Raw genomic sequence first — 53,150 nt, forward strand, 5'->3', positions numbered from 1 at the left:
CGCTTCACATACGCTCGGATGTAGGCCGCCGGCAGCAACTTCACCGGGATGCCCAGTCGATTGAGCCAGCGCCCCCAGTGGTGGGCGGAGCCGCAGGCTTCCATCACCACCAGCCCAATGCTCCGGTTCTGGAACCAGCGCTCGAACTGGTGTCGGGTCAGCCGCTGCTGCTCGACAAGCTTCCAATTGCCATCTGCAATAGCGATTTGGAATACACTCTTGGCCAGATCCACTGCAACGGTAGTAGCATGCATTTCGGACTCCTTTCGTCGAAACCCGATCCCCATCCCCATGAGCACCGGAGGCGCTTATTCCGCGCCAAAAAGACGGGGGAGTCCATCCCATCAATCGATGGTTCGAAATCTACGACTCTATTGCTATGCCAAGCCAGTTAGCTCTCAGTGTCTTGTCATCTGAAAAGCTTTGGCTACATGTTGAATTTTTGTCCCTCATGCAAGCTTTGGAAGGTTTTCATCGGGCGACAACTCCCGGATTATATGTATCAGAAGAACAGTACGTGCCTATCCACCAAGCACTGAGTAATGCCATTCCAAAATATGTAGCACCAGACCACCGAGACGCACTGAAAGCACGTATTAAGTACGGCAACGAAATTTCACTGAGAAAACGACTCCATGCATTGGTAAGTCGCCTTGAGATTTCGCTACGTAGTCGCATTCTTGGAGGAAACGGCAGCATGCCTAGTAGTTGGGTGACAACTCGTAACTATTACACGCACTGGGACGACGCTTCACGTGCATCTATACTGGACGGGCCCGGCATGCATCGCGCCTCCACACGAATGAAAACGCTGCTGAGAGCACTCTATCTCGATCTGGCCGGAGTACCTCAATCAGCAATCGAGAAATCATTGGGAAATACCTGCAAAGAAAGCCAGTACCTAATTCAGCTAAATAGTGCAGAAATGCGAGAGAAGAATCCAAATTCTGAGTACGGTTTAATGATGCATGTGGGTGTTAAGAATACTGAGCCTCCTGGTTAGCGGCTGATAGGAGATATACATCAGACCTAAAACTAGCGTGTGCGAGAAGTTGAACTGCTATTTGCGGCACGGCCGCTTGGCGCTCAGCGCTGTTATATACCCCAGATGGGAACGATCATTGGCTGCCATCAATGAATTAGCGGGCGGTTATTGCACCGTAGCAGTCCGGTCCATGGAGTGTCAGAAGGTCGGCTTCGCCGACCTGCAGCCCCAGAAAACCACCCGGCGCCCGGGGCTAGTCAATCCTCAAGAGAATCGCCACGGCAACCCCCCAAAACGCCACTTCACAGCGGCGTTTTTTTACCCTGCCGCCGGGTGTGGCTTCCCCATGCTTCTCGGGTATGCTGCGTTTTTTCATGAAACGGGGGTAGCACCATGGCCATGGATGAAATCGACTTTTTCCTGCACGGCGACGACATGCAGTTCGTCGAGATCGAGCTGGATCCCGGCGAAGCCGCCATCGGCGAGGCGGGCAGCATGATGTACATGGAAGACGGGATCACGATGGATACCGTGTTCGGTGACGGTTCGGCCCAGCAGGGCGGGATCTTCGGCAAGCTGATGGGGGCCGGCAAGCGGCTCATCACCGGCGAGTCCCTGTTCACCACCGTCTACAGCAACGCTGGTCAGGGCAAGCGCAAGGTGGCTTTTGCCGCGCCCTACACCGGCAAGATCATTCCCTTCGACCTGCGCCAGCACGGGGGCACCATGATCTGCCAGAAGGATGCCTTCCTCTGCGCCGCCAAGGGGGTGTCCCTGGGGATTGCCTTCCAGAAGAAGCTGGGCACCGGCTTTTTCGGCGGCGAGGGCTTCATCATGCAGAAGCTGGATGGGGATGGCATGGCCTTCTGCCACTGCGGCGGCGCGGTGCTGGAACGCAAGCTCGCCCCGGGGGAGGTGCTGCGGGTCGATACCGGCTGCGTGGTGGCTTACACCACCGACGTGGATTTCGACATCCAGTTCGTCGGCGGCATCAAGACGGCCCTGTTCGGCGGCGAGGGGCTGTTCTTCGCGGTGCTGCGGGGGCCGGGTACGGTGTGGCTGCAGTCCCTGCCTTTCGCACGGCTTGCTTCGCGCATCTTCGCCGCGGCGCCGGTGAGCAAGGGCGGCGGCGGTTCGGGGGGCGAGCAGGGCGGGGTGTTCGGTTCGCTCTTCAACGGCAAGGACTGAAAGCCGGGGGCGATACCGCCGGCCCGGGGCTAAAGCGCTGATTCGAGTTGGTTTCCGCTTTCGGGTAGAATCGCGCCTTTACCCGGGCCGCCGCCCCTTCGCACTGTTTCGAGAGATCTATGACTCAGAATACCTCCCTTTCCTATCGTGACGCTGGCGTGGATATCGACGCGGGCGATGCCCTGGTCGATCGCATCAAGCCCCTGGCCAAGAAGACCCTGCGCGATGGCGTGCTGGGCGGCATTGGCGGCTTCGGCGCCCTGTTCGAGGTACCCAAGCGTTACCAGGAGCCGGTGCTGGTGTCCGGCACCGACGGGGTGGGCACCAAGCTCAAGCTGGCCTTTCAGCTCAATCGCCACGACACCGTGGGCCAGGATCTGGTGGCCATGAGCGTCAATGACATCCTGGTTCAGGGGGCTGAATCCCTGTTCTTCCTGGATTACTTCGCCTGCGGCAAGCTGGACGTGGACACCGCCGCCAGCGTCGTGGGCGGCATCGCCCGGGGTTGCGAGCTGGCCGGCTGCGCCCTGATCGGCGGCGAAACCGCCGAAATGCCCGGCATGTATCCCGATGGCGAATACGACCTGGCCGGTTTTGCCGTGGGTGTGGTGGAAAAGTCGAAGATCATCGACGGCTCCAGCATCCGTCCCGGCGACGTGGTCCTGGGGCTGGCTTCCTCCGGCGCCCATTCCAACGGCTACTCCCTGCTGCGCAAGATCATCGACCGCTCCCAGCCTGACCTGAAGGCTCCCTTCGACGGGGAGCGCAGCCTGGAAGACGTGGTGATGGCGCCCACCCGCATCTACGTGAAATCCGCCCTGGCCCTGATGGAAAAGGTGACGGTCAAGGGCATGGCCCACATCACCGGCGGCGGTCTGCTGGAAAACGTGCCCCGCGTGCTGCCCGACAACACCGTGGCCGTGCTGCAGAAATCCGCCTGGCCTCGCCCCAAGCTGTTCGACTGGATGCAGGCCGAAGGCCAGGTGGCTGAAGATGAAATGCACCGGGTCTTCAACTGCGGCATCGGCATGGTGATCGTGGTGGCGGCCGACCAGGCCGAGACCGCCCTGGCCCAGCTCCAGAGCACCGGCGAACAGGCCTGGCTGATCGGCCGGATCGAAGCCCGTCAGGGCGACGAAGCCCAGACCCGCGTGGTGTGAGATTTTGGGGCAACAGGCTCGACTGGTTGCAGTAGGGCTGTTGCTGTTGGCCCTGGGGGTGCCCCCCCTGGCGGCCGAAGAGGGTTTGCATGGCCCGGGTACGGGCCTGCGGCTGGACCCGGGGCTGGAATGGCTGCCGGTGGAGCGGGACCCGGAGCTGAAGGTGGAGCCGGAAACCCAGGGCCCCATTCTGCGGGGCTCGGCCAGCTATTACGGCAAGACCAAGAAATTCCAGGGGCGCCGCACGGCCAGCGGCGAGCGTTTCGATGCCAAGGTGTTCACTGCCGCCAGCAACCGTTTCCCCCTGGGGAGCTGGGTGGCGGTGCGGCGTCCGGGGACCGATCATTGCGTGGTGGTGTGGGTCAATGACCGCATGCACAGCCGCCACCAGGTGCGCATCCTGGACCTTTCCCTGGCGGCCGCCCAGGCCATCAAGATGGTGAGCGCCGGGGTGGTGCCGGTGCAGGCCCGGCAGCTGCGCGGCGCCCCCGGGGTGGAGCCGGCCATCTGCCTGCAGGCCTTCGATCCCCTGATCCAGGACGACCTGGATCTGCCTGCAACGGAATGAGCCTGGTAAGGCCAGGCTGAAAGAGGATATGGCGACAAGCAGCAAAGGTGTCTGGATCAGTGCCCTGGCAGTGGCCGGGCTGGTGGGGCTGGGTTTTGTGGCCTACTCCCTGCAGCGGGCGCCGGCCGGTCCCCAGGCCATCACGGCCGGGAACGGTGCGCCGGCCAGTCCGGCAGCTCCGGCAGGCTCAGCCGCCGGGGCGGTGGCGGTGGAGGTGACCCGGGTCAGCGCCGCCAGCTTCGCGGACGAGACCACGGCGGTGGGTACCCTGAAATCCAACGAATCCGTGGTGCTGCGTCCGGAGACTTCAGGGCGCATCGCCGCCATTCATTTCAAGGACGGCCAGGTGGTCCGGCGCGGCGCTCTGCTGCTCAGCCTGGATGCGGGCATCCAGGAAGCGGAGCTGCAGCAGGCCAGGGCCAACCTGGCCCTGGCCCAGGCCAACCAGCAGCGCAACGAAGATCTGTTCCAGAAGAAGTTCATCAGCCAGCAATCCCTGGACAACACCAAGGCGGCCCTCAAGGTCCAGGAGGCCAGCGTCGCCCTGGCCGAGGCGCGCCTGGCCAAGACCCGCATCCGCGCCCCCTTCGACGGGGTGGTGGGGATACGCAACGTGAGCGTCGGGGATTACGTCAAGGAAGGGGAGGAGCTGGTGAATGTGGAGGACATCGCCACCCTGAAGGTGGATTTCCGCCTGCCCGAAGCCTACCTGGGCCGCCTGGAGCGGGGTCAGACCCTGGAAGTCAGCTCCGACGCCCTGCCCGGGGTGCCTTTCCAGGCCACCCTGGAAGCCGTGGATCCCCTGGTGGATGTGAATGGCCGTTCCATTTCCTGCCGGGCCCTGCTGCCGAACCGGGAAGGGCGGCTGCGTCCGGGCATGTTCGTCCGTTCCCGCCTGGTGTTCGGGGAACGTAAGGACGCCCTGATGCTGCCCGAGCAGGCGGTGGTGACCGGCGCCCGGCCCCGGGTGTTCCGGGTGGAGGAGGGCAAGGCCCGGGCGGTGACCGTGCAGCTGGGGGCGCGCCGGGACGGCCGGGTGGAAATCCTGGAAGGCCTGGCCCTGGGGGATACCGTCATCACCGCCGGCCAGATGAAGGTCCGGGACGGCATGCCGGTGCGGCCGGTGGGCGATACCCAGGAAGGCATGTCCGGCATGCAGGCCGTCAGCCAGCAGTAGCCCGGAGCCCCGGCCATGCGTATTTCCGAGATCTGCATCCAGCGGCCGGTGTTTGCCACGGTCCTGTCCCTGGTGGTGATGCTCCTGGGACTGGTGTCCTACGAGCGCCTGTCGGTGCGCGAATATCCCAAGATCGACGAGCCGGTGGTGACCGTGGATACCACCTACCGGGGGGCTTCGGCGGAAATCATCGAGTCCCAGGTGACCAAGCCCCTGGAAGATTCCCTGGCCGGGATCGAAGGGGTGGAGGTGCTGTCCTCCATTTCCCGGGCTGAACGCAGCCAGATTTCCGTGCGCTTCAAGGTGGAGCGCAACCCGGATTCCGCCGCGTCCGACGTGCGTGACCGGGTCTCCCGGGCCCGGGCCAAGCTGCCCGACGACGTGGATGAGCCGGTGATCGCCAAGGTGGAGGCCGATGCTAGCCCGGTGATCTGGCTGGCCTTTTCCTCGGACCGGCATTCGCCCCTGGAGGTGAGCGACGTGGCCAGCCGGGTGGTCAAGCCCAAGCTCCAGACCCTGCCGGGCATGGCCGACGTGCGGGTGTTCGGGGAGCGCAAGTTCGCCATGCGCATCTGGCTGGACCGGACCCGCCTGGCGGCCTACCAGGTGACCCCCCAGGAGGTGGAGGACGCCCTCCGGCGCCAGAACGTGGAAGTGCCGGCCGGCCGCATTGAGAGCATGAAGCAGGAGTTCTCCGTGGTGGCCCAGACCGACCTGCAGCAGCCCGAGGAATTCGAGCGGGTGGTGATCAAGAGCGTCAATGGCTACCCGGTGCGCATCCGCGACCTGGGGCGGGTGGAAATCGGGGCCGAGTCGGAGCGCACCACGGTGCGCTTCAACGGCAAGAGCGCCGTGTCCCTGGGGCTGATCAAGCAATCCACCGCCAATCCCCTGGAACTGGCCCACGCCCTGTGGCAGGAGCTGCCGCGCATCGAGGCCGAGCTGCCCGAAGGCATGACCGTGCATGTGGCCAACGACACCACAGTGTTCATCGACCACTCCATCCAGTCGGTGTTCTCCACCATCCTGGAGGCCATCGTGCTGGTGGTGGCGATCATCTTCTTCTTCCTCCGCAACCTGCGCGCCACCCTGGTGCCCCTGGTGACCATTCCCGTCTCCCTGGTGGGGGTGTTCACCCTGATGCTGATCTTGGGGTTTTCCATCAACACCCTGACCCTGCTGGCCCTGGTGCTGGCCATCGGCCTGGTGGTGGACGACGCCATCGTGGTGCTGGAGAACATCTACCGGCACATGGAAAACGGCATGTCCCGGCTCCAGGCGGCCATGCTCGGCGCCAAGGAAATCGGGTTCGCGGTGGTGGCCATGACCATCACCCTGGCCGCCGTGTATGCCCCGGTGGCCTTCATGACCGGGCGCACCGGCAAGCTCTTCATCGAGTTCGCCCTGACCCTGGCCGGGGCAGTGCTGGTATCGGGCTTCGTGGCCCTGACCCTGTCGCCGATGATGTGCTCCATCCTGCTCAAGCACGAGGAAAAGCACGGCCGGGCCTTCGTCGCCATCGAGACTTTTCTCGAGGCCCTGACCGCCGCCTACAAGCGGCTGCTGAGCGCCTCCCTGGCGCGGCGCTGGCTGGTCATGGTGCTGTTCGCGCTGGTGGCCGCCACCAGCGGCCTGCTGTTCAAGACCCTGAAATCGGAACTGGCGCCCCTGGAGGACCGCAGCCGGGTGGTGGGCACCCTCACCGGCCCCGAGGGGGCGACCCTGGATTACATGGACACCTACGCCCGGCAGCTGGAGGCCATCTACGCCGCCACCCCGGAGGTGGAGCGCTATTTCATGGTGGTCGGCAATCCCATGGTGAACCAGGGCATTTCTTTCGTGGGCCTCCTTGACTGGAAGGAGCGGGAGCGTTCCGCCGCCGCCATCGCCAAGGAATACTTTCCCAAATTCGCGGCCGTGCCCGGGGTCCAGGCCTTTCCCATCCTGCCGCCTTCCCTGGGCCAGAGCCCCCGGGAGCGGCCCATCAATTTCGTCATCGTCAGCAGCGCCTCCTACGCCGAACTGCAGCAGGTGACCAGCCAGTTCCTGGAGGAAATCCGCAAGAACCCGGGGCTCACCAATGTGGATACGGACCTGAAGCTCAACAAGCCCGAGCTGTCGGTGCTGGTGGACCGGGAGCGGGCCGCCGATCTGGGGGTGCAGGTGGATACCGTGGGCCGCACGCTGGAAACCATGCTGGGGGGGCGCCAGGTGACCCGCTTCAAGCGGGACGGGGAGCAGTACGAGGTGATCGTCCAGGTGGCCGACGTGGACCGCAGCAACCCGGAAGACATCCGCGACATCTACGTGCGCGGCAAGAGCGGCGAGATGATTCCCCTGGCCAACCTGCTCTCGGTGCGGGAAACCGTCAGCCCCCGGGAGCTCAACCACTTTGCCCAGCGCCGGGCCGTGACCATCACCGCCAACCTGACCAACGGCTACACCCTGGGCGAGGCCCTGGAGTACATGGAGCGCACCGCCCAGGGCATGCTCAAACCCGGCTACGCCGTGGATTACAACGGCCAGTCGCGGGAATTCAAGCAGTCCTCCGCCTCCCTCGCGGTGACCTTCCTGCTCGCCCTGGCCTTCATCTACCTGGTGCTGGCGGCCCAGTTCGAGAGCTTCCGGGACCCCTTCATCATCATGCTCACGGTGCCCCTGTCCATGACCGGGGCCCTGGCGGCCCTGTATTTCACCGGCGGCACTTTGAACGTGTACAGCCAGATCGGCCTGGTCACCCTGGTGGGCTTGATCACCAAGCACGGCATCCTGATCGTGGAATTCGCCAACCAGCTCCAGGAGCAGGGCCGGGACCTGAAGCAGGCGGTGATCGAGGCGGCGGAACTGCGTCTGCGGCCGATTCTGATGACCACCGGCGCCATGGTGCTGGGGGCCATCCCCCTGGCCCTGGCCACGGGGGCCGGGGCCGAATCCCGGCAGCAGATCGGCTGGGTCATCGTCGGCGGCCTGCTGCTGGGCACCTTGTTCACACTGTTCGTGGTGCCCACCGTCTATACCCTGCTGGCGGCCCGGAAAAGCGCCCCTGGGTCAGCCCCGGGCGAAGCCGGGGCCTGAGGCGCGCGGAAGGCGGCTACTTGCGCGCCAGCTCCCGGGCGGCCTGGATCACCTCGGCTTCCAGCACCTGGGTATCCACGCCGCTGAAACCCTGCACCAGGATTTCCTCGAAGTTTTCCGCCTGGCTGGCTTCCTCGCTATCTTTGGGGCGGCTGTAGCCGTTCCGGATGGCCTTCAGCTGGGCCATCATCACCTCCGGCTCGCTCAGGCCGGTGTCCACGCCCTCGGGCAGCTCGGCCCCCAGTTCCAGCAGCAGCTGCACCACCTGGGGTTTCCGGGCCCGGATGGCCATGCTCAGGGGGGAGGTGGGGGCCAGGTTGTCGGGGCGATTCACCTTTGCCCCATGGGCGATCAGCTCCCGGGCGATGTCCCCGTGGCCGAGAAAGCAGGCCATGCCCAGGGGCAGGCCCGGGTCCCCCTGGCCATCGTCGAACTCCGCCGGAACGCCCGCCTCCAGCAGGGTGCGCACCTGTTCCAGGTTGCCGGCGCGGATGGCCTTGATGAGGGAAATGGAGTCGGGCATGGCGATGTTCGGGGAAAGGGCGGGCAGGCCTTAGTATAAGGTGCACACCGGGTTTGCTGGCGCACGGATGTTCCCAGTCGGCCAGGCCGATTCCCGGGGCCGCAAGGAGATGATGATGCTGCGCTGGCTGTGTTTCCTCTTGATCAGCTTGCCCATGGAGCTGCTGGCGATCCTGCTGGCGCCCGTCCTGCCCCTGTTCGCCCGGCCCCGTTACGGGCCCATCGACAATGGCAACGCCTACGGGGTGGAACCCCGCCTGCCCCGCTGGCTGGACTGGTTTGCCACGCCGGACAACTCCCTGCTCGGGGATGAAGGCCACAAGGCCCGCTGGCGGGGGCGCAGCCAGTACCTGCAGATGGTGGCCTGGCTGCTGCGCAACCGGCTCTATGGTTTTCGCTGGTCGGTGCTGGCCGCGCCCCTGGAGCGCTCCGCCATCCACTGGAGCGGCAACCTGAACATCCGCAACCGCCAGCACGGGGTGGCCGGCCTGCTGCGGGTGCGCATGGGGGGCTACTGGCAATACAAGCGGATCACCCCCCTCTGGCCGGGCCGCTGTCTGCAGCTCAACCTGGGCTGGATCATCGATCCCTTCATCAAGGACCCCGGCAAGACCGGCAAGGCCATCTACAGCACCTCGGTCCGGCTCACGGCCTTTTTTCCTGATCCCTCCTGAAGGGCTTCAGGGTCGGGCCAGCGGCGGCGTATGCCTGTCACCCTCTTTGAACCTAAAAACCTCACCACAGAGACACAAAGACACAGAGAAGTTCAAAAAAACAATGGCTTGCATTATCTTCTGCGCTCACCTAGAAAGTGACCTGGCCTTCCAGGACAAGTCTTTGTTTTTCCTCGGCGTCTCTGTGCCTCTGTGGTTTAACTGAGGTTTTAAGGTTGAACCAGGAGCAACCATGCAGGCTTATCTGGCCTCCAGCCGGGTGGTCGATTTCACCCATCCCGCCGTGGCGGCCCTGGCCCGGGAGCTGGGGCAGGGGGCGGCAGATCAGGAAGAGCGGGTGCGCCGCTGCTTCGAGTTCGTCCGGGATCAGGTGCTGCATAGCGTCGATGGCGGCATCCGCAGCCCGGTTACCTGTCTCGCTTCCGAGGTTCTGGCCCAGCGCACCGGGCTCTGCTACGCCAAGAGCCATCTCCTGGCGGCCCTGCTGCGGGCCCTGGGGGTGCCCACGGGCTTCTGCTATCAGCGCTTGCGGCTGGATGGGCCGGACAGCCCCGGTTGCCTGCACGGCCTTAATGCCGTGTGGCTGGAAGCCCATGGCTGGTACCGGATCGACGCCCGGGGCAACAAGCCCGGGGTGGCGGCCCGGTTCTGCCCGCCCCGGGAGCAGCTGGCCTTCCTGCCCAGCCTGCCCGGGGAGCAGGATCTGCCCGGCATCCTGGCCGAGCCCCTGCCCCAGGTGGTGGCTGCCCTGGAAGGGGCCAGCGATCTCCCCAGCCTCCTGCTGCAACTGCCGGACTGGGATGGGCGCGCGGCGGCGGGGGACCCGGCGTGCATCGCCTGAGCACTTACGTGGGGGCCATCCTTGGCCAGGCCGGGGCGGTGCGGATCGTCAGCCGGGAGCAGGGGGAGGAGTGCTGGCAGGACCAGGGCTTCAGCGTCAGCAAGCAAACCTGGCTCTATGGCTTTGATAACGGCGTGCTCATCCGCCGCACTGTGGAGCAGGATGATTTTCCCTGCGGGCAGGCCTGCGCCGAGTGCTGGATCTGCTATGAAGTCCTGTCTCCCGGCAGTCTGGAAAGCCCGCCCCGGCCGGCCCGGCAAACCTTCAGCAATGCTTGCCGGGAAGCTTTCTGGCTGAAATATCACCAGGATTGACGGCTTTCCGGGCCGGGGTCAGCCCAGCTCGCCCAGCACCCGGGGCGCCTGTTCCCGGACGATTTCCACGAAGCGGCGCAGCCGGGCCGGGTAGAAGCGGGCATGGGGATAGACCAGGTACACCGGCAGGGGCGCGGCCTGCCAGTGGGGCAGCAGCTGCACCAGGCGGCCGGCGGCCAGGTCTTCGGCCAGGATCCAGGCCGAGGCGATGGCCAGGCCCAGGCCCTGGAGGGCGGCGCTGCGCAGGGCGTAAAGGCTGTCGGTGCTGAGCCGGGGGGTGATGGGAAAGCGGCAGATGGCTGCCGTGTCCCGGTGCCGCAGTTCCACTTCGCGCCGGTAGTAGGTGCGCAGCGCCAGCCAGGGCAGGGCGGCCAGGTCGGAGGCCTCGCCCGGGGGGCCGCTCTGTTCCAGCAGGGCCGGGGCGGCAACGACGATGCGCGGCACCTGGGCCAGGCGGATGGCCACCAGGTCCGAGTTCTGCACTTCCCCCACCTGGATGGCGCAATCGACCCCGGCGGCGATGAAGTCCTGGATGGCGCTGTCGTCGTGCAGCAGCCACTCCACCTGGGTATGGGGGTAGCGGCGCAGGTATTCCGCCAGGGGCTGCACCAACCGGTCCTGGCCGAAGGCGTGGGGCGCCACGATGCGCAGGGCGCCGGTCGGCTCCTCGTGGGCGCCGCGCATGTCGGCGGTGAAACTCTGCCAGTCCGCCAGCAGCTCCCGGGCCCGGGCATAGCAGCGCTCCCCGTCTTCCGTGAGGCGCATGCGCTGGGTGGAGCGTTGCACCAGACGCAGGCCCAGGTGCCGTTCCAGGGCCTGGAGGCGGCGGCTGATGGTGGGCTGGGTGCTGTGCAGCTGCTGGGCTGCGGCGGAGAGACTGCCGGCCTCGACGATGCGGACGAAGGTCTGGAGCAGATCGATGCGGTCCACGCCAGCGCCCGGCACCCCGTCGGTCTGGGCGGAGGGGGGAAGGATCAGGGGTTTCTTCATGCGTGATACGTATAACCTATTTGCGGGCTGAGCCGCTAGTCCCTGGGCTTCTGGCAGTTCACAATCCGGGCTCCTGCTGAATGAACCGAGGTCTTTCCATGTCTTCCATGTGTGATACGTATGAAAAAGGCCGGCCGACTGACCCGGGGCGGCAGGTGGCTGAAGACGGGGGAATGACTTTGTCCCTGGTGCTGCTGCTGGCCACGGGAGCCGGCCTGGCCGTGGCCTCCATCTACTACAGCCAGCCCATGCTCGGGCTGCTCGCCACGGCCATGGGCAGCCAGGCCCAGGGCATAGGCCTGGTGCCCACCCTGACCCAGCTCGGTTACGCCGCCGGAATCCTGCTCCTGGCGCCCCTGGGGGACCGCCACGACCGGCGCTGCATCATCCTGACCAAGTCCGGGCTGCTCGCCGTGGCCCTGCTGGCCTGCGGCCTGGCCCCTTCCCTGAATCTGCTTCTGGCGGCCAGCCTGGCCATCGGGCTGCTCGCCACCCTGGCCCAGGACCTGGTGCCGGCGGCGGCGGTCCTGGCCCCGGCTAGCCGGCGCGGCCGGATCGTGGGGATGGTGATGACCGGCCTGCTGCTGGGCATCCTGCTCTCCCGGGTGGTGAGCGGCCTGCTGGCGGAGTACCTGGGCTGGCGCAGCGTGTTCCTGCTCGCGGCAGGGGCGGTGCTGCTGTTCGGCGCCGCCGCCTGGCGCTGGCTGCCGGCCTTTCCGGTCAGCAGTTCCTTGTCTTACCGGGCCCTGCTTGCCTCCCTCCTGGCCCTGTTCCGGCAGCACGGAGCCCTGCGCCGGGCGGTGCTGGCCCAGGGGCTGCTCTCGGTGGCGTTCAGCGCCTTCTGGGCCACCCTGGCCCTGATGCTGGAAGGAGCGCCTTTCCACCTGGGCAGCAGCGTCGCCGGTGCCTTCGGCCTGGCCGGGGCTGCCGGTGCCCTGGCCGCGCCCCTGGCGGGGCAATGGGCCGACCGGCGCGGCCCGGCCCGGGTCACCCAGGCCGGCACCCTGGTCTGTGCCCTGTCCTTCGCCCTGCTCGGCCTGCAGCCCTGGCTCACGCCCCAGCAACAGCTCTGGCTCCTGGGGCTGGCCATCGTCGGCTTCGACCTGGGCATACAGGCCACCCTGATTGCCCATCAGAGCATCGTCTATGGCATAGATCCCGAGGCCCGCAGCCGCCTCAACGCCGTGCTGGTCGTGGGCATGTTCGTCGGCATGGCGGCGGGCTCCGCCCTGGGGTCGGTGCTGCAGGCCCACTGGGGCTGGCAGGCGGTGGTGCTGCTCGCCGTCCTGAGCAGCCTCCTGGCTTTCGCGGTGCGCCTGGCGGGCTCAGGCGGACGCCGGGCCTGAGCCTTCCGGGGCGGCTTTGCTGTCGGGCAGTGGATAGTTGTAGGCCAGGAAGATTTCATCCCGGACCCAGCCCGAGGCTTCGTAGAGGGCTTGGGCCGTCAGGTTGGTCCTGGCCGTGGTCAGGTCCAGGCGCGCCTTGCCTTCCGCCGCCGCCCGGGCTACCGCAGCCTGGAGCAGGCCTCGCCCCGCGCCCGTCTGGCGGGCCGACGGCAGGACGAATAGATCGTAAAGGGCGTAGATGGGCCTGGCCTCGACGGAGCAGAAGGTGGGGTAGAGCTGGCAGAAGCCCACTAGTTCCTGCTCGGGGTTTGCGGCGACGAGGAGGGTCGATTCCTTGTTGCGGAAGCGTTCGTTGATGAATTCCTCGGCCAGCCGCAGGTCCGGGGCCTGGTCATAAAACTGTCGATACAGGTCGAACAGCATGGCGATGGCCGGCAGGTCTCCGGCGTGGGCTTCTCTGATGAGGTGCATGGGCGGGTATTCTCGGTAAGGTTGTCGTTCAGCTTGCGGCGGCCAGTTGCCGGCGGGTTTCCATCAAGGCGAAGCCGAGCAGGTTGAGGCCGGGCCAGCGGCTGGGGTTGCCGGCGTCCCGGTGGGTGGCGGCCAGGCCCATGCCCCAGATGGCGTCCAGGGGGCTGGCCTGGACCAGGATGCGCGTGCCGGTGCCGAGCAGGTAGGCCTTCAGGTCCGGATGCTGGCCGAAGCGAGCCAGGGTGGCGGTCAGGACCACCCCATAGCGCACCGACTGCCAGCGGGCTTCGCTGAAGTGCCGCACCTGACGGCCCAGGGCTTTGGCAAAGCCCGGGTCCGGGGCGGCCAGGATGCATTCCAGGAGGGCCCGGTCGCCGAACAGGCGGGCTTTTTCCGCCATCATGTAGTGCTCGGCCGTAGGGTAGGTAATGCCGGCCAGCTGGAACTCCCTGGCATGCCACTGGCTCAGGCATTCCCGCCCCGGCATCGGTCCGGCCGGAGGATCGTCCCAGAAATACAGGTATTCCAGCGCTGCTCCGGCCGCCTGGCGGTGCTGCAGATCGCTCAGCAGGGCCAGTTCGGCAGGGGTTCCCGAGGTTTCCATGGCAGGGTTCCGGATGGCATGGGCTGCATTGTAGCCCGGCCATCCGTTTCCCCCTTTCTTTCCACCAGCTTGTATTTCCTTGGCATTTTTCCTGGGGCTGCGACAACTTGTCGCATACCGCCCGGGGCGCGCAGCCGGGAAAATCCAGGCCGTTCAGACGGCGGCTTGGGAGAGCTCCCCTGGACCCTGAAAGCCCCGGCCGGGGGGCCGGCTTTCTCGTTCAAACCATCAAAGGGGGAATTCCATGTTGCAACGCAAACCCATGGCGGCGCTGCTCGCGCTCGCCTTTTCCGGCCTGGCCCAGGCCCAGCAGGCCGGCAGCACCACCCTGGACGAAGTGCTGGTTCAGGAACGTCCACTTTCCAGCCTGCCCAGGGGCGGCGTGGTGGACCAGAACCAGCTGGCCGGCATGCGCGCGGCCACCAGCGACACCGCCAGCCTGCTGCGGGATGTGCCCGGGGTCAGCCTCTATGGCGCCGGGGCGGTTTCCAGCCTGCCGGTGCTGCGCGGCCTGGCCGATGACCGCCTGCGCATCAAGGTGGATGGCATGGATCTGGTGGCCTCCTGTCCCAACCACATGAACCCGCCCCTGTCCTACGTGGACCCCAGCGAGGTGGAGCGCATCCAGGTCTATGCGGGCATCGCCCCGGTCAGCGTCGGGGGCGACAGCATAGGCGGCGCCATCGTCGTGGAAACCGCCAAGCCGGAATTCGCCCAGCCCGGGGCTGGTCTCCTCACCAAGGGGGAAGTCGGCGCCTTCTACCGCAGCAACGGGGACGGCTACGGGGGCCATGTGTCCGCCACCGTGGCCAGCGAGAATTTCAGCCTCAGCTACACGGGCAGCACGGCCCAGGCCGACAACTACAAGGCCGGCGGCAAGTTCAAGGAGTTCACCGCCACCGGCCGGCCCGGTCATGAGCTGGCCCGGGACGAGGTGGGCTCCACTGCCTACGAAACCCGCAACCACACCCTGGGGTTGGCCATGCGCGGCGGCAACCACCTGTTCGAGGTGAAGCTGGGCTATCAGGATCTGCCTTACCAGCTCTACCCCAACCAGCGCATGGACATGCTGGACAACCAGGAAAAACGCCTCAGCCTGCGCTATGAAGGCAAGTTCGACGGCTGGCGCCTGGAAGCCCGGGCCTTCCACGAGAAGGTGGATCACTTCATGGATTTCGGCGCCGACAAGCAGTACTACTACGGCTCCACCGCCACCATCCTGGCCCCGGGCATGCCCATGTACACCAAGAGCAAGACCAGCGGCCTCTCCCTGCTGGCGGAAGTGGACCTGAACAGCGCCCACACCCTGCGCCTGGGCGGGGACTACCTGCGCTACCGGCTCGACGACTGGTGGCCCGCCTCGCCCTCGGAACTGCCGCCCGGCTACACCTCCGGCGGCATGGCCCCCTGGACCTTCGAGAACATCAAGGACGGCCAGCGGGACCGGCTGGGCCTGTTCGGTGAACTGGAAAGCCGCTGGAACCCCGCCTGGACCACCCTGGCCGGGCTGCGGCTGGAGCGGGTCCATACGGATGCGGGCAAGGTGCACGGCTATAACGACGTGATGGCCGGCTATGCGGTTTCCGCTGCCGCCTTCAATGCCAGCGACCGGGACCAGACCGACCACAACCTGGATCTCACCGCCCTGGCCCGCTACACCCCGGATGCGGGCTCCAGCATCGAGTTCGGCTACGCCATGAAGACCCGCTCCCCCAATCTCTACGAGCGCTATTCCTGGTCCCGGAACAGCATGGCCCTGATCATGAACAATTTCGTGGGGGACGGGAACGGTTACCTGGGTGACCCGGACCTGAAGCCGGAGAAGGCCCACACCCTGTCCGCCGCCTTCGACTGGCACGGCCCCGAACGCCAGTGGGAATTCCGGCTCAGCCCCCACTACACCTACGTGCAGGACTACATCGACGCGGTCCGCTGCCAGGGTAGCGGCACGATGATGAATGCCCTCTGTAGCGGTGCCGCCAACAACACCGCCACGGAGAAGTTCGTGCAGCTCCAGTACGCCAACCAGGACGCCCGCCTGTACGGGGTGGATATCTCCGGTTCCCTGAGCCTGGCCCGCAACGACTGGGGCAGCTGGGGTTTGAAGGGCATGGTGAACTACCTGCGCGGCAAGAACCGGGAAACCGGGGATGACCTGTACAACATCATGCCTCTCAACGCCCGGGTCAGCCTCACCCATCAACTGGGGGGCTGGAACAATGCCCTGGAAGTGGTGGGGGTGAAGGGCAAGGAGCGGGTCTCCGACGTGCGCCAGGAAATCCGCACCCCCGGCTACGGCCTGGTGAACCTGCGCGCCAGCCATGCCTGGAAACAGGTGCGCCTGGACCTGGGGGTGGAAAACCTGTTCGACAAGCTCTACTACCTGCCCACCGGCGGCGCCTACGCGGGTCAGGGCATGACCATGAGCACCAACGGCATTCCCTGGGGCATCGTGGTGCCGGGGGCCGGGCGTTCCCTCTATGCCGGTCTGACCATCAAGTTCTGAAGCAGGATCGCGCGGTGATCCCCCGGGCCGTTGCGGTTGCGCCGGCCCGGGGCGCTGATGCAGTAATGACCCTGTCTTTCCCGGTGACAGCCCCTGGGCGGACAAGCCGGCGCCCCGTTCCGCTCCTCCCGATAGGAAGCGGCGAAACCGCCTGGCCCGCTGGCCTGCCCGAAACGGCCCGCGCCTGTCGGGAAGCCTTGATATTCCATCGGGTTCCCGGCACGATCCGGGCATGATGAGACTTTATCTACGGCGGCGGTAGGCGATCAAATGTACGTGCACCGTATCGAATTTCGCTGTTCAGCCGAGCAACTGCTGGGGAGGACTGCCGAGTTTGCTGATGAGCTTCTTGGTGCATTGCAGCAGAACGGGCTGGTGTGCGAGGCCGAGTGTTCGCCCGTCTACCTCGAGGGGGGCAGCTATGTTGCAATCGTTCTTGCCCCCGAACAAATGTCTTTTGCCCCCGAGCTCCATAGCGAATGTGTAACGAAGATACTTGGCGAGGGAGCTGCGCTAGGAATCACGGTTACTTTTACTGCTGTGGCAGAGGACAGCAGTGGTGAGCAAACCTGTGCTTGTCACAGCCCGAGCGGATACGTTCTTTTCACTAATTTCTTGTCGGTTGCGCCGCCTGTTCGCTGCCTTGACTGTTTCTTGCCTGTGCCGCTCTACAGGTTTCCTGTAAGGCCAGCTGGGGATTTTCACGACGTTATTTGCTGGCAGTCCGACTATCGATCATGTGACCGGCTGCAAATGAATTGCACCGTGCTCGAAAAAGCAACGACACGACAGATGTCTGATGTGGGGAGCACCCTTTCCAAGGTGGGGCGGGAAAATTGCAGCGTCCTCGAAAGCTTGTCGGGCAAGCCTTTCTACTATTACCTCTATCGTGCCAACGGACGGAGCGCCAAGTCCGAAATGGCGAGATGCTGTCCATCGTGCGGGCAGCCCTGGTATCTGGAAACAGCGCTTCATTCCCTGTTCCATTACAAGTGCGACCAATGCCGGCTTTTATCGAACTTTGCATGGAATCTTTCGCCTTGACCATCGCGTGACGGCGTCAATCCGTGAGGCGATCCGGTAATCCCCCCGTAAGATGGCGCTTCCTTGAATAACGAAAAGAAGCCGATGGACGTGATCGCCACCACCGGGCGCCTGCTGATTCGCCCCCTTTCTCCTGCTGACCTGCCGGCCCTGGCCGGAATCCTTGGTGATCCGGAGGTGATGCGTTATTCGGTCCGGGGCGTTTGCGACGCAGCAGCTACCGGGCGCTTCCTGGACTGGTGCCTGGCTTCCTATGCCAGGGACGGCATCGGCCCCTGGGCCCTGGTGGAAAAGGGCGGTACCGACCTGATCGGCTTTTGCGGCATAGGTCGGGAACGGGTCGGGGAGGTGGAGGAAATCAACCTGGGCTACCGGCTGGCGCGTTCCTGCTGGGGCCGGGGCCTGGCCACCGAGGCGGTGCAGGCGGTGCTTTCCTTCGCCCTGGACAAGCAGGCCCGGGAGTCGGTGGTGGTGATCGTGGAACCGGAGCACATGGCCTCCCTCCGGGTTGCCGAAAAAGCCGGCTTTCGCCGCTATCAGGAAACCCGCTTTCATGGGAAGTCGGTGCGCCTCTACCGGCTGACCCGGGCGGAATGGCTCGCGGCCGGGAGCTCTGCTCCAGGCATCTAGCCGGCCCGGCCTCAATGTCCGGGGCCTGGCGGGCACTATGCCGTGCTCAGCGCAGGCGGCTGGCGATGGCGGCGTCCAGGTTGGCGAGAAAGCGTTCCACGGCTTCGGTGTAGCCGCCGGGCTGGCCGAGCTGGGCGTTGATCTCGCCGTGGGAGAGGTCCTGGCGCAGCACTTCGGCGCGGATGTCCAGCTGGCGGGCCCGGGCGGCGAAGCCGTCAGCCTGGCGGCAGGAGTCGTCCCGGCGGGACGAGCAGATCGACAGCAGTGGCGCAGCGCCGGTCGCCAGGGCGTTGATTGGCGACATGGCCCGCCAGTAGGCGGGGTCGGTGCCGAAGGGTTGATCATAGAGGGGCAGGTGGCGCTGGCTCATGATGGCGCTCACGTCCATGGCGGCGCTGTCCAGGGCCACGGTGCCGAGCACTGGCTGCAACAGGGGTTCCCCCGGGTAGCGCGGTGCGGCGCCGAGCAGGGCCACCAGGTGGGCCCCTGCCGAATGGCCCATCAGCACGAATCGGCGTGGGTCGCCGCCCCAGCCGGGGGCTTGCTGCTGGGCCGTCGCCAGGGCCCGGGCCACGTCCTGGAGCTGCACATCCACCGGGGCGCCGGGCAGCATCCGGTAGTTGGTGGAAACGAAGATGAAGCCCCGGCTCACCCAGCGGGCCACCTTGGCATCGACCACCCGGCTCATCTCCTTGTCACCGATCTTCCAGGCGCCCCCGTGCACCATGAAGATGACCGGGGCGTCCTGGGCGTCGGCGGGCAGGTATACGTCGAAACGCTGGGCCGGATCGCTGCCGTAGGCGATGTCGGCCAGGCGCCGGGCGCCGGCGGGCAGGGCGGCCGGGCCCTGTTCCCGGCCACCCTGGCGCTCGGCGCGCATTTCGCGCAGGCGTTCCCGGAGGGGGCCGGCCTGGGCCTCGGGGGGCGCGGCGAGCGGCAGCAGTGCTGCCGCCAGGAGCAGGGCAAGGACGGGCGTGCGCATGGCCGGCTCCCGGTTCAGCGGCAGGGAATGCTGTTGCCGGCCGCGTCGCTGCAACTGCCGGTGTGGCTGACCCCTTCGCCCTTGGTGTAGGTGGTGCTGCCGTTGTAGCTGTTGCCGTTGGCGCCGGTGGCCGTGCTGGTGTGTTCGGCGCTGCCGTTGCCGTAGCTGGTGTTGCCCGTGTAGCTGCCGCCGTTACTGCCGCTGGCGCTGGTGCTGCGGTTGCCGCTGACGCTGCCGTCGGCGCTACGGGTACTGCTGCCCTGGCTCTGGATGTCGCCCCGGGCGCCCTGGGCGGTGAAGCCCCCCTGGCGTTCGGCGGAGCCGTCGGCATTGCGGCTGAGGCGGCTGGCCCGGGCCCCTTCGGCGCCGTTGGGACCCCGGAAGGCGCCGCCGCTGGTGGAGGTGAGGTTGCCCTCCCCATCGCTGACGGTGCGGCGCCCCCGGGCCTGGGTAGCGCCAGCGGGGCCCTGGCGGACATGGCCGTGGCTGGCGGTGACGCCGCCGGCGGCATTGTCGCGGACCACGCGTTCCCTGGCCTGGGCCTGATCGGGGAGGCCCAGGGCGGTGGCGCTGGCGGCGAGGAAGAGGGTGAGGGCAAGCAGGGGGCGGGTGTTCATGGCAGGCTCCAGGAAAGTGTCGGGAAGCGATGGGCAGGCATCCTGCGCCATCGATGCCTGCCAGTCTAGGCAAGGCGGGCCGGGAAGAGGAGGGGGGAGGGCCCGGCAATGGTTAAAGGCTGTTAGGAATCCGGGCGTTTGTCATCGTTTGTAATGGATTTGCCCGCGCCCCGCCGGGCCGGGGCTGCCCAGGGGGAGGCCGGCGGGGCACAATGGCGGCCATCCCTTCCCTCTGCACTATCCATGACCCCAGCCCGTATCCTGATCCTCGATGACGAGCCCGAACTGCGCGCCCTGCTGCAGCGCTACCTGGGCAGCCAGGGTTTTGCCGTGCGGCCGGTGGAGGATGTCGCCCAGCTCGACCGGCTGCTGGCCCGGGAGCCCTTCGACGCCCTGGTCCTGGACCTGATGATGCCGGGGGAGGATGGACTTTCCATCTGCCAGCGCCTGCGTGCGGAGGGAGAAACCCTGCCGATCCTGATGCTGACTGCCAGGGGGGAGGCCATAGACCGCATCATAGGCCTGGAGATGGGGGCCGACGACTACCTGCCCAAACCCTTCGAGCCCCGGGAGCTGGCGGCCCGCCTGAATGCCCTGCTGCGCCGCCAGGAGCTGGCCCGCCGGGGAGTTGCCCATGCCGGCAGCGGCCTGGTGCGCTTCGGGCCCTGGCTGCTGGACCTGGAGCGTTGCCGCCTGCTGCGGGATGGCGCCCAGGTGGAGCTGACGTCCGGCGAGTTCGCCCTGCTGCGCACCCTGGCCGCCAACCCCGGTCGTACCCTGGGCCGCGCCCGCCTGCTGGAGCTGGCCTACGGCCCCGGGCACGGTAACAGCGAGCGCAGCGTGGACGTGCAGATGCTGCGCCTGCGCCGCCTGATCGAGGCGGACCCGGCGGCGCCCCGCTACCTGCGCACCGTGTGGGGCGCCGGTTACGTCTTCGTCGGCGATACCGATCCCGGCGAACTCCCCGGGGCGGTCGGCGCGGGGAACCCGGTCGGAGATCAGTCATGAAACGCTGGCTGCCGCACAGTCTGTTCGGTCGCAATCTGCTGCTGATCGTGGGCCTGATTCTCGGCGCCGGAGTGGTGATGGCCCTGGCCTACCACCTGCTGGTACAGATGCCCCGCATCGAGCGCATGACGGAGACCAGTCGCCGTTACCTGGGCACCCTGTCGGTGGCCATGGCGCACATGGACGAAGCCCGGCGGCAGGATTTCATCGCCAGCCTGGAGCATGCCCGGGAGCCGGTGCTGCTGGTGCGGGCGCAGCCGGAAAACCTGGCCCGGCCCGCTTCGCCCCTGGTGCGGCTGGCCCTGGCCCGGCTGCAGCAGCGTCTGGGCGAAGCCACTCAGGTGGCCTGGTCGGAACAGCCCCAGCCCCGTTTCTGGCTGCGCCAGCAGGTGGCCGGTGAAACCTGGTGGCTGGGCCTGGATGCCGGCGGCCTCGCGGGCGGGCGGGTGCTGTTTGCCCTGGGGGTGATGCTCGCCGCCGCCCTGCTGGCCGTACTGGGCGCCGCCCTGATCCAGCGCAGCATCCACCGGCCCCTGCTGCAACTAGCCCAGGCCGCCGACCGGCTGGCTGCGGGCGAATACCCGGTCATCGCCAGTGCCGGGGCGCCCCGGGAAATCGCCCGCCTGGCCGCTCATTTCGAGCGCATGGCGCGCCAGCTGGAGGCTGGCGAGCGGGAGCGGGCCCTGATGCTGGCCGGCATTTCCCACGATCTGCGCACTCCCCTCGCCAAGCTGCGGCTGGCGGTGGAGATACTGGATGTGGCCGGCGAGGAGGCGCTGCTGCAGGGCATGGTGCGCAACATCGCCGCCGCCGACCAGGTGATCGACCAGTTCATCGACTTCGCCCGGCTGGGCGAGGCGGAAGCCCCGGTGCTCTGCGACATGGAGGAACTGGTGCGCGACCTGCTGGCCCGCTACGAGGGTGGGCGCCTGCAGCTGGCGCCGCCGCCGGTGGATCTCGCGCCCTGCTGCTGCCGGCCGGTGGCCCTGCGGCGAGCTCTGAGTAACCTGGTGGACAACGCCCTCAAGTACAGTGCTGGCCCGGTGCAGGTGAGCATCGCCCAGGACGAGGGGGCGCTGACGCTGACGGTAGCTGACCAGGGCCCCGGCATTCCCCCGGGGGAACTGGCCCGCCTGCGGCAACCCTTTGCCCGGCTCGAAGCCGCCCGCAGCGGCCCTCCCGGTGCTGGACTGGGGCTCGCCATCGTGGAGCGCATCGCCCGCCTGGAAGGTGGCCGCCTGGAACTCGCCAATGCCGCCGGCCTGGTGGCCCGCCTGGTGCTGCCCCGGCGGGCGTGAGGCGGCAGTTATCCCCCCGCGGTAGAATCGACCGGAGTCCGGGCGGTTCCGGGAGGATGGAGAAAAAATGCAGGCGCTTGCCGAACAACCGGTGATTCATGTGGTGGACGACGAGGCTCCCCTGCGCCGTTCCCTGCTGTTCCTGCTGGAATCCATGGGCTGGCAGGCCGTCGGCCATGAATCGGCCGAGGCTTTCCTGGCCGGAGTGCCGGATTTTCCTGCCGGGGGTGGCTGCCTGGTGCTCGACATCCGCATGCCCCGGGTCAGCGGGCTGGAACTGCAGCGGCGGCTCCAGGCCCTGGAGCTGGCTTTTCCCATCATCTTCATGACCGGCCACGGGGACGTGGAGCTGGCGGTGCAGGCCATGAAGGCCGGGGCCGTGGATTTTCTGCAGAAGCCCTTCAAGGACCAGGTTTTTCTGGATACGGTGGAGCGCGCCGTGCAGCTGAGCCGCGAGCGTTACGCCGCCAGCTGCCGGCATCAGGAGGCCCGGGCCGCCCTGGCCCGTCTCTCGGCCCGGGAGTGGGAGGTGGCCCGGCTGCTGGCCCTGGGGCTGGCCAACAAGGAAGTGGGGCGCCAGCTCCACATCAGCGATAACACCGTGCATGTGCATCGCCAGCATGTGATGGAAAAGACTGGCACCGGCAGCGCCGCCGAACTGGCCCGCCTGATCCTGCGGGCCGATCCCCACGGGCTGGACTGAGGTCCGTTAACCGGTTTCGGCTATGGGCCTAGCCAGATGTCCGGATGGCCCGCCCGGGCGACTCTCTCTAGACTCGGAAGCAAACAAGTCCAAAGGGAGCGCAACATGAAAAACGGGATCTTTCGCAGCATTCTTGCCTCGCTGGCTTTCCTCGCCAGCGGCTTGGCCCTGGCGGCGGCGGACGCCTCCCTGGTGGAGCGGGGCCGCTACCTGGCCCAGCTGGGCGATTGTGTCGCCTGCCACACCAGCGGGAACGAGGCGCCCATGGCGGGCGGCCGGGCCTTGGAGACGCCTTTCGGCAAGCTCTATTCCACCAATATCACGCCGGACAAGGAAACCGGCATCGGCAACTACAGTTTTGCCCAGTTCGACCGGGCCATGCGCCAGGGGGTGGCCGCCGATGGCCACAACCTCTACCCGGCCATGCCCTATCCCTCTTACGCCAAGATGACCCGGGAGGACATGCAGGCCCTCTATGCCTACCTGATGGAAGGGCTGGCGCCGGTCCGGATGCAGAACAAGCCCGACGAGATGAGCTGGCCTTTCAGCATGCGCTGGGGGCTGGCGATCTGGAACTGGCTGTTCCTGGATGACACCCCCTTCCAGCCCGACGGCAGCAAGGACGAGACCTGGAACCGGGGCGCCTACCTGGTCCAGGGCCTGGGCCATTGCGGTGCCTGCCACACCCCCAGGGGCATCGCCTTCCAGGAAAAGGCCATGAGCGAGGCCGGCGGCAGCGGCGACTACTTCCTGGCCGGCGAAACCGTGGAGCACTGGCGCGCCCTCAGTCTGCGCAACCTGTGGACGGTGGAGGACACGGCCCTGTTCCTGAAGACCGGGCAGAACCGGTTTGCGGCAGCCTCGGGCAACATGACCGAGGTGATCATGCACAGCACCCAGCACTTCAAGGATGCGGACTTGCTGGCGGTGGCCACCTATCTGAAATCCCTCCCGCCCGGCCCCCACGACAAGCCCATGCCGGCCGGAGTGCCGCAGCCGGTGCAGCAGGCCCGGGTGCCCGACAACTTGTTCAACAGCCGTGGCGGGCTGGGCTACATCCAGTTCTGCGGCGACTGCCACCGGGCTGACGGGGGCGGGGTGGACAAGGTATTCCCGACCCTGGCGGGCAACCCCACCGTGCGCTCCCAGGACCCCGCTACCCTGGTGCACATCCTCCTGACCGGCGGCGAGACGGCCGCCACGGCCGCCCATCCCCGGGTCTTCGTGATGCCTGCCTTTGCCCGCCTGGGGGATCAGGAACTGGCGGAAATCCTCAGCTTCGTCCGGGCCAGCTGGGGCGACGGGGCTCCCCCGGTGGATGCGGCCACGGTAGCCCGGATGCGTGCCGCCCTGGACCCGAAGAGCACCGATTCGAGCAAGTTCGAGACGCCCCGTCTGGCTGACATGCTCAAGGAAGCCCATGCGGAGCAGCTGGTGCGGGGCATGCGCCTCAACCTGGAAACCAAGGACCTGCTGCCCGGACATGTGGGCGACCAGCTCAACTGCAGCAGCTGCCACCTGAATGCCGGGACGGTGGCCGACGGTTCGCCCTATGTGGGGGTTTCCGCCTTTTTCCCCAGTTATGGGGCCCGGGCCGGCAAGGTGATCACCCTGGAAGACCGGATCAACGGCTGCTTCCGCCGCTCCATGAACGGTAAGCCCCTGCCCAAGGATTCGCCCGACATGCAGGCCATGGTGGCCTACTTCGACTGGATGAAGCGGGAGACCAAGCCGGAGGACAAGGTGGCCGGGCGCGGTATCGGCAAGATCGACCGCTCCATCAAGCCGGACCCGGAGAACGGCAAGCGCATCTACGCCGAGCAATGCGCGGTCTGCCATGGAGAGAACGGCGAAGGTCTGCGTAATGCGGCCGGGAAGATGGTCTATCCGCCGCTCTGGGGCGACGAGTCCTTCAACATCGGCGCCGGCATGGCCCGCACCTACACCGCCGCCGCCTTCGTGAAGCGCAACATGCCCATCGGTTTCCACGGCAAGTTCCCCCTCGGCCAGGGCGGCCTCTCCGACCAGGAGGCGGTGGACGTGGCTGAATACTTCAGCCACCAGCCCCGTCCGGACTTCCCGGACAAGGTGAAGGACTGGCCCAAGGACCCCAAGCCTGCCGACGCCCGTTACTGAAGCGGACCTTCAGGCAGAACAACGCCCCGGAAACGGGGCGTTTTCAGTGCACTGCGATCAACTCCCCCGGGCCGCGTTCCTCGCGGAGAGGAGGCTCAGGGCGCGGCACATCGGGCCACGGCAGCGTTGCTTTGCAGTTTCAGGCAATGGCGCAGGTCGCGCTCCTTGGGCGGCGCCGCTACAGGCTTGGCCGGTGCCTGGGCGGGCGTTTGCTTGGGTTGCGCTGCGGGCTCGGGAGGCGCCACCGCCACGGGGACTGCGGGGGGAAGTGCCCGGGGCGTGCTCCGGTGGGTCAGCTCGATCACTTCCTGCAGCACCTGCACGGTCCGCTCCGGCGGCAGCCCCTTGATCAGGTAGCGGCCGTCCACCACCAGCGTGGGGGTGTCGCGTATCTGGTAGTGCTGCTGCAACTTGCGGGCTTCCGCCAGCCTGCGCTCCACCTCGGGTGAGTGGTAGGCAGCGGTGAATGGGGCGGGGGAAACGCCCAACTGCTGGATGAAATCCAGCCGGGCCGGCTTGGAAGACAGCTGGTTGTTCAGGTCCAGGTGATGGACATGCACTTCCTTGTATATCTCGTCATGCAGTAGGTCCGGCTGTTCCAGGAACTGCAGCGTGTGATGTAGCCGTGCCATGGATTCGTCCCGGGACGGGTCAAGGATGACGGGCACGTGGACCAGCCGGACATTGCCGGGCATGGCGGCGGACCACTGGGCCAGGCTTTGCTGCTGGCGGTAGCACTGGGCGCTGGGGTAGGAAAAGAAATCCAGCACTTCCACCGGGCCGCCGCTGACCGGACGGAGAGGCTCCACCAGGGTGTAGTCCCTGCCCGGCTGGGCCGCGGCGGCTGCCTCAGGACTGAACAGCGGGTTGCAGAACAGGCCGACAAATAGCGCAGAGAGCGCCATCATGGTTTTCATGTATCACCTTCAGTGTTTATCCCCGCAGCCCGCTTGCGGGTGCCTGAGGGATTGGCAAGGGGTGGCCGGGGAAGCTCCCCGTGGAGCGATGGGCCTGCCTCCGGCCCGCGCCTCATTTTTCCAGCCGGTAGTTCAGATCCAGGCGCGGCCCTTCCTGGCGGGCAAACAGGTCGCCGGTCTTCTGGCCCTGCCGTTCGCAGATGATGTGGGTGTAGCCGGATTCAAGGCCAGGCTGGTACTGGGGTTGGGAATCGGCCCTGGCGCAAAGCTGCCGGGCGTAGGCGTCGATCTGGGAGCCCGGGTTGCGGGCCGCTTCCAGACTGGTGGATCCATACTCGAGGGCCTGGGCAGCGAGCACCCAGCTCCCCATGATGAGCAAACCGAGATAGCGGTACATGGTGACTCCTCCTGGACAGATTCGCCGGTCATTTTATGGATAAAGCATGCGGCGGGAAACCCGGATTTCATGGAGAAGGCTTGTAAAAATCCCGTCATAATCCAGGTTCCTCTGGAAAAACAGCCGCTTGGCTGTGAATTCCCGGGGCTGCCGCAAGGGATCGGTACGGGCGGATAGCGTCTTCCCGGCGCCAGTCGCCGGGGGCGGCCGGGCTCATGGGGCCGGCAGCGCCGGTTCCTGCCTTGTAGAAAGCCGCTTCGGGTGTGACGTGGATCACCGACAGGCAGGGCCGGCCGCGGCACAATGCCTCCCATGCTGACACTCCGTAACATCTCCTTCTGGATTGCCGCCCTGGTCTTGCCGGGCGGCTTTCTGCTGCTCGTGCCCAAGGCCATCCAGGCCGTGCAGCGGCTCAGGGGGAAGGGTGTGTGGTTCGCCCGCTAGGATGCGGGGCCCCCGGGTCCGGCGTTTCAGTCGGATGACATGAATTTTCCTGCGGCCCGGGTCCCGGGCCGGCTTCCAGGTCAGCCCTGGAATTCTCCGTATTTTCCTCTCTCCAGTACCGCCGTGCCTTGTCACGCTGCCTTGCTCCGCTGGGTTGGCACGGCGCCTTGCCAGCCCCCGGAGCGCCGCCTGGAGTTTGCTTCATTCGTTTGATGTCAATATCATGGGTTCCGTCCGGCCAGCCTGGCCGGTTTTTCTTCTGCTCGCCCATGTTGAAGCAACTTCTGGATCGTCTTTCCTTTGCCCTGCTCGGGTTCATCTTCGGCAGCCTGCTTGCCGTGCTGCTCTGGGTGCTCTACGGCCATGGCTTTTCCCTGCGCCATGCAGCGCGGCGGGAATGGGGCGAGTTGTCCCTGTGGATTCGTTATGTGGGCGGCGGTTTTGCGCTGCTGGGATTCCTGCTCACGGACCGGGTGGGGGATGTCGTTGGCAGCACGACCCGGGAGGTCTATGAATACGAGTCCCGCTACTTCGTGCCCACCGAAATCCCCACATGGTTGGCGATTCCAGTGCTCGTGGGGGTGGGCCTGGGGGTGTGGCATTTCCTGGGGTGAGGCAGGCTTCCGGGATAGTCCCGAAGAAAGTGCGGGAGGGGGCTGGATGGTCTTGCTTTCAGCAACGGACAAAACCCTTCGGGATGCATGGACAGCCCCGGTTCCCCATCTTATGATGCCCGCCTGAACGCCCCGGTCGGGGCAGGGTCATTCATGAGGAGAGCCCCATGGCGCTGATGGATTTCATCAAGAAGCAGTTCATCGACATCATTCACTGGACCGAGGAGGACGGGGAAACCGTCGCCTGGCGCTTTCCCATGGCCGACTTCGAAATCCAGTACGGGGCCAGCCTGACGGTGCGGGAGTCCCAGATGGCGGTGTTCGTGAACGAAGGCCAGGTGGCCGACGTGTTCGGGCCCGGCATGTACAAGCTCAGCACCCAGACCCTGCCGGTGCTCACCTACCTGAAGAACTGGGACAAGCTGTTCGAATCCCCCTTCAAGTCCGACGTTTATTTCTTCAGCACCCGCCAGCGCCTGGACCGCAAGTGGGGCACCCCCAACCCCATCACCATCCGGGACAAGGAATTCGGCGCCGTGCGCCTCAGGGCCTTCGGCATCTATTCCTATCACCTGGTGGACCCCAAGCTGTTCCACAGCACCATTTCCGGCACCGTGGAGCGCTACACCACCGAGCAGCTGGAAAGCCAGCTCAGAAACACCGTGGTGGGCCACATCGCCGACCTGTTCGGGGAATCGGGCATCTCCTTCCTGGACATGGCCGCCAACCAGGAGGAATTCGGCAAGGCACTGCGGGAGAAGATCACCCCCCTGTTCCAGGGCTATGGCCTGGCCCTGGACAGCCTGGTGGTGCAGAACATCTCCCTGCCGGAGGAGCTGGAAAAGGTCCTGGACACCCGTATCGGCATGAACGTGATCGGCGATATGGGGCGTTACACCCAGTACCAGGTGGCCAACAGCATTCCCCTGGCGGCCCAGAACGAGGGCGGCATGGCCGGCATCGGCGCGGGGCTGGGGGCGGGCATGACCATGGGGCAGGCCATGGGCCAGGCGATGATGAATGCCATGCAGCCCGGCGCCGCGCCTGCTGCGGCCCCCGCTGCCGCTACGCCGGCCCAGCCGGTCCCGGCAGCCGCGGCCCCGGTGTCCGCCGACGAGGTGGTGGCCACCCTGGAAAAGCTGCACGCCCTGGTGGGCAAGGGCATCCTGAGCCAGGCGGAGTTCGATGCCAAGAAGGCCGAGCTGCTGCAGAAGCTGAGCTGAGTTTTTCCGGACAGTTCCATGGCCCGAACCGCCCAGTGCCCCTCTTGCGGGGCACCCGTCACCTTCCGCTCTTCCGCCTCCATCCTGGCGGTCTGCGAGTATTGCCAGACCACCTTGCTGAACCTCCAGGGCAATATCGAGGACCTGGGCAAGATGGCCGCCCTGGTGGAGGACCGTTCGCCCCTGCAACTGGGGGCCGAAGGGCGCTACCAGGGCGTGCATTTCGCCCTGGTGGGGCGCATCCAGCTCCGCTACGGGGAAGGGCTGTGGAACGAGTGGCACCTGCTTTTCGACGACCAGCGTACCGGCTGGCTGTCCGAGGCCGGGGGCGAGTACGTGCTCTCCTTCCTGGAGTGGGTGCCGGAAGCCATTCCCCCCTTTGCCAGCCTGAAACCCGGCGAGGGGCTGGTGCTGGGCCAGCGGACCTGGACGGTGACCAATCTGGAAAACGCCGAGTGCGTGGCCGGGGAAGGGGAACTGCCCTTCAAGGTGGGGGGCGGCTACCCGGCGCCAGTGGCAGACCTGCGCGCCGGGGAGCGGCTGGCCACCATTGACTACAGCGACGGGGAGAGCGGGCCGCCCCTGGTGTTCTTCGGCCAGGTGGTGGATTTTTCCAGCCTGGGATGGAACAACCTGCGCCCGGGCATGCCCTTGCCCGGGGCGCCCACCCTGAAGGCCAGGGCCCTGCGCTGCGCCAGTTGCGGTGCTCCCCTGGAGGTGAGGCACGAGGGCATCCTGGCCGTGGGCTGCCGTCAGTGCGGCGCGGTCACCGACCCGGACACCGAAAAACTCATTTCCGGCCTCAAGGGCAAGGATGCCCCGGTCCAGCCACGCATTCCCCTGGGTAAGGTGGGCAGCTTTCGGGGCGAGAAGCTGGAAGTCATAGGTTTCATGCAGCGCTTCATGAAGGTGGAGGGCCAGCGCTACGACTGGCGCGAATACCTGCTGGCCCGGGTGGACAAACCGGGTTACCGCTGGCTCACCGAGTATGACGGCCACTGGAATGTGGCCGACGTGCTCAGCGATGTGCCCAGCGCCATGAACACCCGCTACCGGACTTCTCCCCGGGGCGCCCTGGCGTACCGGGAGCATCGCTTCGACCACTTCCAGTCCTACGGGGCCGAGGTGGAATACGTGATCGGGGAGTTCACCTGGCGGGTGCAGGTGGGGGAGAAGGCCAAGCTTGATGACTATGTGGTGCCGCCTCTGCTGCTGACCCGGGAGGCCACGGGCAAGGAGGTGAGCTGGAGCCTGGCCGAATACGTGCCCCACGAGGAGATCAGCCAGGCCTTCGGCCTGGGGACCCTGCCCGAGCCCCGGGGCGTCTATGCCAACCAGCCCTCGCCGGTGGCGGACCGGCATCGCCGGGTGTGCCGCAATTTCTGGATTTTCTTCATCATCGGGGTGCTCCTGCAACTGGGGCTCTGGGCCCTGGAGCAGGAGCAGGTCCTGGTGCGCGAGAGCCTGGCCCTGCAGCCCGGCGTCGAACAGCCGGTGCTGAGCAAGCCCTTCGTGGTGGAATCCCACCTGCCCACCCTGGTGGTGCAGAACCAGGCCGGCATTTCCAACGACTGGGTGGCCCTGGACCTGGTGCTGGTCAATGAGCAGACCGGGGAAGCCCGGCACGCCAGCCAGGAACTCAGCTACTACTGGGGCACTGATGGCGGGGAAAGCTGGAGCGAGGGTTCCCAGGAGGGGGACGTGTCCTTCCGGGACGTGCCCCCCGGCACCTGGCGCCTGATGCTGGAGCCGGAGATGGACCCGGGCCGCTACCAGCCCATTTCCGATACCCTGGTGGTGCGGAAAGGAGGCTCCAGCTGGAGCAACATCATCCTGCTGTTCCTGTTCCTGGCGGCCTTCCCCATCTATACCCGCTGGCGCATGTACGCCTTCGAGGTGGCCCGCTGGGCCGAGAGCGATCACCCCAAGGTAAGCGAGAGCGACGATGACGATGATTGACCGGTTGCGGCGGGGTGGCCCATGAGCCGCATTTACGCCTTGCTCGCCGCCATGGCCCTGGCCGGCTTCGCCTGGGCCCAGCACAACGGCTACAGCCTGTTCGACAACGTGGCTTCGGGCCGCAGTGGCGGCGGTTCCGGGGCCCGCAGCATCTATCACAAATAAGGAGGCGCCATGCCTGAACTCATCAACGCCAAACTGCTCTTCAACTCCCTCCTGTACTCCATTCTCGGGGTGGTGGTGTTCTGGGTGTCCTTCATCATCGTAGACAAGCTCACCCCCTACGAGCTGTGGCGGGAGATCGTCGAGCGCAAGAACCAGCCCCTGGCCATCGTCATCGCCGCCATGTGCCTGGGCATCGCCATCATCGTTGCTGCTGCCATCCATGGCTGAGTGCGTGGATAAATCTTGACGGACGAGGTTGTCATGCCGGCGGCGGAGGGCGTCCGCCCGCCAGCCCGGTTGCAGCACGCCCTGCTGGCCTCGGTCTTCGTCATCGCCTCCTGCGGCCTGGCCTACGAGCTGGTGGCGGCGGCCCTGGCCAGCTATCTGCTCGGGGATTCGATCACCCAGTTTTCCACCATCATCGGCGCCTACCTGTTCGCCATGGGGCTGGGTTCCTGGCTGTCCCGCTACGTGGGCGGCAACCTGGTGCGCCGCTTCATCCAGATCGAGCTGGCCGTGGGGGTGCTGGGCGGCTTCGCCGCGGTGGGCCTGTTCCTGGCCTTCGCTGCCCAGACGGGGCCTTTCCGGGTGTTGCTCTACCTGGCCGTGCTGGCCGTGGGTACCCTGGTGGGGCTGGAAATTCCCCTGGTGATGCGCATCCTGAAGCGGGAGGTGGCTTTCAAGGAGCTGGTGTCCCGGGTCCTGGCCGTGGACTACCTGGGGGCCCTGGCCGTGTCCCTGCTGTTTCCCCTGATCCTGGCTCCCTACCTGGGCCTGATGCGTACCGGGCTGCTGTTCGGTCTCCTCAACGTGGGAGTGGCGGTCTGGGCCCTGCTGCTGTTCCGGGACCAGCTGCCCCGGTCCGGGGGGCTGCGTCTGGCGGCGGGGGCCAGCGTGCTGCTGCTCCTGGGGGGGCTGGGGGTGGCGGGCAAGGTGTCGGACATGGCCGAGAGCTGGCTGTACACCGACGAGGTGATCCACATGGAGAGCTCCCCCTACCAGCGCATCGTGGTGACCCGCTGGCGGGACGACATCCGCCTGTTCTTGAACCAGAATCTGCAGTTTTCCTCCCGGGATGAGTACCGCTACCACGAGGCCCTGGTGCATCCGGGTCTGGGAGCCCTGCCCGGGGCCCGGCGCATCCTGGTGCTGGGGGGCGGCGACGGTTTCGCGGTTCGGGAGATCCTGCGCTATCCCCAGATCCAGTCCGTGACCCTGGTGGATCTGGACCCGGCCATGACCCGGCTGTTTTCCACTGCGCCCCTGCTGACCCAGTTGAACGGCAACGCCTTGAAGGACCCCCGGGTCAGCGTGATCAATGCCGATGCGGCCATCTGGCTGGAGGAGAACGGCGAGGTCTTCGACTTCGTGGTGGTGGATTTCCCCGATCCCTCCAATTTCGCCCTGGGCAAGCTCTACTCCACCGGCTTCTACCGCCTGCTGGAGCGGCATCTGGCGCCGGGCGGGCGGGTGGTGATCCAGTCCACCTCCCCCTATTACGCCCGCCGCTCCTTCTGGACCATCGTCGCCACCCTGGAAGCCGCCGGCTTCCAGACCGCTCCTTACCACGCTCTGGTGCCCAGCTTCGGCGAATGGGGCTATGTCCTTGCGGGCCGGGAGCCCCCGGGGCTGCCCAGCGCTTACCCGGAAGGCTTGCGCTTTCTCACCGTGGCGGGCACGGGGGACCTGTTCCATTTCCCCGCCGACATGGCGTGCCTGCCCATGGCGCCGAACCGTCTCAACGAACAGAGCTTGGTGCGTCTGTTCGAGCAGGAATGGCACGGGGCGGCCCGGTGAGGCGGGGCTGATGCGGCGCCGGGACTTTCTCGCCGCCTGGGGGGCGGCAGCCCTGGCCGGTTGCGCGCCCGGGGCAGCGCCGCCCCTGCCGCCCGGCGAGCTGGCCGGAGGGGACTTCGAACTGGGGCATCGCCTGGCCGGGGGGGATTTTCCGGCCCCGGCGGAAACGCGGCGCACTGGTGTGCTGATCATCGGTGCCGGGGTGGCGGGGCTTTCTGCCGCCTGGCGCCTGCAGCGGGCCGGCTTCCAGGATTTCGCGGTGCTGGAACTGGAGGCCCAGGCGGGCGGGAATTCCCGCTCCGGCCGGAACGGGATTTCCGCCTATCCCCTGGGGGCCCATTACCTGCCCCTGCCCAACCCCGAGGCCCGGGCCGTACGCGCCCTGCTGGCGGATCTGGGGGTGCTGCGCGGCGATCCCGCCGCCGAGGCGCCCGTGTATGACGAAGCCTACCTCTGCCACGCCCCCCAGGAGCGCCTGTATCGCCAGGGCCTCTGGCAGGAGGGGCTGGTGCCCCATCTGCACCTGGCGGCCGGGGAGCAGGCACAGCAGGCCCGTTTCTTCGCCCGCATGGGGGAATTCAAGGCCGCCCGGGACGACCGGGGCCGGCGCCTGTTTGCCCTGCCCACGGCCTACGCCGGGGAGACCCCGGCCAGTCGGGCCCTGGAGCAGCTCACCATGCACGACTGGATGCGGGCCGAAGGTTTTGACGCCCCCTCCCTGCACTGGTACGTGAATTACGCCTGCCGGGACGACTACGGCACCGATTACCGCCAGGTGTCGGCCTGGGCCGGCATCCACTACTTCGCCTGCCGTACCGGGCGGGGCGGGGAGGGGGCCGGGGAGACCGTGCTCACGGCGCCCGAGGGCAACGGTTGGATCGTGAACCGCCTGGCCGGGCGCCTGGGGCCGGCCCTGCACACGGGCTGCGCTGTCCATGCCCTGCGCCAGGGGCCGACGGAGATCAGCGTCCAGGTCTGGGACCGGAAGCAGGAGCGCAGCCTCGAGTACCAGGCCGGGCAGCTCATCTGGGCGGCCCCCCTCTATCTGCTGCCCCGTCTGGCCAGGGAGCTGCCGGCGGAGCTGGCGGCAGCCATCGCCCCCCTGGGCTATGCCCCCTGGCTGGTGGCCACCCTGAGCCTGACGGCGCCCCCGGAGCCGGGGGCGGGCATGCCCCTGGCCTGGGACAACGTCCTCTACGACAGTCCCGGCCTGGGCTATGTGGTGGCCACCCACCAGCAGCTCCGCCGGGACAGCCGGGGCCCCACGGTGCTCAGCTACTACCGGCCCCTCTCCGACGCCGACCCCAGAGCTGCCCGGGCCCGGCTGCTGTCCACCTCCCGGGAGACCTGGGCCGAGGAAATCCTGGCGGACCTGTCCCGGGCCCATAGGGACATCCGCCGGCTCACCACCCGCCTGGACCTGTTCCGCCACGGACACGCCATGGTCAGGCCCCTGCCGGGGCTACGCCGCAGGGCGCGGCTGGAACGGCTGGCGGCGGGCTGGGGCAGGGTGCAGCTGGCCCATGGGGACATGGGCTGCCTGTCCCTGTTCGAGGAGGCCAATTACTGGGGCGTGCGCGCCGCCGAACACATCCTGGCGGGCGCAGGCGGCCGGCTGCGGGAAAGGCTGGTGTAGAGGTGGAGGGCTTGCACATCCTGGCCGAGTGGCGGGGCTGCAGCGCCAACCCGGGGCTGCTGCGCCATGCCGGGCTCCTGGAACAGCTGTGTCTGGAAGCCTGCCGGGGAGCCGGCCTGACGGTGGTGGGCTGGCTGTTTCACCCCTTCGGCACCCCGGAGCAGCCCGCCGGGGCCACCGGGGCCGTGGTGCTGGCGGAATCCCACCTAGCCATCCATACCTGGCCGGAACTGGAGGCCGTGACCCTGGATCTCTATGTCTGCAATTTCAGCCGCGACAACCGGGCCGCGGCTGAAGCGGCCTACGCCGCCCTGCTGCAGGCCTTCGGCCCGGCCCGGGTGAGCCGCCGGGACGTGCAGCGGGGCAGCCTGGCGCCCTGATCAGGCGTTCTGCTGCGCCCCCAGGCGCTGGGAAAGGTCTTCCCCGGCCGCCTTCACGGCGACGGCGATGGGGCTTTCCCAGTCGTTGTCGAAGTTACCCACGGAGCCCAGGGCGGTGATGGCCGCCACCATGCTGCCGTTGTGATCGTAGACCGGGGCGCTGAAACCATTGATGCCCGGGGTCATGCTGCCGCTGGCCCGGGCCAGGCCCCGCTTGCGGATCTCGGCGAGGGACTTTTCCAGGCTGGCCCGCTGGCTGCCCACGGCCACCCCGGTGCTCCGGGCCGTGGCCACCAGTTCTTCGTGCAGGATGGTTTTCAGGGCCGGGCCTTTGTAGAAGGCGGCGAAGGCCCGACCCGTGGCCGAATTGGCCAGGGGCAGCACGGCTCCGGGACGCAGGTTCACGGTGATGGCCCCGCCCGCATCGGCCCAGCGCACGATGGTGGCGCCCCGATTGCCCCAGACCGCCAGGGCCACGGTTTCGTGAATCCTTTCACACAGGTCTTCCAGGATGGGTTCCGCCAGCCGCACCGGGTCCAGGCGGGCCAGGCCGGCCAGACCCAGTTCCAGGCACCAGCCCCCCAGGTCGTAACGGCCGGAGCGCCGGTCCTGTTCCACCAGACCGATGCGCAGGAAGCTCACCAGGTAGCGGTGCGCCTTGGCCGGCGCCATGCCGGCCTGGGCGGCCAGATCCTTGAGCATCATGGGGCGGCCGTGCTGGGCCAGGACCTTGAGGATCTGAAATCCCAGTTCTATGGACTGGATGCCCAGGCGCTCATCGGTGCTATTACGTTCCATCTTCAAACTCCTCGCTGCGGCCCGATGCCGTCAGCCTATAATCGACAGGTTCGCAGTTTACTGATTATTGAAGGGAGATAGGTCAATGCGTGCGGTAATGGTGGCAAATCCCAAGGGCGGGGCTGGCAAGACGACCCTGGCAACCAATCTGGCCGGCTATTTTGCCAACCAGGAACTGAGTGTCAGCCTCTGCGATCTGGATCGCCAGCAATCCTCCCTGCGCTGGATGGCGTTCCGGGACCCGGGCCTGCCCTCGGTGACCGGCTATTTCGGCGGCAACCAGATGCTCATCAACCTGCCTCAGGAGCCCGACTGGGTGGTCCTGGACGCCCCGGCCGGTTTCCAGGGCTACAAGCTCAATGACTATCTGCGCGCCGTGGATCGGGTGATCATCCCCGTGGTGCCGTCCATCTTCGACATGGCCGCCACCGAGGACTTCCTGAATGCGGTGCGCCAGGACCTGCGCGGCCGGGCCGCCAAGATCGGCATCGTCGCCATGCGCGTCGATCCCCGCACCCGGGCGGCAGCCATGCTGGAAGAGTTCCTGCGCCACTTCGACATCCCCATCCTGGCTTACCTGCGCAACACCCAGAACTACGTGAACGTGGCGGCTGCCGGCCAGACCATCTTCGATCCCCCCCGCTCCAAGTTCAAGCGGGACGCGGAGCAATGGGCCAGCCTGCTGGAGTGGCTGAAAGATTAAATCCTGAAAAGTGTTGACAGGCCTTTGCCTGCTCCCTATAATCTCATCTCTCTGACGGACGCGGGGTGGAGCAGTCTGGCAGCTCGTCGGGCTCATAACCCGAAGGTCGCAGGTTCAAATCCTGCCCCCGCAACCAAGCCTTCATAGGCTGGAGTCAGAGATACAATCAGCCCGGTTGAACTCGCCGGGCTTTTTGTTGATTCAATACCGATTCCTCGATAGCTCAGTCGGTAGAGCGCCGGACTGTTAATCCGTAGGTCCCTGGTTCGAGCCCAGGTCGAGGAGCCAGCTTTCCGCTTTCCATCGCTCGATGGGAAGCACAAGGGAAGCCCATGTGGCTCAGTGGTAGAGCACTCCCTTGGTAAGGGAGAGGTCGGCAGTTCGATCCTGCCCATGGGCACCATTCCCTGTTCCCTGTTTTTCCCCATCTTTCAGTTTTTCCCCGTCTGCATGCCTGTTCCTGCAGGGCTTTGCCGCGTTCAGCCCAGGCTGGTGTCGAGCACCATCATCAGGGCGAATCCTGCCATCAGGCCCAGGGTGGCTGGTGTCTGGTGGCCGTTCCGGTGGGTTTCCGGGATCACTTCGTGGGAGACTACGAAGATCATGGCGCCGGCAGCCAGCCCCAGTCCCAGGGGGTAGGCCAGGGCCATGCCGCTGGAGAGTCCGACCCCCAGCAGGGCGCCGATGGGTTCCAGCAGGCCGCTCAGACCCGCCACAGCCACCGCCTTCAGGGCCGGGAACCCGGCGCCCCGTAGGGCCAGGGCCACGGCCAGCCCCTCGGGAATGTCCTGCAGGGCGATGGCAGTGGTGAGGGGAATGCCCACTCCCAGGTCGCCCCCGGCAAAACTGACGCCGATGGCCATGCCCTCGGGCAGGTTGTGCAGGGCGATGGCGAACACGAACAGCCAGACCCGGCCGCAGCGTTCATGGCCGGGGCCGCAGGGACCTGTCTTGTCGTGCTCGTGGGGCGTGAATTCATCCAGACCCAGCATCAGCAGCACCCCCAGTCCCATGCCCAGCACCACCACGGCGGCGCCCAGCGGCTTGCTGCCGAGAATTTCCCCGCCGGCTTCGAGCCCGGGGAGGAGCAGGGAGAAGGCGCTGGCCGCCAGCATCATGCCGGCGGCCAGGCCCAGCAGGCTGTCTTCCAGCTTTTGCGGGATGCCGCGCAGGAACAGGGCGGGCAGGGCGCCCAGGGTGGTGGTGGCGAAACCGGCCAGGCCTCCCAGCAGGGCCTGACGCAGCATGGGGCTGGCTTCGCCCCTGGCGACCTGGAACAGGCTCTGGGCCAGGAGCAGGAGCACGGCCAGCAGGGACAGCCCCAGGCCCAGGGCCGCGAGGGGATGCTGGCGGGCGTGTCCGGCGAGGGTGCTGATCCAGTCGGGGACCAGGCTGGCGGGGCGGGTGGCTTCCATGGGGACTCCTGGGGGATCAGGGACTGGACTTATTTTCCACGCAAAACGGGGTGACGGGCCAGACAGCCGGTCACCCCGTTTTGCTGCCGGGCCGGCCTCAAGCCGGGGCGGAGCTGCGGATCAGGTGGTCAAAGGCCGAGAGGCTGGCCTTGGCCCCTTCGCCCATGGCGATGATGATCTGCTTGTAGGGCACGGTGGTGCAATCCCCGGCGGCGAACACCCCGGGCACCGAGGTCTGGCCCTTGGCATCCACCACGATCTCGCCGAACCTGGAGAGCTCGACGCTGCCCTTGAGGAAGTCCGTGTTGGGCAGCAGGCCGATCTGCACGAAGATGCCTTCCAGCTCGATCTGGTGTACCGCGCCGCTGGCCCGGTCCTTGTAGGTGAGGCCGGTGACCTTCTGGCCGTCGCCATTCACCTCGGTGGTCTGGGCTTCCTTGATCACCGTGACATTGGGCAGGCTGTAGAGCTTTTTCTGCAGCACGGCGTCGGCCCGGAGTTCGCTGCCGAATTCCAGCAGGGTCACCTGGGCGACGATGCCGGCCAGGTCGATGGCGGCTTCCACCCCGGAGTTGCCGCCGCCGATCACGGCGACCCGCTTGCCCTTGAACAGGGGGCCGTCGCAATGGGGGCAGTAGGCCACGCCCTTGGCCCGGTATTCGGCTTCACCGGGCACGTTCATCTCGCGCCAGCGGGCGCCGGTGGCGAGGATCACGGTCTTGCTCCTGAGCACCGCGCCGGAGGCCAGCTGCACCTGGATGGGGCCGCCGTTTTCACCGGGTACCAGGGCCTCGGCCTTCTGCAGGTTCATGATGTCCACATCGTATTCCCGCACATGCTGCTCCAGGGCCATGGCCAGCTTGGGTCCTTCGGTTTCCTTGACGGAAATGAAGTTCTCGATGGCCAGGGTGTCCAGCACCTGACCGCCGAAACGCTCGGCCACCACCCCGGTGCGGATGCCCTTGCGGGCCGCGTAGATGGCGGCGGCGGAGCCGGCCGGGCCGCCCCCGACCACCAGCACGTCGAAGGCTTCCTTCTGGCTGATCTTCTCGGCTTCCCGGGCGATGGCGCCGGTGTCCAGCTTGGCGAGGATTTCCTCGGCGCTCATGCGGCCCTGGCCGAACAGTTCGCCGTTCAGGTAAATGGCGGGCACCCCCATGATCTGGCGTTCCTCCACCTCCTGCTGGAACATGCCCCCGTCGATCATCACCGCCTCGAAGCCGGGGTTGAGCACGGCCATGGTGTTCAGGGCCTGCACCACGTCCGGGCAGTTGTGGCAGGTGAGGGAAATGAAGGTCTCGAAGCTGTACTTGCCGTCCAGGGCCTTGATCTGCTCGATCACGTCCGCCTCCAGCTTGGGCGGATGACCGCCGCTCTGGAGCAGGGCCAGGATCAGGGAGGTGAATTCGTGGCCCATGGGAATGCCGGCGAAGTGGATGCGCGGCGCCTGGCCCTGGCGGGCGATGCCGAAGGAGGGGCGGCGCTTGTAATTGCCATCCAGGCGCAGGCTCACCTGTTCGGAAAGGCCGGCGATGTCTTCGAGCAGGGCGCGCATTTCGGCGGCCTTGGGGCTCTCGTCCAGGGAGGCCACCAGTTCGATGGGCTGGACGAGCTTGGTCAGGTAGGCCTGCAACTGGGTCTTGATGTTGGCGTCGAGCATGGTGTTCTCCCTTTGTTGGAATTGATGCCGATGGAATGGCTTGCGAATCGCAATGAAAAGGCGCCAGGACAGGGTTGCGCTGGCGCCTTTGCGCTGCGATCCGGGCCGTCCCGGAGGACGGCCGGATGGTCGGGGCCCGAAAGCCTTAGATCTTGCCGACCAGGTCGATGGAGGGAGCCAGGGTGGCGGCGCCTTCCTTCCACTTGGCGGGGCAGACCTGACCCGGGTGGGCGGCGGTGTATTGGGCGGCCTTCAGCTTGCGCAGGGTTTCGGACACGTCCCGGGCGATCTCGTTGGAGTGGATTTCCAGGGTCTTGATGACGCCGTCCGGGTTGATGATGAAGGTACCGCGCAGGGCCAGGCCTTCTTCGGGGATATGCACGCCGAAGGCGTTGGTCAGCTGGTGGGTGGGGTCACCGATCAGGGGGAACTTGGCCTTGCCCACGGCGGGGGAGGTTTCGTGCCACACCTTGTGGGAGAAGTGGGTGTCGGTGGTGACGATGTATACCTCGGCACCGGCTTTCTGGAATTCGGCGTAGTTGTCGGCGGCGTCTTCGATTTCGGTGGGGCAGTTGAAGGTGAAGGCGGCCGGCATGAAGATCAGCACGGACCACTTGCCCTTCAGATCGGCGTCGGAAACCTCGATGAACTTGCCGTTGTGGAACGCATTGACCTTGAAGGGTTGAACCTGGGTGTTGATCAGAGACATCGTTTTTCTCCTTGGGTTGTGTTGAATCGACAGAACGGATATTAGGGAGGCGGCAGGTATTGTTCCAATTGTTTGTACGCATATGGGAAATAGCTTTCGCCTATCGGCTTGAGTTTGGGTATTTGCAAAATCTCTGCCCCTCTGCCATCAACGGGGTTGGGGCGGCTACAATCCCGGGGTTTTCTGCCCCTCTTTGACGCCATGTCTGTTCTGGAATCCCGTAGCGAATACCTGGAGGTGCGCGGCCTGCGCTATCACCTGCGGCACTGGGGCCAGGACCCGGCGCCCCGGGTGCTGTTCCTGCATGGCTGGATGGATTCTTCCCCCACCTTCCAGTTCGTGGTGGAGGCCCTGGCCCGGGACTGGCACGTGATCGCTCCCGACTGGCGGGGCTATGGTGCTTCCGAATGGCTGGGGCGGCCTTACTGGTTCCCTGATTACTACGCCGATCTGGACCAGCTGCTGGCCCACACCTTTCCCGGAAGGCCGGCCCGGGTGGTGGGGCACAGCATGGGGGGCAGCGTGGCGGCTGCCTATGCCGGCCTGCGTCCCGGCCGGGTGCAGGAGCTGGCGGTGCTGGATTTCCTCGGACTCAAGCCGCCGCCGGCGGAGCAGGGCGCTGCCGACACCTTGCTCACCTGGCTGGAGGGCATCGCCAGCCCGCCGCGGCTGCGGGCTTACAAGGACAGGGAACAGCTGGCCCGCTGGCTGATGGCGGTCAATCCCCGCCTGCTGCCGGAACGGGCCGCCTTCCTGGCGGAACGGGTGAGCCGGGAGCGCCCCGATGGGCAGGTGGAGATGGCCTGCGATCCCTGGCACAAGGTGCCGGCGCCCCATCCCTACCGGATCGAGGATGCCATGGACTGCTGGCGCCGGGTGGAGGCCCGGGTGCTGCAGCTGGTGGCCGACCAGGGCTACGTGCAGCAGCGTTTCGGCGCTCGCCCCGAGGAGTTCCGGCGGCGTCTGGATTGCTTCCGGCAGCTGCGTCTGGAGACCGTCGTCGATGCCGGGCACAACCTGCAGCACGACCAGCCGGAACAGGTGGCCCGGGTGCTGGAGGATTTCCTGAGCCGGGATTGAATCTGGCCTCAGTGCGCTTTCAGGTGGGCAGGATGGGTGGGTAGTCCCCGTAGCCCTCGGGCCAGGGGGTGAGGATCTCGCAGCCGCTTTCCGTGACGGCCACCATGTGTTCCCACTGGGCCGACAGGGAGTGGTCCCGGGTTACCACCGTCCAGCCGTCCGGCAGGTGCTTGGTGGCGGCCTTGCCCGCATTGAGCATGGGCTCGATAGTGAAGATCATGCCTGGCTCCAGGCGCAGCCCGGTGTTCGGGCGGCCGTAATGGAGCACCTGGGGTTCGTCGTGGTAGATCCGGCCGATGCCGTGGCCGCAGTATTCGCGCACCACGCTGAAGCCTTCCCGGTGGGCCACCTGCTGGATGGCGTGGCCCACGTCACCCAGGGTTGCCCCGGGCCGGACCTGGCGGATGCCGGCGCCCATGGCTTCGTAGGTGGTGCGGACCAGGCGTCTGGCCAGGGTGCCAGGCTCGCCGACGCAGTACATGCGGCTGGTGTCTCCGAACCAGCCGTCCTTGATCAGGGCCACGTCGATGTTCACGATGTCGCCCTGCTTCAGTTTCCGCTCGGAGGGGATGCCGTGGCAGATGACGTGGTTCACCGAGGCGCAGATGGTCTTGGGATAGCCGTGGTAGCCGATGTTGGCGGGAATGGCCTGGAGCTCGTGGACGATGTAGTCATGGCAGCGCTGGTCCAGCTCATCGGTGCTGACGCCGGGGCGTACGTGCTCGCCTATCATCTGCAGCACCCGGGCGGCCAGCTGGCCGGCGCGCCGGGCCAGGGCGATTTCTTCGGCCGTATGCAGGGGAACAACGGGGAGGGAAGGCTTGTTCATGCGGCCCGGGCCCCCGTGTTCACGGTTTCCAGGTGCTGCTGTTCCGCCTGCAGCAGGAGCTGGCAGATATCACCATAGCTGAGCCCGGGCTGCAGCTCGGCCAGCATGCCCACCCGCAGCCAGTGTTCCGCCTGGGCGTTGATGGAGCGGCCCAGGGCGCCGCTGGCCAGGCGCAGGTTTTCATGCATCTGCTCGGAAATCTTGACGATACCCATGGTTCATGGTCTTTATATGATCTATATATGTTGCGTATATTAACAGCCGAAACGGCGCCCGCCCAGGGGGGCTACTATGCCCTTGAGCTGAATAGACTATCGGTCTAGTATCCCCGGCCATGAACCCGTCCATCTCTCCCTCCCCCTTGCCCCGCCGTCGCGGCCGTCCGCCGCGGCAGGGGAGCGGCCAAAGTGAAACCCGGGAAATCCTGCTCCAGGCGGGGGTGGAAATCCTGGCCGAGAAGGGTTTTTCCGCCACCGGCATCGACGAAATCCTGCGTCGGGTGGGGGTGCCCAAGGGCTCCTTCTATCATTTCTTTGCCAGCAAGGAGGCCTTCGGCGTTGCCCTGGTGCGCCGCTACGGGGAGCTCCTTTCCCATAAGCTGGAGCGCAACCTGGGCAACGAGGCCCTGCCGCCCCTGGAGCGCCTGCGGGGGTTCGTGGCCGAGTCCCGGGCCCGAATGGCCCTGCACGGATTCCGGCGCGGCTGCCTGGTGGGCAACCTGGGGCAGGAGACGGGTTGCCTGCCCGGCAGTTTCCGCCAGCTGCTGGCCCAGGTATTCGCTGACTGGCAGGGACAGGTGGCCGCCTGTCTCGAAGCGGCCCGGGAACGGGGGGAACTGGCCGCCGGGGCCGACTGCCAGCGGCTGGCCGCCTGTTTCTGGATAGGCTGGGAGGGGGCGGTGCTGCGGGCCAAGCTGGAGGCTTCCCCGGAACCCCTGGACATCTTTGCCGAGTTCTTCTTTGCCGGGCTGCCCCGCTAATTTTTTTGCAATTTTCTAGACAAGTGGTCTAATTACATCCGCCCCGGACGGTCACTTTGTCAGTGCTCCGCCCCTCCTTCCATATCACCAGGAGTTTTCCATGGATATCGCCCAGATCGCCCAGCGCCGCTACACCACCAAGGCTTTCACCCCCGGCCGGCCCCTTTCCGCCGAGCAGCTGGCCCAGCTGCGCGCCCTGCTGCGTCATGCCCCGTCCTCGGTCAATTCCCAGCCCTGGCATTTTGTCCTGGCGGCTTCCGAGCAGGGGCGGCAGCAGGTGCTGCAGGCCATGCAGGGAGATTTCTCCTATAACGCCGGCAAGGTCCGGGATGCCTCCCTGGTGGTGGTGCTCTGCGCCAGGCGCAGTCTCGATGATGCCCATCTGCAGGCGCTGCTGGAGCAGGAACAGCGGGATGGCCGCTATGCCACGCCCGAAGCCATGGCGACCCAGGACAAGACCCGGCGCTTCTACGTGGAACTGCACCAGAAGACGCTCCAGGATGAGGCCGTCTGGATCAGCCGCCAGGTCTACCTGGCCCTGGGCACTCTGCTCTTGGGTGCTGCCGCCATGGAGCTGGATGCCTGCCCCATGGAAGGTTTTGATGCCGCAGCCCTGGATCGGGAGCTGGGGCTGGAGCAGCAAGGCCTGACCAGCATGGTGGTGGTGGCCCTGGGCTACCACTCCGAGGCGGATTTCAATGCCAGCCTGCCCAAGTCGCGCCTGGAGGAAGGCCGGGTGATCAGCGAAATCTGAACTCCCGGCCGGGGACGCGGACAGGGCTGTTCATCCAGTAAAAATACTGTATATTTGCACTGTAAATTTAAACAGTGTTCGCGTACTCGGAGGTGAGATCATGATGCAGCAACTGCAGAACTGGTTCGATCGCATGGTGGGGGTGGCCAGCCTGGAACGGGAGATGCACCGGCAGGCCAGGGAAATCTACCGGGCCCGGGAATTACCGGCGGAAATCCACCTGCCCGCTTGCTGGCGCCGCCTGCCCCGGGTGGGCCAGCGGATCCAGGCCGGATGAGCAGGGGCAAGCACCCATGACCGGGCCGGAGCCGGCCGCTGCTGCCAGGGGCAAGGGCCGCTGGCGGCGCTGGCTGCTGGAACTGGGGCTGGTGCTGGCGGTGTTCCTCGCCGTGCAGCTCTGGCAGACCCGGGATGTGCCCCGGGGCGCAGCCCCGGATTTCAGCCGGGTCACGGTCCAGGGCCAGCCCCTGAACCTGGGCCAGTGGCGGGCGGCCCAGGGCGGCGGTCCGGTGGTGCTTTATTTCTGGGCCGAGTGGTGCCCGATCTGCAAGACCCTGGAAGGCATGGTGGATGCCCTGGGGCTGGAATGGCCGGTGCTCAGCATCGCCATGCAATCCGGTGACGCAGCCCAGGTGGCTCGCAGCCTGGCGGCCAGGGGGCTGGCCTGGACCACGGTGGCCGATGCCGATGGGGCGCTGGCCGGGGCCTACGGCCTCAAGGGCGTGCCGGCCCTGGTGGTGATCGATGCTCGGGGACAGATCCGTTTCGTGAGTGTGGGGCTGACCAGCGGCTGGGGCATGGCCCTGCGCCTGTGGTGGGCCAGCCATTTCCATGGCCCGGAAGTGCCCGGGCCAGCTCCTTCGAAGTAAACCTTAAAACCTCAGTTAAACCACAGAGGCACAGAGATGCCGAGGAAAAACAAAGACTTGTCCTAGAAGGCCAGGTCACTTTCTAGGTGAGCGCAGAAGATAATGCAAGCCTGTGTTTTTTTGAACTTCTCTGTGTCTTTGTGTCTCTGTGGTGAGGTTTTTAGGGTAAAACTGGCCCTTGGCCGGGGCGCCGTCCTGCGGCTCCCGGCGGTGCCGGAATCAGCGCTGCTCAGGCTCCAGGACCTGGCTTGCGAAGCGGGCCAGGTCCATGCGGAAGGCGGCCGCGTTGGGGTGGCCGCCGCCGCCCTGGCATTCGGCCAGCAGGGCCACATTGACCCGGTCTTCCGCGCGTAGGGAAGCTTTCACCCGGCCGTCGCCGCCCAGTTGCCAGATCAACCCGAAGCTGCCGCTGCGGCGGGCCAGGGCCTGGCCCAGCTCCGAGGTGAACAGGCTGCTGGCGTTGATGGACAGGCCCCGGACCAGGCGCCGGTGGCCGGTTTCGGTCTCCAGCACCGGCAGGCCGTGGCGGCGGGCCTGGAGGGGATCCACGAGTTCGCCGGGCAGGACCGCGGGCATGACCAGGGGACTGTCGGCCAGGCGCGCCACTTCCGTGGCCAGGAAGCTGTCGATGGCCGCTCCGGTATGGCACAGGGTCTGGTAGGCCGGGGCGTCGGGCTGCCCGGCGCTGCGGATGATCCGGTCCCAGGACTGAAAATCGAAGGGCTGCAGCCGCAGGGCGCGGCAGAAAGCCCGGCTCTGGGGCAGGGCGAAGCGCCACAGGTCCTGGTCCTCCACATGCTGCAGGGCCAGGGGCAGGGGCGTATCCGGATGAAAATATTCCCAGGCCAGGCGGGCCCCGGATTTGTCCAGGTCGAAGGCTACTTCCAGGGGCAGCTGTGTCGCCCGGTAGCGCGCCAGACCCCCGGGCCCGGGGCCCAGGAGCTCACCCCACATGTCCCGGGCGGTACCGTGGTGATCCAGTTGCAGCACCGACTCCGCCTGGGCCGCCAGGCTTTCCAGGGCGGGGCGGGCAAAGGAGAAGTCGAGGATGAACACCTGGCGGCCGGCCACGTCTTCGGGCCGCCAGCTTTCCCCGTGGTGCATGGGCAGGTAGCGGGCCCCATCGCCGAACCGGCGCCAGGCGGCGTAGGCGGCGCCGAAGCCGTCCAGGCAGTCGGCGTGGTAGATGACGCTGACGGGACTCATGCAGCTTCTTCCAGGAAGCGCTCCAGCCGCTCCCGGACCCGGACTTCCAGGTCCGGCGCCAGGCAGTCGTGCACCTCTCCGGGCAGGCTGTTGCTGAGCCAGGTGATCTGGCGCTTGGCCAGCTGACGGGTGGCGAAGATGCCCCGGTCGGTGAGTTCGGCGCGGCTGAAGCTGCCGTCCATCCATTCCCACACCTGGCGGTAGCCGACGCAGCGCATGGAGGGCAGCTCCAGGCTCAGTGCGTAGCGGCGGCGCAGCAGCTCCACCTCCTCGATCAGACCCTGGTCCAGCATTTCCTTGAAGCGCCGGGCGATCCGTTCGTGCAGCACGCCCCGTTCCGATGGCAGCAGAGAGAGGCGCAGGAAGCGGTAGGGGGGCGCTCCGTCCTTGCCCCGGGCCAGCAGCTCGGACATGGTGCCGCCCGTGCTCCGGCAGATTTCCAGGGCCCGCTGGATGCGCTGGGCGTCCGTGGGGTGGAGCCGGGCGGCGGTGATCGGGTCCCGCTCGGCCAGCTCCTGGTGCAGGGCAGGCCAGCCCTTTTCCAGGGCTTCCGCGTCCAGAGCGGCGCGCAGGGCCGGATCAGCCTGGGGCAGGTCGGCCAGCCCTTCGAGCAGGGCCTTGTAGTACAGCATGGTGCCGCCCACCAGCAGGGGAATGCGGCCGGCGGCGCTGATCTCGCCCATGGCGGCCAGGGCCTCTTCCCGGAAGCGGGCCGCCGAGTAGGCGGTCTCGGGGCTGATCACATCCACCAGCCGGTGCGGGAATTCCGCCAGGGTGGCCCGGTCGGGTTTGGCCGTGCCGATGTCCATGTCCTTGAACACCAGGGCGGAATCGACGCTGATCAGCTCCACCGGGAAGCGTCGCGCCAGTTCCAGGGCCAGGGCGGTCTTGCCGCTGGCGGTGGGGCCCATGAGCAGGATGGCGGGGGGCAGGGCCGCCCCCCCGGGTGTTGCCGGATGCATCACAGGATGGCGGTCCCTTCATGCTCGCCCCGTTCGTAGACCACGTTGGCGCGGCCCACCAGCAGGGGGTCCAGGGGGCCGATGCGGTCCAGGTCCTTGTTGGTGTAAGGGAGCTTGTGCAGCACGTAGCGCATGGCGTTCAGGCGCGCCCGCTTCTTGCAGTCGGACTTGACCACGGTCCAGGGGGAGTCGGCGGTGTCCGTGTAGAAGAACATGGCCTCCTTGGCCTTGGTGTAGTCGTCCCATTTGTCCAGGGAGGCCAGGTCGATGGGCGAGAGCTTCCACTGCTTCAGGGGATGGTTTTCCCGCTCCTTGAAGCGCCGGCGCTGCTCGCCCCGGCTCACGGAGAACCAGAACTTGATCACGTGGATGCCGCTCCTCACCAGGTTGCGCTCGAACTCGGGGCACTGGCGCATGAACTCGGCGTACTCATCCGGGTTGCAAAAGCCCATGACCCGTTCCACTCCGGCCCGGTTGTACCAGGAGCGGTCGAACAGCACGATCTCGCCGGCCGAGGGCAGGTGCTGGATGTAGCGCTGGAAATACCACTGGCCCCGTTCCACTTCCGAGGGCTTTTCCAGGGCCACCACGGTGGCGCCCCGGGGGTTCAGGTGTTCCATGAAGCGCTTGATGGTGCCCCCCTTGCCGGCTGCGTCCCGGCCTTCGAAGACGATCACCACCCGCTGGCCGGTTTCCTTGACCCAGGCCTGCAGCTTCAGGAGCTCCACCTGTAGCTGGTATTTCTGTTTCTCGTAATTCCGGCGCGACATGAGGTTCTTGTAGGGGTAGCCGCCCGTGCGCCAGTCGTCGGAGAGCTCGTCGTCGGGGCGTACCGGCAGCTTGGTGGCCACCTCTTCCCCCTTCATCAGGGTTTCGCGCAGCACCGCCACGTCATCGGGGGAGGCCCCGGCCAGGATGGTTTCCAGGGTGCTGGCCACGGATTTGATGTCCCCCTTGGCGGCGGACTGGAGGATGTCGGTGACCGCCACGGCCTTGGAGGTCCGGGCTGCGGCGATGGCCTGTTCCACCTCGAAGGCGGCAATGCCCGCCGGGGTGCTGGAGGTGGCGATGTCGCCAGCGCTGGCCCGGCGCGGCCGGGCGGTGCCGGGCTTGGCCGTAGCGGACTTGGCGGAGGCGCTGGCCGGGCGGGCCGCGCTGCGGGGGGCCGGCTTGGGGGCTGCGGCGCTGGAACGGGGGGCGGGAGTGGTGTTTTTCTTGGGGGTGGCCATGGACATTCCTGTCTTGAGAGCATGCAAGCCTCAACTATACTGCGCTCCCCCCGGGGGCCGCATGTTGCACTGCGGTGCCGGCCCTTGCCTTGGGGGCGCTTATTGGGGAAGATGCGCGGCGTTTTTCCCTCCCTCCTTGCCGATGTCTGCTCCCGCGCCCGCCAGTCCCGAAGTCATGTCCAGCCCTGCCGATCTGGCCCGGCGCGAACATCGCCTGTGGCTGAAGCTGATGATCTACCGGGGCGTGGTCCTCAGTGTGGCCCTGCTGTTTGCCTGGGAGGCCAGTCTCGGCCAGGTGCTGCTCACCCTGCTGGCCCTGGCGGTGGCGCTGGGGGTGGGGCAGTTGATGCACCGTTCCCAGCTGGCCTGGCTGCGGCGGCGTTGGCGCCAGGAGGAGCTGCGTCGCCAGAAGGCCGAGCAGCTGGCCCGGGAAGCCGCCGCCCGGGAGGCGGAGCAGGCCCGCCAGGCCAGCTATTTCGACTGGGATGAGGGGGGGCAGGACGGGGCCGGTCAGGACGCAAGCGGACGAGCCGGCCCGACAGCGCCGGCCGGTCGGGCCGGCCCCTGAGCCGCCATATAAACCTAAAAATCTCACCACAGAGACACAAAGACACAAAGACACAGAGAAGTTCAAAAAAACAATGGCTTGCATTATCTTCCACGCTCACCTAGAAAGTGACCTAGCCTTCCAGGACAAGTCTTTGTTTTTCCTCGGCGTCTCTGTGCCTCTGTGGTTTAACTGAGGTTTTAAGGATAAATCCCGGGTACTGCAGCGCCGGGGCGTAAGATGGGGCGGGGCCCGGGTTTCGCCGTCCTCCAGCCGCGGCCTTCGGGCCGGCTGCCTGCCCTCTTGCTGCGGAGACCGATGCCATGGTCCGTATCGAACTGAGCATCGACCTTCACTACGACGTGGATGGTTACGGTGCCGATTTCATCTTCAATTTCCAGGCGGCCCGCACGGCCAGCCAGCACCTGCTCCAGGAGCGCCTGGAAATTTCCCCTTCACTTCCCAGCCGCAGCCACACGGATGCCCTGACCCAGGCCCGTTTCCTGCGCCTGACGGCACCCCCGGGGCATCTGCATCTGGGCTACCGGGCCAGTCTGGAGGTGACACACCATCTGGCCGAGCCGGGACAGCTGGCGGAAGTGCCGGTGGCCCGCCTGCCGCCCGAGGTGCTGCCCTATCTCTATCCCAGCCGCTACTGCCCTTCGGACCGGCTGGGGGTGCTCGCCATGGGCGAGTTCGGCAGCCTGCCCCGGGGCTACGGGCGGGTCATGGCGATCCAGGAATGGGTGCAGCGCCAGGTGCGCTTCCAGTCCAACAGCAGCAATTCCAACACCTGGGCCCTGGATACCCTGACCGACCGGGTCGGGGTGTGCCGGGATTTCGCCCATCTGATGATTGCCCTGTGCCGGGCCCTGAGCATTCCCGCCCGCTTTGCCACGGGCATAGACTACGGCGCCGATCCGGCCCTGGGGCCTACGGATTTTCATGCCTACGTGGAGGTCTTCCTGGACCAGCGCTGGTATCTCTTCGATCCCTCGGGCACCGCCATTCCCATGGGCTTCATCCGCATCGGCACGGGCCGGGACGCGGCGGACGTGTCCTTCGCCACCATCTTCGGGGGCGTCACCTCCCAGGCGCCGATCATCAGCATCCGCGCCCTGGAAGACCCGGCCGCCGGCTGGCAGCTGCCTTACCGGCGCCGGGAAGCCCTGTCCACCGATGCCGGCTCCGGCCTTAGCGGGGGCTGAGGTGATAGACCTTGTGGGCCACCGGAATGGGGGCGGCGTTCGGGTCCAAGGGGTCGGTTTCCAGGGCGTTTTCCACGTGGCTCAGCTCGATGTGGAAGACCGTGGCATACAAGCTGGTGATTTCCTCGGCGGTCTCCTGGTGCGCCGCGTGGCTTTCCCCGCTTTCCAGGTCTTCCGTGGTGAGCAGGAAGATGTCGCAGCTGGGGGGCACGATGCGCCCCAGGTGGGCCAGGTAGGCCGGCCGTACCGCTTCGGGCAGGGCCGTCAGGGCGGCCCGGTCATAGACCGCATCCACGGGGCCCAGCTCGGCCTGGGTCAGGGCGAAGAAATCCCCGCAGAACAGGCTCAGGTCGCCGCTTTCCCAACAGCTCAGGGACCCCAGTTCCCGGCGCCGGGCCGGGAGCCGGTTTTCCCGGAAGAAGGCTTCCACCGCCAGGGGGCTCAGCTCCACGCCCACCACCTGGTAGCCCTGCTGGCGCAACCACAACATGTCCAGGCTCTTGCCGCACAGGGGAACGAAGACCCGGCTGCCCGGGGGCAGGCCCAGACGGGGCCAGAAACGCACCAGCAGTTCATTGACGCGCAGTTGGTGAAAATCGATCTGCTGGTCTTTCCAGCATTGCTGCCACAGGTCGTTGTCGGGGCTGGTCATGGGCATGGCTTTCCGCAGAGGGGGGCAGTGTTCTCGTCGAACAGGCACAACGCTTCGGGGAAGGGCATGCAGGCCGAAAAGGCGGGGTATCCGGGAGGGGACGGCGCCAGGGTAACATCTGCGCCCCGGCCGGTGTGATCCGCGCTCCGGGCGTTGCGGCGCCCGGCGGCTGTCGCTATCATCCGCACGCCTTCTTTGCCCTGCCTTTTCCCCATGAACCACTGCCTGGATTGTGGTGCCTGCTGCGCTTCCTTTCGCGTCTCCTTCTACTGGGCCGAAACCGACGCCCATCCGGGCGGCTGCGTGCCGGCTGCCCTGACCCTGCCCATCAGCCCCTACCGGGTGGCCATGCGCGGCACCGAGTCGGCGCCGGTCCATTGCATCGCCCTCCAGGGCCAGGTGGGCCAGGGCGTCAGCTGCAGCATCTATGCCCAGCGCCCGAGCACCTGCCGGGAGTTCGATGTGGATGATCCGCGTTGCAACGAAATACGCGGCAGGTTCGGCCTGCCGCCCCTGCCCGAAGTGCCCCTGGCCGCCTGAACCGGCCTTTTTCCGCTAAGCTGCCACCCCCCGGCCCCGCGCCGCATTACCGGAGTCTGTCATGGCCAAGGCCGGCAAAGTCCCGCACCTGAGTTACGAGCAGTATCTGGACGAAATCGCCACCCTGCTCACCGAGATCTACACCATGGAGGACGAGGCCGCCATCCAGATGGTGATGCGCGCCCAGGCCGACGATTTCTTCACCCTGCACGACGACGATCCCACCCTGTGCACCCTGGAGCGGGCCGAGCAGGATGTGCGCCAGGTGTTCAAACTGTACAAGCTGAAAAAGCGCTAGGCCATGGTCCCGGAGAAGTTCCTGCCTCCCGCTGCCGACAGCCGGGGAGTGCGCATCGCCCTGATCTTCGCCCTGGTGGCCGAGCGATTGGGCGGTCATTACGAACACGGCATCTGGCTCACCGAAGCCCAGGGCGCCAGCCTGATCGCCCAGTGGCTGGAGCGCACCCGGCGCAACCTGCCCCTGGCGGAACGGCGCCAGCTCTCGGACCTGAGCGACCAGCTGGCGCGCCGGATCGCCGCCTCCGTATCCCGGGAGGCCGGGCTCTACATCAGCCACGAACTGGGCGAGGCCCTGGACCCGGCCTACCAGTCGGACATCGCCCTGTCGGTGATGGCCGAGTGCGAACAGCTCCTGGACGGGGCCCTGGCCGCCTGAGCCCGCCGGCAGGCAATCGGCAACCCCCTGGGCGCCCTTTGGCCTTACACTGCCGACCTTTTCCCCGCCGTGCGCCGGATCAGGTGCGCGGCCCACCAAGGTTCAGCCCATGTCCACTCCCCACGATGTCGAAGCCCTGCTGCTCCTCTCCACCCTGATGGCAGCCAAGCGCCGTCCGGCGGAACTGGTCGAAATCCTGGCCGCCGCCGACCTGCTGCACGGGGCCATCCCCGCCGTCGGCAAGCTGGGCGAGGCCTTTGCCCGCCTGGGCCGCAGCGGCCTGCTTCTGGAACAGGATGGCTGCTACCACCTCAGTCCGGCGGCCCTGGCCCTGGAGGCCGAGCTGCCGCGCAAGGCCGATGCCCCAGCCCGCCTGCTGGCTCTGGCCACCCGGCTGCAGCAGTATCGTCCCCAGGCGGAAGGCGCGCCCATCCTCCTGGCGGCAGAACAGTTCAGCAGCGCCATCAATGCCCACCGGGCCGCGGCCCAGGGCAGCGGCAAGAACCTGCTGATGCCCAAACCCCAGCCCGCCGATCCCCGCAAAAAACGCCCGGGCCAGCGCCAGCGCCGGCCCCTGCCGGGCCAGCGGCCCCGCCGCTCCTGATGTCTCAGCTGTCGTTGCCGGGGGCGCCCCAGAGCACGGCGCCGCCCGCCTCCAGCAGGCTCAGGTAGGCGCGCAGATCGAATTCCAGCTGGTGGTAGTCGGGTTCCATGTGCTGGCACAGCTGGTAGAAGGCCCGGTCGTGGCCGCTTTCCTTCAGGTGGGCCAGCTCATGGACCACGATCATGCGCAGGAAGGCTTCGGGCATGTCCCGGAACACGGCGGCGATGTGGATTTCCCGTTTGGCCTTGAGCTTGCCGCCCTGGACCCGGGCAATCCGGGTATGGGTGCCCAGGGCCTGGCGCAGCTCCTGCAGCTTGCCATCGAAGGCCACCTTGCTCAGGGGCGCGCCGTTGCGCAGATAGCGGCTCTTCAGGGACTGCACGTAGTCATAGAGGGCCCGGTCCGTGCGCACCCCGTGGGCCTGGGGATACTTCTTCAGCAGCAGGGGCCCCAGGCGATCCGCGTCGATGAGGGCCTGCACCTGGGCCGCCAGGTCGGGAGGATAGCCGGCGAGATAGGGGGAAGGCGTGGCCATGGGGGAGGGGAAAAGGGAGCCATTGTACGGGCTCCGATGCTCCGGCTGGAGGTTCAGCCCAGCTCGAACGTGGTGATGCCGAACTGTTTTTCCACGGCCAGGGGCGGGACGGGGCCGGTGTACATGCGGGCGGTTTCGAAGCAGGGGGTCATGGCCCGGGAGCGGGCCAGGGCCAGGGCGGCCGGGTTGTTTTCGGGAACGTCCAGGAACACCGGGCTGCCGGCCGGCAGGGGGGCGACCAGGGCGGTATGGAGCTGTTCCGCCAGCTCCCGGGTGTCGGCGAACAGGGGACCGATCTTCCAGCCTTCCCGGCAGGGGCGGATCAGGCCGTAGGCCTGGAGGCGGCCCTGTGCCTGCCGGGCCAGGCCCCGGTGCCCGGAGCAGCGGCTCCAGGCGTTCAGGAAGCCGGGACGGGGGGCCGGGAAGACCTGGCGGTCGTAGGCGGCCAGGGTGGCGGCCTCCACTTCCTCCAGGGGGATGAATCCCGGCGGTGGCGGCTGTTCGCCCGGGCTCAGGTAGCGGTAGCGGATGTTGCGGGTGGCGGGGCGAAAGCCGGATTTCCGGTAGTTGTCCTGCTGGGCCGGAACCCCGTCCAGGCCCACGTTCCGGCCTTGCAGGCGGGCCATGGCGGCCTGCCAGAGGGCCAGGCCGTGGCCCTGGCCCCGGTATTCAGGGGCCACGATGTAAAGGCCGATGAAACCGAAATCTTCCGGGTAAGCCACGGCCGAGATGCAGCCCACGGGCCGGCCGTTCAGGAGCCCCAGCAGGAAGCCCTCGGGATCGGCCTGGTAGAAGCAGCGGGCATCTCCCAGGCCCGGGTTCCA

General features: G+C 66.8%; 58 protein-coding genes, 3 tRNA genes and 1 pseudogene (1 of these 62 running past the window's edge). 41 read left to right on the forward strand and 21 right to left on the reverse strand.

The window, feature by feature from the left end:
• Positions 1 to 254 (reverse strand): annotated as a pseudogene (locus G474_RS0102015) (IS110 family transposase); the annotation flags it as partial.
• A gap of 197 nt (positions 255 to 451) precedes the next feature.
• Here G474_RS0102015 and G474_RS23090 point away from each other — a divergent pair.
• From G474_RS23090 to G474_RS0102040, 6 genes are all read left to right on the forward strand, one after another.
• Positions 452 to 1,003, forward strand: a complete 552-nt coding sequence (locus G474_RS23090) for a HEPN domain-containing protein (RefSeq protein WP_156919110.1) — start codon at positions 452 to 454, stop codon at positions 1,001 to 1,003.
• Between the two features lie 375 nt (positions 1,004 to 1,378).
• Positions 1,379 to 2,173: a TIGR00266 family protein gene (locus G474_RS0102020; RefSeq protein WP_026685528.1), complete on the forward strand. Its 795-nt coding sequence runs from the start codon at positions 1,379 to 1,381 to the stop codon at positions 2,171 to 2,173.
• Positions 2,174 to 2,292: 119 nt separating this feature from the next.
• Complete coding sequence (gene purM, locus G474_RS0102025; protein ID WP_026685529.1) at positions 2,293 to 3,333, forward strand: phosphoribosylformylglycinamidine cyclo-ligase; 1,041 nt, start codon at positions 2,293 to 2,295, stop codon at positions 3,331 to 3,333.
• 40 nt (positions 3,334 to 3,373) lie between these two features.
• Positions 3,374 to 3,901, forward strand: coding sequence for a septal ring lytic transglycosylase RlpA family protein (locus tag G474_RS19125; RefSeq protein ID WP_051281694.1), 528 nt, complete (start codon positions 3,374 to 3,376; stop codon positions 3,899 to 3,901).
• Positions 3,902 to 3,929: 28 nt separating this feature from the next.
• Positions 3,930 to 5,078: an efflux RND transporter periplasmic adaptor subunit gene (locus G474_RS0102035; protein WP_026685530.1), complete on the forward strand. Its 1,149-nt coding sequence runs from the start codon at positions 3,930 to 3,932 to the stop codon at positions 5,076 to 5,078.
• 15 nt (positions 5,079 to 5,093) lie between these two features.
• Positions 5,094 to 8,153: an efflux RND transporter permease subunit gene (locus tag G474_RS0102040; RefSeq protein WP_026685531.1), complete on the forward strand. Its 3,060-nt coding sequence runs from the start codon at positions 5,094 to 5,096 to the stop codon at positions 8,151 to 8,153.
• 16 nt (positions 8,154 to 8,169) lie between these two features.
• Here the strand turns inward: G474_RS0102040 and G474_RS19130 are convergent, their stop codons facing one another.
• On the reverse strand, positions 8,170 to 8,676 hold the full coding sequence (locus tag G474_RS19130) for an ankyrin repeat domain-containing protein (RefSeq protein ID WP_043462945.1): 507 nt from the start codon (positions 8,674 to 8,676) through the stop codon (positions 8,170 to 8,172).
• Between the two features lie 67 nt (positions 8,677 to 8,743).
• Between G474_RS19130 and G474_RS21785 the strand changes: the two genes are divergently transcribed.
• From G474_RS21785 to G474_RS0102060, 3 genes are all read left to right on the forward strand, one after another.
• Positions 8,744 to 9,349 (forward strand): DUF7338 family protein, encoded by a 606-nt coding sequence (locus tag G474_RS21785; protein WP_051281696.1) that lies wholly within the window; start codon positions 8,744 to 8,746, stop codon positions 9,347 to 9,349.
• Positions 9,350 to 9,581: 232 nt separating this feature from the next.
• Entirely contained in the window at positions 9,582 to 10,190 is a 609-nt protein-coding gene (locus G474_RS19140; RefSeq protein WP_043462948.1) for a transglutaminase-like domain-containing protein, read from the forward strand.
• The gene (locus G474_RS0102060; protein ID WP_026685532.1) at positions 10,178 to 10,504 is read left to right on the forward strand and encodes a hypothetical protein; all 327 of its coding nucleotides are present in this window, start codon (positions 10,178 to 10,180) and stop codon (positions 10,502 to 10,504) included. The genes G474_RS19140 and G474_RS0102060 overlap by 13 nt, the downstream gene beginning before the upstream one ends.
• 18 nt (positions 10,505 to 10,522) lie before the next feature.
• On the opposite strand, the gene G474_RS0102065 is transcribed toward G474_RS0102060, so the two are convergent.
• Positions 10,523 to 11,494 carry a LysR family transcriptional regulator gene (locus G474_RS0102065; RefSeq protein WP_043462950.1) on the reverse strand — a complete coding sequence of 324 codons (972 nt, stop codon included), beginning with the start codon at positions 11,492 to 11,494 and terminating at the stop codon, positions 10,523 to 10,525.
• Positions 11,495 to 11,667: 173 nt separating this feature from the next.
• On the opposite strand from G474_RS0102065, the gene G474_RS0102070 reads away from it, so the two are divergent.
• Positions 11,668 to 12,840: an MFS transporter gene (locus G474_RS0102070; protein ID WP_211228043.1), complete on the forward strand. Its 1,173-nt coding sequence runs from the start codon at positions 11,668 to 11,670 to the stop codon at positions 12,838 to 12,840.
• On the opposite strand, the gene G474_RS0102075 is transcribed toward G474_RS0102070, so the two are convergent.
• Positions 12,820 to 13,311, reverse strand: coding sequence for a GNAT family N-acetyltransferase (locus G474_RS0102075; RefSeq protein WP_026685535.1), 492 nt, complete (start codon positions 13,309 to 13,311; stop codon positions 12,820 to 12,822). The genes G474_RS0102070 and G474_RS0102075 overlap by 21 nt on opposite strands.
• A gap of 28 nt (positions 13,312 to 13,339) precedes the next feature.
• On the reverse strand, positions 13,340 to 13,915 hold the full coding sequence (locus G474_RS0102080) for a riboflavin biosynthesis intermediates N-glycosidase (RefSeq protein WP_043462954.1): 576 nt from the start codon (positions 13,913 to 13,915) through the stop codon (positions 13,340 to 13,342).
• A gap of 244 nt (positions 13,916 to 14,159) precedes the next feature.
• Between G474_RS0102080 and G474_RS0102085 the strand changes: the two genes are divergently transcribed.
• From G474_RS0102085 to G474_RS0102090, 3 genes are all read left to right on the forward strand, one after another.
• A complete protein-coding gene (locus tag G474_RS0102085) occupies positions 14,160 to 16,421 on the forward strand; it encodes a TonB-dependent receptor (protein ID WP_026685537.1) in 2,262 nt (753 codons plus the stop codon).
• 270 nt (positions 16,422 to 16,691) lie between these two features.
• Complete coding sequence (locus G474_RS22360) at positions 16,692 to 17,465, forward strand: DUF2310 family Zn-ribbon-containing protein (protein ID WP_084513523.1); 774 nt, start codon at positions 16,692 to 16,694, stop codon at positions 17,463 to 17,465.
• Positions 17,466 to 17,528: 63 nt separating this feature from the next.
• Entirely contained in the window at positions 17,529 to 18,095 is a 567-nt protein-coding gene (locus tag G474_RS0102090) for a GNAT family N-acetyltransferase (RefSeq protein WP_211228044.1), read from the forward strand.
• 46 nt (positions 18,096 to 18,141) lie between these two features.
• Here the strand turns inward: G474_RS0102090 and G474_RS0102095 are convergent, their stop codons facing one another.
• The gene (locus G474_RS0102095; RefSeq protein ID WP_043462957.1) at positions 18,142 to 19,077 is read right to left on the reverse strand and encodes an alpha/beta hydrolase; all 936 of its coding nucleotides are present in this window, start codon (positions 19,075 to 19,077) and stop codon (positions 18,142 to 18,144) included.
• A 14-nt stretch (positions 19,078 to 19,091) separates the two neighbouring features.
• Entirely contained in the window at positions 19,092 to 19,694 is a 603-nt protein-coding gene (locus G474_RS0102100) for a hypothetical protein (protein ID WP_026685540.1), read from the reverse strand.
• Between the two features lie 243 nt (positions 19,695 to 19,937).
• Here G474_RS0102100 and G474_RS19145 point away from each other — a divergent pair, with 243 nt between their 5' ends.
• From G474_RS19145 to G474_RS0102120, 4 genes are all read left to right on the forward strand, one after another.
• Positions 19,938 to 20,702, forward strand: a complete 765-nt coding sequence (locus G474_RS19145) for a response regulator (protein ID WP_043462959.1) — start codon at positions 19,938 to 19,940, stop codon at positions 20,700 to 20,702.
• The gene (locus tag G474_RS0102110) at positions 20,699 to 22,000 is read left to right on the forward strand and encodes an ATP-binding protein (protein ID WP_026685541.1); all 1,302 of its coding nucleotides are present in this window, start codon (positions 20,699 to 20,701) and stop codon (positions 21,998 to 22,000) included. Before G474_RS19145 ends, G474_RS0102110 begins: the two co-directional genes overlap by 4 nt.
• 67 nt (positions 22,001 to 22,067) lie before the next feature.
• Positions 22,068 to 22,703: a response regulator transcription factor gene (locus G474_RS0102115; RefSeq protein ID WP_026685542.1), complete on the forward strand. Its 636-nt coding sequence runs from the start codon at positions 22,068 to 22,070 to the stop codon at positions 22,701 to 22,703.
• 105 nt (positions 22,704 to 22,808) lie between these two features.
• A complete protein-coding gene (locus G474_RS0102120; protein ID WP_026685543.1) occupies positions 22,809 to 24,839 on the forward strand; it encodes a c-type cytochrome in 2,031 nt (676 codons plus the stop codon).
• Between the two features lie 95 nt (positions 24,840 to 24,934).
• Here G474_RS0102120 and G474_RS0102125 read toward each other — a convergent pair whose 3' ends face one another.
• The gene (locus tag G474_RS0102125; protein WP_026685544.1) at positions 24,935 to 25,756 is read right to left on the reverse strand and encodes a thiol:disulfide interchange protein DsbA/DsbL; all 822 of its coding nucleotides are present in this window, start codon (positions 25,754 to 25,756) and stop codon (positions 24,935 to 24,937) included.
• A gap of 112 nt (positions 25,757 to 25,868) precedes the next feature.
• Complete coding sequence (locus G474_RS0102130) at positions 25,869 to 26,153, reverse strand: hypothetical protein (RefSeq protein WP_026685545.1); 285 nt, start codon at positions 26,151 to 26,153, stop codon at positions 25,869 to 25,871.
• A gap of 312 nt (positions 26,154 to 26,465) precedes the next feature.
• On the opposite strand from G474_RS0102130, the gene G474_RS24360 reads away from it, so the two are divergent.
• From G474_RS24360 to speD, 9 genes are all read left to right on the forward strand, one after another.
• Entirely contained in the window at positions 26,466 to 26,597 is a 132-nt protein-coding gene (locus G474_RS24360; RefSeq protein WP_281171692.1) for a hypothetical protein, read from the forward strand.
• 269 nt (positions 26,598 to 26,866) lie between these two features.
• Entirely contained in the window at positions 26,867 to 27,211 is a 345-nt protein-coding gene (locus tag G474_RS0102140; protein ID WP_026685546.1) for a hypothetical protein, read from the forward strand.
• 167 nt (positions 27,212 to 27,378) lie between these two features.
• Positions 27,379 to 28,434 carry an SPFH domain-containing protein gene (locus G474_RS0102145; RefSeq protein ID WP_026685547.1) on the forward strand — a complete coding sequence of 352 codons (1,056 nt, stop codon included), beginning with the start codon at positions 27,379 to 27,381 and terminating at the stop codon, positions 28,432 to 28,434.
• A gap of 18 nt (positions 28,435 to 28,452) precedes the next feature.
• Entirely contained in the window at positions 28,453 to 30,393 is a 1,941-nt protein-coding gene (locus G474_RS0102150; protein ID WP_026685548.1) for a DUF4178 domain-containing protein, read from the forward strand.
• Positions 30,394 to 30,414: 21 nt separating this feature from the next.
• Positions 30,415 to 30,558, forward strand: a complete 144-nt coding sequence (locus tag G474_RS23095; protein ID WP_156919111.1) for a hypothetical protein — start codon at positions 30,415 to 30,417, stop codon at positions 30,556 to 30,558.
• 9 nt (positions 30,559 to 30,567) lie between these two features.
• Complete coding sequence (locus G474_RS0102160) at positions 30,568 to 30,786, forward strand: DUF350 domain-containing protein (protein ID WP_026685549.1); 219 nt, start codon at positions 30,568 to 30,570, stop codon at positions 30,784 to 30,786.
• 15 nt (positions 30,787 to 30,801) lie between these two features.
• Positions 30,802 to 32,355, forward strand: a complete 1,554-nt coding sequence (locus G474_RS0102165) for a polyamine aminopropyltransferase (protein WP_245589288.1) — start codon at positions 30,802 to 30,804, stop codon at positions 32,353 to 32,355.
• Between the two features lie 10 nt (positions 32,356 to 32,365).
• A complete protein-coding gene (locus G474_RS0102170) occupies positions 32,366 to 33,991 on the forward strand; it encodes an FAD-dependent oxidoreductase (RefSeq protein WP_043462964.1) in 1,626 nt (541 codons plus the stop codon).
• 2 nt (positions 33,992 to 33,993) lie between these two features.
• Positions 33,994 to 34,371, forward strand: coding sequence for an adenosylmethionine decarboxylase (gene speD, locus G474_RS0102175; RefSeq protein WP_026685552.1), 378 nt, complete (start codon positions 33,994 to 33,996; stop codon positions 34,369 to 34,371).
• Here speD and G474_RS0102180 read toward each other — a convergent pair whose 3' ends face one another.
• Positions 34,372 to 35,169, reverse strand: coding sequence for an IclR family transcriptional regulator (locus G474_RS0102180; RefSeq protein WP_026685553.1), 798 nt, complete (start codon positions 35,167 to 35,169; stop codon positions 34,372 to 34,374).
• A gap of 85 nt (positions 35,170 to 35,254) precedes the next feature.
• Here G474_RS0102180 and G474_RS0102185 point away from each other — a divergent pair, with 85 nt between their 5' ends.
• From G474_RS0102185 to G474_RS0102200, 4 genes are all read left to right on the forward strand, one after another.
• Positions 35,255 to 35,872 carry a ParA family protein gene (locus G474_RS0102185; RefSeq protein WP_026685554.1) on the forward strand — a complete coding sequence of 206 codons (618 nt, stop codon included), beginning with the start codon at positions 35,255 to 35,257 and terminating at the stop codon, positions 35,870 to 35,872.
• Between the two features lie 59 nt (positions 35,873 to 35,931).
• Positions 35,932 to 36,008, forward strand: a tRNA-Met gene (locus tag G474_RS0102190).
• A 76-nt stretch (positions 36,009 to 36,084) separates the two neighbouring features.
• A tRNA-Asn gene (locus G474_RS0102195) sits at positions 36,085 to 36,160 on the forward strand.
• 40 nt (positions 36,161 to 36,200) lie between these two features.
• Positions 36,201 to 36,275, forward strand: a tRNA-Thr gene (locus G474_RS0102200).
• 76 nt (positions 36,276 to 36,351) lie between these two features.
• Here the strand turns inward: G474_RS0102200 and G474_RS0102205 are convergent.
• The 3 genes from G474_RS0102205 to ahpC all read right to left on the reverse strand — a co-directional run bounded on the left by G474_RS0102205 (position 36,352) and on the right by ahpC (position 39,656).
• Positions 36,352 to 37,287, reverse strand: a complete 936-nt coding sequence (locus tag G474_RS0102205; RefSeq protein ID WP_026685555.1) for a ZIP family metal transporter — start codon at positions 37,285 to 37,287, stop codon at positions 36,352 to 36,354.
• A 97-nt stretch (positions 37,288 to 37,384) separates the two neighbouring features.
• Entirely contained in the window at positions 37,385 to 38,947 is a 1,563-nt protein-coding gene (gene ahpF, locus G474_RS0102210) for an alkyl hydroperoxide reductase subunit F (protein WP_026685556.1), read from the reverse strand.
• 145 nt (positions 38,948 to 39,092) lie between these two features.
• Complete coding sequence (ahpC, locus tag G474_RS0102215) at positions 39,093 to 39,656, reverse strand: alkyl hydroperoxide reductase subunit C (RefSeq protein WP_026685557.1); 564 nt, start codon at positions 39,654 to 39,656, stop codon at positions 39,093 to 39,095.
• Between the two features lie 201 nt (positions 39,657 to 39,857).
• On the opposite strand from ahpC, the gene G474_RS0102220 reads away from it, so the two are divergent.
• On the forward strand, positions 39,858 to 40,736 hold the full coding sequence (locus G474_RS0102220) for an alpha/beta fold hydrolase (RefSeq protein WP_026685558.1): 879 nt from the start codon (positions 39,858 to 39,860) through the stop codon (positions 40,734 to 40,736).
• A 19-nt stretch (positions 40,737 to 40,755) separates the two neighbouring features.
• On the opposite strand, the gene map is transcribed toward G474_RS0102220, so the two are convergent.
• Both map and G474_RS0102230 read right to left on the reverse strand, forming a co-directional pair.
• On the reverse strand, positions 40,756 to 41,565 hold the full coding sequence (map, locus tag G474_RS0102225; RefSeq protein WP_026685559.1) for a type I methionyl aminopeptidase: 810 nt from the start codon (positions 41,563 to 41,565) through the stop codon (positions 40,756 to 40,758).
• On the reverse strand, positions 41,562 to 41,780 hold the full coding sequence (locus G474_RS0102230) for a ParD-like family protein (protein WP_026685560.1): 219 nt from the start codon (positions 41,778 to 41,780) through the stop codon (positions 41,562 to 41,564). The genes map and G474_RS0102230 overlap by 4 nt, the downstream gene beginning before the upstream one ends.
• Positions 41,781 to 41,899: 119 nt before the next feature.
• Here G474_RS0102230 and acuR point away from each other — a divergent pair, with 119 nt between their 5' ends.
• From acuR to G474_RS19150, 4 genes are all read left to right on the forward strand, one after another.
• The gene (acuR, locus tag G474_RS0102235) at positions 41,900 to 42,544 is read left to right on the forward strand and encodes an acrylate utilization transcriptional regulator AcuR (protein WP_026685561.1); all 645 of its coding nucleotides are present in this window, start codon (positions 41,900 to 41,902) and stop codon (positions 42,542 to 42,544) included.
• Positions 42,545 to 42,644: 100 nt separating this feature from the next.
• A complete protein-coding gene (gene nfsB, locus G474_RS0102240; RefSeq protein WP_026685562.1) occupies positions 42,645 to 43,298 on the forward strand; it encodes an oxygen-insensitive NAD(P)H nitroreductase in 654 nt (217 codons plus the stop codon).
• Between the two features lie 100 nt (positions 43,299 to 43,398).
• The gene (locus tag G474_RS23100) at positions 43,399 to 43,575 is read left to right on the forward strand and encodes a hypothetical protein (RefSeq protein WP_156919112.1); all 177 of its coding nucleotides are present in this window, start codon (positions 43,399 to 43,401) and stop codon (positions 43,573 to 43,575) included.
• A gap of 16 nt (positions 43,576 to 43,591) precedes the next feature.
• Positions 43,592 to 44,167 (forward strand): redoxin domain-containing protein, encoded by a 576-nt coding sequence (locus tag G474_RS19150; protein WP_051281700.1) that lies wholly within the window; start codon positions 43,592 to 43,594, stop codon positions 44,165 to 44,167.
• A 219-nt stretch (positions 44,168 to 44,386) separates the two neighbouring features.
• Here the strand turns inward: G474_RS19150 and G474_RS0102255 are convergent, their stop codons facing one another.
• The 3 genes from G474_RS0102255 to ppk2 are packed head-to-tail and all read right to left on the reverse strand — an operon-like array spanning position 44,387 to position 47,564.
• On the reverse strand, positions 44,387 to 45,373 hold the full coding sequence (locus tag G474_RS0102255; protein WP_026685563.1) for a DHH family phosphoesterase: 987 nt from the start codon (positions 45,371 to 45,373) through the stop codon (positions 44,387 to 44,389).
• The gene (miaA, locus tag G474_RS0102260) at positions 45,370 to 46,335 is read right to left on the reverse strand and encodes a tRNA (adenosine(37)-N6)-dimethylallyltransferase MiaA (RefSeq protein ID WP_026685564.1); all 966 of its coding nucleotides are present in this window, start codon (positions 46,333 to 46,335) and stop codon (positions 45,370 to 45,372) included. Before miaA ends, G474_RS0102255 begins: the two co-directional genes overlap by 4 nt.
• A complete protein-coding gene (gene ppk2 / locus G474_RS0102265) occupies positions 46,335 to 47,564 on the reverse strand; it encodes a polyphosphate kinase 2 (protein ID WP_043462967.1) in 1,230 nt (409 codons plus the stop codon). The genes miaA and ppk2 overlap by 1 nt, the downstream gene beginning before the upstream one ends.
• Positions 47,565 to 47,739: 175 nt before the next feature.
• On the opposite strand from ppk2, the gene G474_RS0102270 reads away from it, so the two are divergent.
• Both G474_RS0102270 and G474_RS0102275 read left to right on the forward strand, forming a co-directional pair.
• Positions 47,740 to 48,132 (forward strand): hypothetical protein, encoded by a 393-nt coding sequence (locus G474_RS0102270; protein WP_026685566.1) that lies wholly within the window; start codon positions 47,740 to 47,742, stop codon positions 48,130 to 48,132.
• 302 nt (positions 48,133 to 48,434) lie between these two features.
• A complete protein-coding gene (locus tag G474_RS0102275; protein WP_026685567.1) occupies positions 48,435 to 49,319 on the forward strand; it encodes a transglutaminase-like domain-containing protein in 885 nt (294 codons plus the stop codon).
• Here the strand turns inward: G474_RS0102275 and G474_RS0102280 are convergent.
• Complete coding sequence (locus G474_RS0102280) at positions 49,306 to 49,971, reverse strand: thiopurine S-methyltransferase (protein WP_026685568.1); 666 nt, start codon at positions 49,969 to 49,971, stop codon at positions 49,306 to 49,308. The genes G474_RS0102275 and G474_RS0102280 overlap by 14 nt on opposite strands.
• Positions 49,972 to 50,184: 213 nt before the next feature.
• Between G474_RS0102280 and G474_RS0102285 the strand changes: the two genes are divergently transcribed.
• From G474_RS0102285 to G474_RS0102300, 4 genes are all read left to right on the forward strand, one after another.
• Complete coding sequence (locus G474_RS0102285; protein ID WP_026685569.1) at positions 50,185 to 50,511, forward strand: YkgJ family cysteine cluster protein; 327 nt, start codon at positions 50,185 to 50,187, stop codon at positions 50,509 to 50,511.
• A 61-nt stretch (positions 50,512 to 50,572) separates the two neighbouring features.
• The gene (locus tag G474_RS0102290; protein ID WP_043462969.1) at positions 50,573 to 50,809 is read left to right on the forward strand and encodes a hypothetical protein; all 237 of its coding nucleotides are present in this window, start codon (positions 50,573 to 50,575) and stop codon (positions 50,807 to 50,809) included.
• Positions 50,810 to 50,812: 3 nt separating this feature from the next.
• The gene (locus G474_RS0102295) at positions 50,813 to 51,187 is read left to right on the forward strand and encodes a hypothetical protein (RefSeq protein ID WP_026685571.1); all 375 of its coding nucleotides are present in this window, start codon (positions 50,813 to 50,815) and stop codon (positions 51,185 to 51,187) included.
• 109 nt (positions 51,188 to 51,296) lie between these two features.
• Positions 51,297 to 51,791, forward strand: coding sequence for a hypothetical protein (locus G474_RS0102300; RefSeq protein WP_026685572.1), 495 nt, complete (start codon positions 51,297 to 51,299; stop codon positions 51,789 to 51,791).
• Positions 51,792 to 51,795: 4 nt separating this feature from the next.
• Here G474_RS0102300 and G474_RS0102305 read toward each other — a convergent pair whose 3' ends face one another.
• Positions 51,796 to 52,326, reverse strand: a complete 531-nt coding sequence (locus G474_RS0102305) for a M48 metallopeptidase family protein (protein ID WP_026685573.1) — start codon at positions 52,324 to 52,326, stop codon at positions 51,796 to 51,798.
• Between the two features lie 53 nt (positions 52,327 to 52,379).
• Positions 52,380 to 53,150, reverse strand: the 3' portion of a protein-coding gene (locus G474_RS0102310) for a GNAT family N-acetyltransferase (protein WP_043462972.1). 75 nt of this gene lie beyond the right edge of the window; only the last 771 of its 846 coding nucleotides appear in the window; its start codon lies beyond the right edge, outside the window — the gene reads right to left on this strand; its stop codon occupies positions 52,380 to 52,382.

The organism is Azovibrio restrictus DSM 23866, from assembly GCF_000429665.1.
Taxonomy (GTDB): domain Bacteria; phylum Pseudomonadota; class Gammaproteobacteria; order Burkholderiales; family Rhodocyclaceae; genus Azovibrio; species Azovibrio restrictus.

What these genes read in the sequence shown, in the direction of transcription:
- G474_RS23090 (WP_156919110.1), top strand. Translation starts at nt 452, where the DNA reads ATGCAAGCTTTGGAAGGTTTTCATCGGGCGACAACTCCCGGATTATAT.
- G474_RS0102020 (WP_026685528.1), top strand. Translation starts at nt 1,379, where the DNA reads ATGGCCATGGATGAAATCGACTTTTTCCTGCACGGCGACGACATGCAG.
- purM (WP_026685529.1), top strand. Translation starts at nt 2,293, where the DNA reads ATGACTCAGAATACCTCCCTTTCCTATCGTGACGCTGGCGTGGATATC.
- G474_RS0102035 (WP_026685530.1), top strand. Translation starts at nt 3,930, where the DNA reads ATGGCGACAAGCAGCAAAGGTGTCTGGATCAGTGCCCTGGCAGTGGCC.
- G474_RS0102040 (WP_026685531.1), top strand. Translation starts at nt 5,094, where the DNA reads ATGCGTATTTCCGAGATCTGCATCCAGCGGCCGGTGTTTGCCACGGTC.
- G474_RS19130 (WP_043462945.1), bottom strand. Translation starts at nt 8,676, where the DNA reads ATGCCCGACTCCATTTCCCTCATCAAGGCCATCCGCGCCGGCAACCTG.
- G474_RS21785 (WP_051281696.1), top strand. Translation starts at nt 8,744, where the DNA reads ATGTTCCCAGTCGGCCAGGCCGATTCCCGGGGCCGCAAGGAGATGATG.
- G474_RS19140 (WP_043462948.1), top strand. Translation starts at nt 9,582, where the DNA reads ATGCAGGCTTATCTGGCCTCCAGCCGGGTGGTCGATTTCACCCATCCC.
- G474_RS0102065 (WP_043462950.1), bottom strand. Translation starts at nt 11,494, where the DNA reads ATGAAGAAACCCCTGATCCTTCCCCCCTCCGCCCAGACCGACGGGGTG.
- G474_RS0102070 (WP_211228043.1), top strand. Translation starts at nt 11,668, where the DNA reads ATGACTTTGTCCCTGGTGCTGCTGCTGGCCACGGGAGCCGGCCTGGCC.
- G474_RS0102075 (WP_026685535.1), bottom strand. Translation starts at nt 13,311, where the DNA reads ATGCACCTCATCAGAGAAGCCCACGCCGGAGACCTGCCGGCCATCGCC.
- G474_RS0102080 (WP_043462954.1), bottom strand. Translation starts at nt 13,915, where the DNA reads ATGGAAACCTCGGGAACCCCTGCCGAACTGGCCCTGCTGAGCGATCTG.
- G474_RS0102085 (WP_026685537.1), top strand. Translation starts at nt 14,160, where the DNA reads ATGTTGCAACGCAAACCCATGGCGGCGCTGCTCGCGCTCGCCTTTTCC.
- G474_RS22360 (WP_084513523.1), top strand. Translation starts at nt 16,692, where the DNA reads ATGTACGTGCACCGTATCGAATTTCGCTGTTCAGCCGAGCAACTGCTG.
- G474_RS0102095 (WP_043462957.1), bottom strand. Translation starts at nt 19,077, where the DNA reads ATGCGCACGCCCGTCCTTGCCCTGCTCCTGGCGGCAGCACTGCTGCCG.
- G474_RS0102100 (WP_026685540.1), bottom strand. Translation starts at nt 19,694, where the DNA reads ATGAACACCCGCCCCCTGCTTGCCCTCACCCTCTTCCTCGCCGCCAGC.
- G474_RS19145 (WP_043462959.1), top strand. Translation starts at nt 19,938, where the DNA reads ATGACCCCAGCCCGTATCCTGATCCTCGATGACGAGCCCGAACTGCGC.
- G474_RS0102110 (WP_026685541.1), top strand. Translation starts at nt 20,699, where the DNA reads ATGAAACGCTGGCTGCCGCACAGTCTGTTCGGTCGCAATCTGCTGCTG.
- G474_RS0102115 (WP_026685542.1), top strand. Translation starts at nt 22,068, where the DNA reads ATGCAGGCGCTTGCCGAACAACCGGTGATTCATGTGGTGGACGACGAG.
- G474_RS0102120 (WP_026685543.1), top strand. Translation starts at nt 22,809, where the DNA reads ATGAAAAACGGGATCTTTCGCAGCATTCTTGCCTCGCTGGCTTTCCTC.
- G474_RS0102125 (WP_026685544.1), bottom strand. Translation starts at nt 25,756, where the DNA reads ATGAAAACCATGATGGCGCTCTCTGCGCTATTTGTCGGCCTGTTCTGC.
- G474_RS0102130 (WP_026685545.1), bottom strand. Translation starts at nt 26,153, where the DNA reads ATGTACCGCTATCTCGGTTTGCTCATCATGGGGAGCTGGGTGCTCGCT.
- G474_RS24360 (WP_281171692.1), top strand. Translation starts at nt 26,466, where the DNA reads ATGCTGACACTCCGTAACATCTCCTTCTGGATTGCCGCCCTGGTCTTG.
- G474_RS0102140 (WP_026685546.1), top strand. Translation starts at nt 26,867, where the DNA reads ATGTTGAAGCAACTTCTGGATCGTCTTTCCTTTGCCCTGCTCGGGTTC.
- G474_RS0102145 (WP_026685547.1), top strand. Translation starts at nt 27,379, where the DNA reads ATGGCGCTGATGGATTTCATCAAGAAGCAGTTCATCGACATCATTCAC.
- G474_RS0102150 (WP_026685548.1), top strand. Translation starts at nt 28,453, where the DNA reads ATGGCCCGAACCGCCCAGTGCCCCTCTTGCGGGGCACCCGTCACCTTC.
- G474_RS23095 (WP_156919111.1), top strand. Translation starts at nt 30,415, where the DNA reads ATGAGCCGCATTTACGCCTTGCTCGCCGCCATGGCCCTGGCCGGCTTC.
- G474_RS0102160 (WP_026685549.1), top strand. Translation starts at nt 30,568, where the DNA reads ATGCCTGAACTCATCAACGCCAAACTGCTCTTCAACTCCCTCCTGTAC.
- G474_RS0102170 (WP_043462964.1), top strand. Translation starts at nt 32,366, where the DNA reads ATGCGGCGCCGGGACTTTCTCGCCGCCTGGGGGGCGGCAGCCCTGGCC.
- G474_RS0102180 (WP_026685553.1), bottom strand. Translation starts at nt 35,169, where the DNA reads ATGGAACGTAATAGCACCGATGAGCGCCTGGGCATCCAGTCCATAGAA.
- G474_RS0102185 (WP_026685554.1), top strand. Translation starts at nt 35,255, where the DNA reads ATGCGTGCGGTAATGGTGGCAAATCCCAAGGGCGGGGCTGGCAAGACG.
- G474_RS0102205 (WP_026685555.1), bottom strand. Translation starts at nt 37,287, where the DNA reads ATGGAAGCCACCCGCCCCGCCAGCCTGGTCCCCGACTGGATCAGCACC.
- ahpF (WP_026685556.1), bottom strand. Translation starts at nt 38,947, where the DNA reads ATGCTCGACGCCAACATCAAGACCCAGTTGCAGGCCTACCTGACCAAG.
- ahpC (WP_026685557.1), bottom strand. Translation starts at nt 39,656, where the DNA reads ATGTCTCTGATCAACACCCAGGTTCAACCCTTCAAGGTCAATGCGTTC.
- G474_RS0102220 (WP_026685558.1), top strand. Translation starts at nt 39,858, where the DNA reads ATGTCTGTTCTGGAATCCCGTAGCGAATACCTGGAGGTGCGCGGCCTG.
- map (WP_026685559.1), bottom strand. Translation starts at nt 41,565, where the DNA reads ATGAACAAGCCTTCCCTCCCCGTTGTTCCCCTGCATACGGCCGAAGAA.
- G474_RS0102230 (WP_026685560.1), bottom strand. Translation starts at nt 41,780, where the DNA reads ATGGGTATCGTCAAGATTTCCGAGCAGATGCATGAAAACCTGCGCCTG.
- acuR (WP_026685561.1), top strand. Translation starts at nt 41,900, where the DNA reads ATGAACCCGTCCATCTCTCCCTCCCCCTTGCCCCGCCGTCGCGGCCGT.
- nfsB (WP_026685562.1), top strand. Translation starts at nt 42,645, where the DNA reads ATGGATATCGCCCAGATCGCCCAGCGCCGCTACACCACCAAGGCTTTC.
- G474_RS23100 (WP_156919112.1), top strand. Translation starts at nt 43,399, where the DNA reads ATGATGCAGCAACTGCAGAACTGGTTCGATCGCATGGTGGGGGTGGCC.
- G474_RS19150 (WP_051281700.1), top strand. Translation starts at nt 43,592, where the DNA reads ATGACCGGGCCGGAGCCGGCCGCTGCTGCCAGGGGCAAGGGCCGCTGG.
- G474_RS0102255 (WP_026685563.1), bottom strand. Translation starts at nt 45,373, where the DNA reads ATGAGTCCCGTCAGCGTCATCTACCACGCCGACTGCCTGGACGGCTTC.
- miaA (WP_026685564.1), bottom strand. Translation starts at nt 46,335, where the DNA reads ATGCATCCGGCAACACCCGGGGGGGCGGCCCTGCCCCCCGCCATCCTG.
- ppk2 (WP_043462967.1), bottom strand. Translation starts at nt 47,564, where the DNA reads ATGGCCACCCCCAAGAAAAACACCACTCCCGCCCCCCGTTCCAGCGCC.
- G474_RS0102270 (WP_026685566.1), top strand. Translation starts at nt 47,740, where the DNA reads ATGTCCAGCCCTGCCGATCTGGCCCGGCGCGAACATCGCCTGTGGCTG.
- G474_RS0102275 (WP_026685567.1), top strand. Translation starts at nt 48,435, where the DNA reads ATGGTCCGTATCGAACTGAGCATCGACCTTCACTACGACGTGGATGGT.
- G474_RS0102280 (WP_026685568.1), bottom strand. Translation starts at nt 49,971, where the DNA reads ATGACCAGCCCCGACAACGACCTGTGGCAGCAATGCTGGAAAGACCAG.
- G474_RS0102285 (WP_026685569.1), top strand. Translation starts at nt 50,185, where the DNA reads ATGAACCACTGCCTGGATTGTGGTGCCTGCTGCGCTTCCTTTCGCGTC.
- G474_RS0102290 (WP_043462969.1), top strand. Translation starts at nt 50,573, where the DNA reads ATGGCCAAGGCCGGCAAAGTCCCGCACCTGAGTTACGAGCAGTATCTG.
- G474_RS0102295 (WP_026685571.1), top strand. Translation starts at nt 50,813, where the DNA reads ATGGTCCCGGAGAAGTTCCTGCCTCCCGCTGCCGACAGCCGGGGAGTG.
- G474_RS0102300 (WP_026685572.1), top strand. Translation starts at nt 51,297, where the DNA reads ATGTCCACTCCCCACGATGTCGAAGCCCTGCTGCTCCTCTCCACCCTG.
- G474_RS0102305 (WP_026685573.1), bottom strand. Translation starts at nt 52,326, where the DNA reads ATGGCCACGCCTTCCCCCTATCTCGCCGGCTATCCTCCCGACCTGGCG.